This window comes from Microbacterium sp. KKR3/1 (assembly GCF_021272365.1).
GTDB classification, from domain to species: Bacteria; Actinomycetota; Actinomycetes; order Actinomycetales; family Microbacteriaceae; genus Microbacterium; species Microbacterium aurugineum.
In genome coordinates, this window is the sequence record NZ_JAJSDW010000001.1 from 1,993,683 (window position 1) to 2,047,885 (window position 54,203).

A 54,203-nucleotide genomic window follows, 5' to 3' on the forward strand; every position below is an offset into this window, starting at 1 on the left:
CGCCGGCCGATCCAGCGCAGCGGTCGGGCGACCACCTCGAGGTGCCGGTCCAGGAGCACGCTGAGCGACACCCCGCACGCCACCGCGATCAGGGCGAGCGCGGGCCACACCCCCGGCAGCAGACGGAGGGTCAGGCCTGCCACGAGCGCCAGTGCCCCGACGTAGACGGCGGCGAGCGCGAGCGTGCGCCACATCCCGACGCTCTGCGCGAAGCGCTCGACGACCGGACGCCCCCGCAGCCCGAGGAGGAAGAAGAACAGGTTCTGCACCAACTGCCAGAGGTTGCCCAGGTCGGGGATGACCCCGGCACCGGCGACCGCCGCGATCACGAAGGCCACCGACAGCACGACGGCCGTCGGGAGGCCGCGAGTGAGCCGACCGATCGTCAGGTAGACCCCGAGCGCGAGCAGGTACCACAGGTTCGTCGGGCTGAGGGTCAGCTGCGCGAGCAATTCCCATCCGTCGTTCGCCCGTGCCGTGTCGAAGTCGGGCGTCAGGGCGAGCACGAACGTCTGGATGAGCACCCACACGACGTAGAGCAGGGCGAGGCGCCCCGCTCGACGACGCCAGGAGCGTGCGCCCACGTCGAGCACCGCCCGGGCGGCGAACACCCCGGATACCAGGAAGAACAGCGGGATCCGCAGCGGGAGCAGCTGCGCGTTCAGCACCACCCAGACGTCTGTCACGGGTCCCGCGCCGGGCATCTCGACCGCGACCTTCGTCACCACGTGCCACAGCACCACGAGGATGATGCAGATGCCCTTCGCGACATCCGGCCAACCGACCCGCGGCGCACGCGCGCCGGTCACGACGCCGCACGCACGAGCCGCGCCACCAGGTCGACGTAGGTCACGCCCGCCGCCGCGAACATCCGCGGCACCTGCGAGGCGGCCGTCAGCCCCGGCATGGTGTTGACCTCGTTCAGCAGCGGACCCCGATCGGTGAGGAAGAAGTCCATCCGTGCGACCCCGTCACAGCCGAGGGCGTCGAAGACCGCGATCGCCGCCCGCTTGAGCGCCGCCACCTCGGCCGCGTCGAGCTGAGCCGGGACCGTGAACCGCGCGCTGCCGTCGTACTTCGTAGCGGTGTCGAACAGCCCGGTCGCGTGGATCTCGAGGGGCGGGGCCGCCCAGCGGATACCCCCCTTCTCGCGCAGCACCGCCACGTCGATCTCGCGTGCCCGCACGACCTCCTCGACCAGGATCCGCCGGTCGAAGCGCGCCGCCTCCCGCAGCGCCGCGAGCAGCCCACCCTCCTCGCTCACCAGACTCACGCCGTGGCTGGATCCGGCCGACACCGGCTTGACGACGACCTCCCCCTCGAACTCCACGTCCCCGATATCCTCGGCGGCGACCAGACGACCGCGGGCGGTACCGAGGCCCACTGCTTCCGCGACCAGCTTGGTGGTCCACTTGTCCATGCCGATCGCGCCCGCCCGCAGGCCCGACCCGACCACGCGCACTCCGGCGAGTCCGCACAGGGCCGCGAGCGCGCCATCCTCCCCGAGCGCGCCGTGCACCGCCGGGAAGACCACGTCGGTGCGGGCGAGCAGGGGAAGCGCGAGCGCCAGCGACTCCGCCGCCGAGACCCCGGTCGGGATGCCGTCGGCCCTCCACACCCCCTCTCGATCGATCGTCGCACTCGTGACTTCGTGATCGCCCATGCGCAGCGCGGCGGCGACCGCAGCCGCGGAGGCCAGCGACACCTCGTGCTCGGCGTTCTGCCCTCCACCGATGACCAGGACCCTCGTGGTCATGCCACACTCCTCTGCACTCGTGCTCCGATGCCGGTGACGACGGTGTGCGGGATGCTGCCCGCCCACCGCGCCCACTCCTGCACCGACGGCACGACGCCCCCCTCGGGTCCGAACACCGTTGCGACCGCGCCGCGCGGAACCGGCACGGCGCCGGTATCGATCACGACCTGATCCATCGACACCCTCCCCACGAGCGGATGCCGCGCCCCGTCGATCGCCACGGCCGCCTCCGCCGCGAGCTCCCGCGGGATCCCGTCCGCGTATCCGACGCCCACGACGCTCAGGTGCGTCTCCCGTTCCGTGATGTGCGCGCCCCCGTAGCCGACCGCCGTCCCGGCCGGGACGAGCGCGCTGTGCACGACCGGGGCGGTCCACCGCGCGGCACCGGCCAGCGTCGTCGCCCCGGAGGGGTCGATACCCACCAGCCCCGCACCGATGCGCACCATGTCGAAGTGCGTCCCCGGATCGGTGAGCGCGCCGGACGTCGCCGCGAGATGCACGAGCACCGGCCCGAAGCCGGCCCGGAGCACGGCGTCCCTGCCCTGCCGAAAGCGCAGCACGGCCGCCGCGTTCGCCCGGGGGTCGGCTTCGTCGGCGCGAGGCAGATGTCCCATCACACCCACCACCTCGACCCTGCCCCGTCCGGCGCGTGCGGTGCGGAACAGCTCCTCCCAGTCGTCGAGCGGACACCCGCCCCGGGCCATCCCCGTATCGAGGTGCAGGTGCACGCGGACCGGATCCACGGCGTCGGCGATCAACTGGCGCAGCTCCTCCACAGAGCCGACCGCGACGTCGATGCGAAGCGCCGCGGCCGTCTCCGCATCGGCCCCCGAGGGGTTCAGCCACGAGAGGATCGGCACGGTGAACCCTGCATCACGCAGGGTGACGGCGTCGGCGACATCGGTGACCCCGAGCCATTCGGCACCGGCGGCGACCGCGGCCTCGGCGACCGTGACGGCGCCGTGCCCGTAGCCGTCGGCCTTCACCACGGCCATGATGCGCGCGGAGCACGTGGCCCGCACCCGCCGTACGTTCTCGGCGACGGCCTCCGGGATGGTCTGCAGCGTCGGGGCATGAAGGCGGGAGAGAGTCACCCGCGGGGCGGGCAGGAGGGTGGTCATCGCTTCGTCCTCGGGTCGGCGGTGGGGTCGGGCAGCATCTCGGGGCAGCCCTGGTCGACCGCCTCCGGGCGCAGCTCGTAGTGCCACGACTCATTGGCGTAGATCTGGCAGAGCCCGTAGCGCCATCCCCGCTGGACGAGCCAGTCCAAGGCGGGCAGCGGACCGAGGTCGACGGCGTCGCCGGTCACATGCTCCGATGTCTCCGGAGTCGCCACCCATCGCCGCGCTTCCGCCTCGGAGCCGTACTGCGCGATCGCGTCCTGCAGCATCCGTTCCTGCAGCGCGGGGGTGCGCCATCCACTGTTCACCCGGAACGTGACCCCGTCGGCCTCCGCATCCGATGCGGCACGCTGCAGCGCCGCGAGCAGCGACGCGTCGAGGTTGCCCACGGCGGCCCGATCGACGTCGAAGACGGTCGGCTGGTCGCCGTCGCGGATCACCCCGTCGGCCTCGCTCGGGGCGATGACCAACCCTTCGCTCTGCCCACTCGGCCGGGGCGTGGAAGAGGGCAGCGGACCGGTGCGCTCGGCATCGGCGAAGGCCGCGGACAGCGACTGCTGGACGACGAAGGCGACGATCACGGCCAGCGCGAGGCCGATGAGGACCGAAGCGCTCCGGCGGCGGCGCGCTCGCGGTGTGAGAGAAGTGGTGCGGGTGTTCATGCTCCCAGTGAAGGAGGACGCGCGTTGCGAGGACGTATGCGCTTTTCCATATGCTCCCGATATGCCCCACTGCGTAGGATCGCAGCCATGCGTGTACTGATCGTCGAGGACGAGCCCTACCTCGCCGAGGCGGTGCGGGATGGGCTGCGCCTGGAAGCGATCGCGGCCGACATCGCGAACGACGGCGACACCGCGCTGGAGCTTCTGAGCATCAACTCCTACGACATCGCCGTGCTCGATCGCGACGTTCCGGGCCCGTCCGGCGACGACATCGCGCGGTGGATCGTGGCCTCCGGCACCGGCATCCCGATCCTGATGCTCACGGCGGCCGACCGTCTCGACGACAAGGCCACCGGATTCGAGATCGGTGCCGACGACTACCTGACCAAGCCCTTCGAGCTGCGCGAGCTCGTGCTGCGTCTGCGTGCCCTGGACCGACGCAGACAACGATCCCGGCCGCCCGTGCTCGAGGTCGCGGGGCTGCGCCTGGATCCGTTCCGTCGCGAGGTGTATCGCGACGACCGCTACGTCGCCCTCACCCGCAAGCAGTTCGCGGTGCTGGAGGTGCTCGTCGACGCCGAGGGAGGGGTGGTCAGCGCCGAGCAGCTGCTGGAGCGGGCCTGGGACGAGAACGCCGACCCGTTCACCAACGCCGTGCGCATCACCGTGTCCTCGCTGCGCAAGCGTTTGGGTGAGCCGTGGCTGATCTTGACGGTGCCCGGCGTCGGATACCGGATCGGGACGGACGCCGATGCCTAGGCGGCGCGGGATGAGTGCCCGGCTCAAGCTCACGCTGAGTTATGCCGCCGTCGTGGTCGTGTCGGGAGGTCTGCTGCTCGCCGCGGTGGCGCTGTACCTGCTGCGGTACGTGCCGGATGTGCAGATCCCGTATATCGAGTTCTTCGTGCCGAACCGCTCCGACCTGATCCGGGCGTTCGTCCCGGTCGCGTCGATCGTCATGGTCGTCCTGCTGGCGCTGGGACTGGGCGGAGGGTGGCTGCTCGCGGGACGGATGCTGGCGCCGCTCACCCGGATCGGCGACGCTGCCCGGCTGGCGGCGCAGGGCTCACTCTCCCATCGGATCGCGCTGCCCGGCCCGCGCGACGAGTTCCGCGACCTCGCTGACGTCTTCGATTCGATGCTCGAACAGCTCGAGGCCCACGTGGCCGAGCAGCAGCGGTTCGCGGCGAACGCCTCGCACGAACTGCGGACGCCCCTCGCGATCTCGCAGACCCTGCTCGAGGTAGCCAGAGACGATCCCGACCGGGATGTCGATGCGCTGATCACCCGTCTGCGCGAGGTGAACACCCGTGCGATCGACCTGACCGAGGCGCTCCTGCTGCTCAGCCGCGCGGATCAGCGGACGTTCCCCCGAGAGATCGTCGACCTCTCGCTCCTCGCGGAAGAGGCGGTGGAGGCGCTGCTGCCGCTCGCCGACCGCCGCGGGGTCGCGGTGGAGGTGGGCGGGGCGCCCGCGCCGGTGCTGGGTTCCGCCGCGCTGCTGCCGCAACTGGTGACGAACCTCGTGCTGAACGCGATCGTGCACAATCTGCCGTCCGGCGGATCCGTCGCCGTGCGCACGCACGCGATGCCCCACGCCGTCGCACTCGTCGTCGAGAACACCGGAGCGTTGCTGCCCCCCGATCGCGTTGCAACACTCGTCGAGCCCTTCCAGCGCGGCGCCGACCGCACCCGCGGAGACGACCATGCCGGCGCCGGGCTCGGCCTCGCGATCGTCGACCGCATCACGCAGGCCCACGGCGGGACTCTGGTGCTCACGCCTCGCACGGACGGCGGCCTGAACGTGACGGTGTGGCTGCCGCATCCGTATCCGCCCGCTCCCTGACGGCCTCGCTCCGCGCTTGCGGATCCCGGCTCAGGCCACCCTGGGGTCGCGTAGCGCCGCGAGCTCGCGTCCGTAGATGCGGGCGTCGGACTCGGCGTTCTCCTTGAGCTCGCGCGCAGTGTCAGCGAAGGCGTCGAGCGCCGGATTCACGCCGACCAGCGTGAACGGACGCTGCACCACGCGCAGATCGAGGCCCCAGACGTCTTCGAGCACGCGGCGCAGCCAGCCGGTGGAGTGGTCCCAGCCCTCCTTCGGCGAGCCGGGCGAGTAGTTGCCGCCGAGCACGGTGACGAGCGTCGCAGGCTTGCCGTTGAGCGCGGTGCCGGTCGGGTCGATGCGTGAATCGGTGTAGGACAGGTCGAACCACGTCTTGAAGTGCTGCGAGACGCCGTAGTTGTACAGCGGCACCGCGAACAGAAGCGCGTCTGCACCGATCAACTCGTCGGCGAACGTCGAAGCGAGCGCGCGGGCGTCGCGCTGCGCCGGAGTGCGCTGCGCCTCGTCGACGAATCCACCGGTCACGGCGTCCGCCCACGCGGTCGCCGGCACCGGGTCACTTGCCAGGTCGCGGCGGGTGACGATCGAGTCGGGGTGGGACGCGGTCCACTCGGCCTCGACGAGGTCGGCGAGCGCCCGGCTGGCGGACGACGTGGGAAGGATGCTGGCATCCAGGCGGAACAGGGACATGGCCTACCTCTCGTTTTCCTAGTCGCTATGTTTTTCTTAGCGACACTGATTAACGTAGCACGGGTAGGATGGGGGAATGGCCGAGGTCGACGAAGAACGTCAGGTGTGCGACGTCGCCGTCACGCTGGCGTTCAGCGTGCTCGGGAAAAGGTGGAACGGCATGATCGTGTCGTCACTCGGCGGTGGGCCGTCCACGTTCGTCGCCCTGCGCCGCGCCGTCGCCGGCATCAGCGACACCGTGCTCTCCGATCGGCTCGCTGAACTCTCCGATGCCGGACTCATCGCGCGCACGGTCGACGCGGGTCCGCCGATCACCGTCTCCTATGCGCTCACGCCGAGTGGCGAGGGGCTCCTGCCGATCCTGGACCAGCTCGGCCGATGGGCCTCCGCGAACCTCGCCACTCGCGCCCACTGAATTCGTATCCGCCGCCCCGGCGCAGGCGTCGCTCCTCGCTGTCGCTCAGCCCGTCCGGGCGTCGGAGACGGTGAGAGCGGGGATGATCATGGTCTTGATCGCTTCCGGATCCGTCTTCGCCTTCATCAGTGCATCCTCGACGCCGTCCAAGCCGTATCGTCCGGTCACGATCCCCGAGGTGTCGACGATGCCACGGGAGATCAGGTCGATCGCCGTCGGCCATGTGTTGACGTACCGGAAGGTACCGGTGAGCGTGATCTCTCGGTGCTGCAGCATCGCGACAGGAACGTCGAGCTGATTGCCACCCATGCCGACGAGGACCGCGATGCCTCCACGGACGATCGTCGGCAGCGCGGCACGGATCGCCTGGGCGCTGCCCGATGCATCGATGTAGATGTCGAAGTACTGGTCGAAGCGAGCGAGCCCGTCGCCCGCGGAGTCGATGACCTCGTCCGCCCCTCGCGCGCGGGCGAAGTCCCGCCGTTTCGCAATCGGATCGCTGATGACGACCTCGACGGCACCGAACGCCTTCGCGACCTGCGCAGTCAGGACCCCGATCGGGCCGGCGCCGGTGATGAGCACCCTCGCGCCCGCCGTGACACCTGCACGACGGGCCGCGTGGATGGCCACCGAGACGGGTTCGGCGAGCGCGGCCTGCTCGTCGGTCATGGCCGAGGGGATCTCGTGCGCGAAGTCGGCGTCGACGATCACGAACTCCGCGAAGGAGCCGTCGACCGGCCAGGCGCCGAAGAAGCGGATGCTCGGGCACAGGTGATAGGCGCCGCGCTTGCAGAAGCGGCAGGCGCGACACGGCGTCTGCGGCTCCACAGCGACCCGCGTCCCCACGCGGCTCGCATCGACGCCCGCACCCACGGCGACGATCTCCCCCGCGGTCTCGTGCCCGAGCACGACATGGTCCCGGACGACGATGTCTCCGACGGCACCCGATTCGAAGAAATGGGTGTCCGAGCCGCAGACGCCGACCGCGGTGACCTTGATGAGGACTCCGCCCGCACCCGGGGAGGGGACCGGGCGACTCTCGAGCTCTACGCGCTTCGGCCCGGTGAGCACGCTGGCGTACATGGTGGAAGGAACGGACATGGGTGGCACCTTTCGGTCGTGCGGGCTTTCAGCCTTTGACAGTGCCGGCGGTGAGACCGCCGACGATCCAGCGCAGTGAGAACACCGCGAAGAGAATCCCGGGGATGAGGGAGACGACCGTGGCCGCTGCCATGGGTCCCCAGTCGATGGATTGCGCGGAGATGTACTGCTGGATCCCGGTCGTGATGACCTGCGTGTTCTTCCCCGCCAGCACCAGCGGCAGCGTGTAGCTGTTCCACGCCCAGACGAAGGAGAGCATCAGACTCGCGCCGAGGCCCGGTGCGATCAGTCGCAGGAGCACGTGACGGAAAGCGGTCCAGCGCGTGCCCCCATCCATGGCCACCGCTTCCTCCAGCTCGCCGGGCAGATCTTCGATGAAGGAGCGGAGCATCCACACCAGCATGGGCAGCGTGACGAGTTGATACGCCAGGATCAACCCCAGATGAGAGTCGTACAGGCCCGTCTTCTGGAACAGCAGATACAGCGGCAGGATGATCAGCAATTCGGGAGCGAATCGCAGGGACAGGATCCCGAACGCGATGTTCTCGCGTCCCCGGAACGAGAAGCGCGCGAGTGCGTACGCGGTCGGAAGGCCGATCACGACCGTCACGAGCAGCGACCCCACCGTCACGATGAGCGAGTTCACGAACGGGGCCATGAACTTCGCACTGCTCAGCACCTCGACGTAGTTCGTCAACGTCGGAGTGAAGACGAAGGTGGGCGGGTAGGCGACGATGTCTTCGGCCTTCTTGAACGACATCATCACGATCCACACGAGGGGCGCGAGCGCGAAGACGCTCCACACGCTCAGCGACGCGATCACCGCACCGTGCCGCAGGAGCTTCTTGCGACGACGGGACCGGGCGACGGAACCGCTCGGAGAGACGTTCATGCTCCCGCCTCCGCCCGACGCGCCCGGAGCAGCACGGACGACAGCAGGTTGCACAACACCCACAGCACCACGAGGGCCGCCATCGCCGCACCGAAGTTCATGTTGCGGATACCGTCCAGGTAGGCGAGCACATGGAGGTTGGTCGTCGCGTCCACGGGCCCGCCCTTGGTCGTCGTGTAGATGATGTCGAACATCTTCAAGGAGTCGATGCCGCGGAACGCGATGATCACGATGAGCACGGGCACCAGCATCGGCAGCGTGATGGAGAAGAAGTTCCGGACCGGACCCGCACCGTCGACCGCTGAGGCCTCGCGAAGCTCCTGCGGAACGCTGCGGAGGCCGGCCTGTGCGAGGAGCACGACGAACGGGGTGAAGATCCAGATGTCGATGATCATCACCGACCACAGGGCGCTGTCGAGGCCGTTGAGCCAGAGCAGCCCGGGCTGGCCGACGGCTTCGAGAAGCCAGTTCACGACACCGTTCTCGGTCAGCATCACCTTCCACATCAGCGCGGCGATCACCGGGGGCAGCAGGAGCGGCAGGACGATCAGCAGGCGGAACGTGCTGCCGTACGGACCGTAGTTCAGCAGCATCGCGAGTCCGATGCCGAGAACGCACTCCACGCTCACGACGACGACGGCGTACAGCAGCGTGATGCCGATCGCGTGCAGCCCCTCCCCGGTGACGAACAGATTGAGGTAGTTCGCGCCACCGTTGAATGTCGGCGCACCCCGGTTCCGTCGGTAGGACGTGAACGACCACCAGACGCCGGTGAGGAAGGGGTAGAGCACCGCCACGAGAACAGCGAGTGCCGGCAGGACGAGCAGGTACGGCAAATGAGGTTTGGGCTTCATGACTCTCTGTCCACTCCGATCGTCATCTCCGGTCCGCCGAGGTCACTCGATCGCCGCGTCGATCTTCGTCGCCGCGTCATCCAGAGCGTCCTTCACGGATGCCTTGTCGAGCAGCGCCGACTGGATCGCGGTCGCCCAGATGTCGCCGACCGTCGTCCAGCTCGCAGACGGCGCGTACGGCCACTCCGCGTAGTCGGTCAGGGTCTTCTTCCAGACCTCGTTGTAGTCCCCCCAACCTTCGGTCGCGGCCGAGAGTTCAGGGCTCTCGGCGACGGAAACGCGCGTCGGGTTGAGGTTTCCGTTCGCGATGGAATCCGTCAGCAGCTCCTTCGACGTCGCCCACTGGATGAACTGCCAGGCAGCGCCCTTGTGCGTGGACGCCGCGTTCATGCCGAGCGACCAGACCCACATGCTCGACGCGCGCCCCTTCGGCCCCTCGGGCGGCAGCGCGTAGCCGACCTTGCCCGCGATCCCACTGCCCTCCTTCTCGAAGTCGGGGGCCATGTGGTCGGCGTCGATGTAGAACGCGGAGTTCCCGGCGAGGAAGTCCTGCTGCGCCTCGTACCACGTGTACGTGCTCGCCGCTTCCGGCGCGGTGCGCATGAGTTCGATCCACTTGGTGACGGCCTCGTTGCCCGCCTTCGAGTTCACGGTGGCTTTGCCGTCGGTGATGTCCTGGACGCCGTAGGCCCCGGCGAACGTGGAGAACGGGTTCAGGGTGGGGTAGGTCTTGTCGCCGCGACTGACGAACCCGGAGATGGTCTTGCCGTCGAACTCGGTGCCGTCGAGCTTCTGCGCGGCGGCGATGAGCTCGTCGATCGTCTGTGGCACCGCGACGCCGTTGGCCTCGAGGATGTCCTTTCGATAGAAGAGGGCGTAGCCTTCCTCGTTCGCGGGAACCGCCCAGAGACCTCCTTCGCCCGCACCGTCGAACTCCGTGGTGTCCCACCGCTCCGCTTCGATGAGCGACGGGAAGAAGTCGTCGAAGTCGTAGTCCGGAGCTGTCTGCGTGTCGTCGTCGACCCACGGCTGCAGGTCTTCCATCCAGCCGGCCGCGGCGTACTGGTAGTTCATCGGCTGGGACGTCATGAAGACGTCGTAGCCGGCCGCGCCGGACTGGAGCTCGGTGAGGATCTTCACCATGTAGTCGGACTCGGTCAGCGTCTCGATGTCGACGTCGATGCCGGTCTTCTCCTCGAAGTCGGACACGTGGTCGAGGACGGCGTCGGAGAGGGGATGCTCGCTCATGAGGATGCTCAGCTTCTCGCCGCTGTAGTTCGTCCAGTCGAACGACGAGACGTCGGTCGAGGACGTCGTGCTGTCGCTCGGCGCGCAGCCGGCCAGGAGGCCGGCGGTGGTGAGGACGACGACGGCGGCGGTGATGCTGTGGGCGCGCGCACGCTTTCGGCTGTTGTTCATCGATACTCCTTCGAACTGCGACGGGTTCCGTGTGACTTGCGTTCGAGAGTACAGGGAATGTCCTCATATGAGTCACTAGAGTGCTCATGTGTGCACAACTCTTTCAACAACCGAATCTGTGCAGTATGCGTACGCTGCCGTCCAGAATCTCCAGCACGGACGATCGACCATCGAGATCGCCGAAGAACTCGGCATCTCGCGATTCCTCGTGGGGCGGATGATCCGGCGAGCGCGCGAGGACGGTCTCGTCGAGGTCCGCACCCGTTTGCCGGAGCCCATCGCCCCCGAGCTCTCGAAAGCACTCAGCCGCGCCTACGGTCTCGAATCGGCGTTCGTGGCCCTCACCCCCTCGAAGGATGAGACACGCACCCGCACGACGATCGCGAGCATCGGTGCACGCTTCCTGAGCGAGACCATCGGCGAAGACGCCATCGTGGGTCTCGGCCCCGGGCGGACGATCCTCGACACGTGCGGCCGCATCCGGGAGGTAGCCACCTGCGACGTGGTCCAGCTCACCGGCTTCGCCTCGGTCGACGCGGGGACGCACCTCGAAGCGATCAGTCAGCTCAGCGGCGTCGCCAAGGGGAGGATGTTCGCCCTCCCCGCCTCGTTCGTCACCCGGAGTGCCCACTCGTGGGACGCGGTGACCCGGGAGCCCGCCGTGCAACAGGCCCTGGCGCGCATCGACCACATCGACATGGCAGCGCTCACGGTCGGTGGTTGGCCGGGCAGCTCACTGCTGGCTTCCCAGCTCGACGAACTCGACGAACTCGCTCCCCTCCTGCGCCGAGGGGTGGTCGCCGAACTGGGCACGACCCTGCTCGACATCGACGGCAACGAGGTCGACGGCCTCCACCGACGCCTGATCGGGATCACCACCGCGCAGCTGGAGCGCACCCCGACGCGCATCGCCCTCGGCGGGGGTGCGGGCAAGCAGCGCGCCGTGCTCGCCGCCCTGCGATCCGGACTCGTCACCACCCTGATCACCGATGAAGGGACGGCGCGTGCCGCTCTCGACGCGCTCTGACCCGCGGCTTCACCAGGGGCTGGGCTCGTAGTCCTTCAGGAACACGCCGTGGATGTCCTCCCCGGCCTCGCCGCGCACGATCGGGTCGTACACACGGGCGGCACCGTCGACCAGATCGAGCGGCGCGTGGAAGCCCTCTTCCGCCAGCCGGACCTTCGTGTAGTGCGGGCGCTCGTCGGTGATCCAGCCCGTGTCGACCGCGGTCATCAGGATGCCGTCCTTCTCGAGCATCTCGCCGGCGCTGGTGCGGGTGAGCATGTTGAGCGCGGCCTTCGCCATGTTCGTGTGCGGGTGGCCCGGCCCCTTGTAGCGGCGGGAGAACTGCCCCTCCATCGCCGAGACGTTCACGACGTAGGTGCGGCGCGCCTCGGACGCGGCCATGGAGGCCCGCAGCCGGCTGATCAGGAGGAACGGGGCGGTCGTGTTCGCGAGCTGCACCTCGAGCATCTCGAGCGGGTCGACCTGCTCGATCGACTGCACCCAGCTGTTGACGCGGTTCACATCGGGCACGAGCCCGCCGGCGTCGATCGCGGTGCCGTCCGCGTGCTTCTCGAGGGAGGAGGACCCGGGGGCCATCGCGAGGCGAGCCAGGTCTTCGGCCGTGAGCGCCTGCCCGCCCTGCTCCGCGACGGTGCCGCCGAGCGCCGCCACCGACAGCAGCGGATGCGAGTCGACCGAGGCCTGCAGCGCCTGCGGATGCGGATCGACCGTGTGCCCGAACGTCTCCATCTCGGGCAGCGGTCCGTCGGGGAGCGGCTGCAGCTCGGCATCCGCGAGCAGCGAGTACGCCCCCGGCGAGCGCCGTACGGTCTGGGCGGCGTTGTTGATCAGGATGTCGAGCGGACCCTGAGCGGCGACCGAGTCCGCGAGCCCGATGACCTGTGCCGGGTCACGCAGGTCGATGCCCACCACCCTCAGACGGTGCAGCCAGTCGGCGGAATCGGGCAGCGCGGAGAACCGGCGCACGGCGTCGCGCGGGAAGCGCGTCGTGATCGTGGTGTGCGCCCCGTCTCGGAGCAGACGCAGCGCGATGTGCATGCCGATCTTGGCGCGGCCGCCCGTGAGCAGGGCGCGCTTGCCGGTGAGGTCGGTGCAGGCGTTGCGCTTTCCGTGGCTGAAGCGGGCGCAGTCGGGGCACAGCTGGTGGTAGAACGCGTCGACCTGCGTGTACGGCTGCTTGCAGATGTAGCAGTTGCGCGGCTTGAGGAGCTCGCCCGCGATCGGGGCGTCCACGACGCTGGTGGCGAGGTCGTGGCCCCGGGTCTCGTCGTCGATGCGGTCGGGGGCACCGGTGGCGGTGCGGGCGACCACGGCCTTGTCGGCCTCGGCGATCGCGTCGCGGATCTCCTTGCGACGCACGCGCTTGACGGCCTTGAACATGGCCGCGGTCGCGTGGCGCACCGCGACGAAGTCCGGGTGCTCGTTGTCGATCGTGTGCAGTTCGGCGAGCACGCGCAACGTCGTGGCGAGGTCGTCGGGGTCGATGCCCGGTCCGAGGTCGGGTGCAGCGTCGGAGGGGGCGTCGGTCATTGTGCCGATTTTACGCCAGTGTCCTGGGGTTCACTTGATAGGCAAGGTTTCACTTGCCTATTATGGGCGACATGGCCGATCTGTTCCACGCCCTCGACGACGAGACGAGGCGACGCATCCTCGACGAGCTGTCGAGGCGGGACGGACAGACGCTCTTCGAGATCTGCACGACGCTGGCGATGCGCCATGGTGTGACGCTGACCCGGCAGGCCGTCTCCCAGCACCTCGCCGTGCTCGAGTCGGCCGAGCTCGTCTCCACAGAACGGCGCGGCCGCTCAAAGTTCCACTACTTCCACCCGGAGCCCATCGCCCGTATCGCCGAGCGCTGGCCAGACACACGGAGCACCCCATGAGAATCGAACTGACCAGCATCTTCGTCGATGACCAGCGCGCGGCCCTGGCCTTCTACACCGACGTGCTCGGCTTCACGAAACACCACGACATCCCCCTCGGCGATGCCGCCTGGCTCACGGTGAGGTCACCCGAAGCCCCGGAAGGACCGGAGCTCCTGCTCGAGCCCTCGGGACACCCCGCGGTCAAGCCCTATCGCGACGCCCTCGTCGAAGACGGCATCCCCCTCGCCCAGTTCGCCGTCGACGACCTCGCCGCCGAGCACGCGCGCCTGACCGGGCTCGGCGTCGTCTTCACGCAACCACCGACCGACATCGGCAGCGCTCTCGTCGCCGTGCTCGACGACACCTGCGGCAACCTCATCCAGGTCGTCCAGATGAAGGAGGCATGACCGCGACTACGCGATGCCGCCGCCGTCCACCACCAGGGCCGAGCCGGTGACGTATGAGGAGTCGTCGCTCGCGAGCCACACCACGGCCTGTGCGACCTCGCTCGGCTCTCCCATCCGGCGCAGCGGACGGTCGGCGGCCTCGGCGAGGAAGGCGTTGGTGTCCTGCGCGAGCTGACGCGCCTCGTCGCGCAGCATCCCGGTGTTCACGTCTCCGGGGTTGACGGAGTTCACGCGGATGCCGGCGGGCCCGTGGTCGATCGCGAGCGCGCGGGTCATGTTCACCACGGCGCCCTTCGACGCGCAGTACGAGATCGCCTGACCTCCGCCCTTGAGGCCCCACCCCGATCCCGTGTTGATGATCGAGCCGCCGCCGGCCGCTTCCATGATCGGCACGATGTGCTTGCACATCAGGAAGATCGACCGCACGTTCACGCCGAACACCCGGTCCCACTCCTCGACGGTCGTCTCCACGGCCGTGGTGCGGCGGATGATGCCCGCATTGTTGAAGACGACGTTCACGCCGCCCAGCTCGGCCACGGCGGTGGCGATGACCCGTTCGATGTCGGCCTCGCTCGCGACATCGGCGGCGATCGCGATGGCCGTACCGCCCGCCGCACGGATCTCCGCGGCGACGCCTTCGGCCGCATCCGCGTTCAGGTCGACGACGGCGACAGCAGCGCCCTCCGCGGCGAGCGCGATCGACGTGGCACGACCGATGCCGCCGGCGCCGCCGGTGACGATGGCCTTCTTGTTCTCGAGACGCATGGGGTGTCCTTTCGGGTTCATTCCGCCGGATCGCTCAGGCGGGGGTCAGTTCGGGGGCGGTCACGGCGTAGAGGCTGCGGGTGCCGACGCCGGTGATGATGCGGACGTGTCCGGCGAGTCTCGCATCCAGATCAGGGTCGCCGGTGTCGACGAGAAGGGGCCGGCCGTGCAGGTCGATGAGCTTCTGCTCCGGTGCGACGACCAGGAGCGGATCGGGGCCGATGGCGCGCAGGACCGCGGCCGAGAGCTGCTGGTTGCCCCGCCCGAGCAGGAATCCTTGGCCGCCGATCACGGTGATCACGGCCTGGGCCGGGCCCTGCGCGATCTGGGCGAGGAGCTCCTGTTCGCTGGCTCCCCGCACGCGCACGGCACCGTCGAGGACGACGTCGACGCCGAGAGGGGATCCTTCGACGCCGAGCTGCCTCGCGATCTCGGCCGTCGTGCCGCCGGGACCGAGCAGATAGCGGACACCTGGGAGCATGCGCGCGACGGCTCCACGCGCGGCGGCCTCGACGGCTGCAGCCTCGGTGACCGGCGTCGCGGCCTTGCGCGCTTGCGTCCGTCCGGCGCGGTAGGGCACCCGGAGCATCCCGTACAGCGTCGGGTCGACACGAGCCCGCCGCATCGCAGCCTCGTCGATGTCGAGCACCTCGCGGTCATCGGTGGGGAGTCCGCCACGGTCGATCCAGTCGGCGGCGATCGCCCCGGCCGCACGCGGACTGACCGCGAACACGGGCGAGTACATCTTCACGCCGGCCGGAACCCCGAGCACGGCGGGCACCACCGCACCCGACGCCCCCGCACCCCCCGCCGCAGCCGCAGCCGCAGCCGCAGCCGACTCCACTTGCATGACGACACGCCAGATGTCGGAGCCTTCACCGGCGGATCGTCCTGCATCTGGCGTGTCGTCATGCATCGGGTCGAAGGAGGCGACCGCATCGAGCCCGGCGCACGCATCCCGCAGGGTCCCGTCTCCACCGACCACAAGGATCAGGTCAGCACCGGCGGCGGCGAGCGCACCCACCGCGGCGGTCGTGTCGGCACCGGCGGTCGTGTCGGCACCGGCTGTCACGCCACCGGGAGCCCACACCACCCGGGGCACGAGCCCCGCCGCACGGACGGCATCGGCTCCCATCGCTCCGACTGCGGTCGCGACCACGAGTCCCGGATGCCGTGCGGCGAGTTCCGTCAGAGCCAGGACCGCCCGCTCCTGCACGCGGGAGCGGGCACCGCGCGCGAGGGCGAGGTGCTGCACGTCCGCACCGTCGGAGCCGGCGAGGCCCGCCGGCCCGCCGACTCCGGCGACAGGATTGACGACGAGTCCGATCACGACGCGTCGGACTCCGCGGGGAAGTACTTCCGCTGATACGCGCGCCACGTGACCGCCCAGCGGTCGGGGTCGTCCAGATCGTCGTGGTGCGTGTGGTGCACGGTCTGGTTGTGCGGGGCGGTGCGCACCACCTCGGGGGTCTCCCGTGCTTCGCGTGCGACTTCGGCGAGGGTCGCCGCGTATTCGTCGAGCTCGGCGAGGGAGTACGACTCCGTGGGTTCGAGCGTGAAGGGCTGGGGCACCACGTACGGGTGGTGGCTGGTCCAGTAGTGCATGCCGAAGTCGGTCATGCGCACACCCATCTCCTCGGAGGAGATCCCGGTCTCCCGGGAGAGCTCCTCCCACGAGTAGCGCACCTGCTCGATCCGCCGACGCCCGGTCGCGTAGGGGGCCGAGGCTCCGGGGATCGCGAGCACCTTCGCCATCAGGTAGTTGTTGTTCAGCACGGCGGTCTCGGCGGCGGCCAGTAGACCTTCGGCTCCGAGCGCCATGATCCACGAGTAGGCCTTCACGAGCGCGGGGATCACCCCGAAGAAGGGGCCGACCGCGCCGATCGACAGCTCACCCGCCTCGGCCACCGCGAAGGTCCCGTCATCGGCACGCACCACCCGCGGCCCCGGGAGGAACGGGGCGAGCGCCGCACTCACGGCGTTCGCGCCCGAGCCGGGTCCGCCGCTGCCGTGCGGAGTGCCGAACGTCTTGTGCAGGTTGAAGTGGCACACGTCGAACCCGGCGTCGCGGGCACGCGTGATGCCGAGGATCCCGTTGGCGTTGGCCTGGTCGTAAGAGGCGAGGGCGCCCACGGCGTGCGCGGCATCCACCCACTCGCGGATCGCCGGGTTGTAGATGCCGGTGTCTTCGGGGTTGGTGACCATGATGGCCGCGGTGCGCGGCGAGAGCGCTGCCTTCAGCGCATCGAGCGAGGGGTATCCCTCGGCGTCGGGGTACACGGTGATGACCTCGTACCCGGCGGCCTTCGCTGCGGCCGCGTTCGAGGGGTGGCTGAAGATCGTGGTGATGACTTCGCGGCGCTGCTCGCCCTCTCCGTTCGCCTCGTGGAAAGCGCGGATCATCGCGATGTTCGCCCAGATCGCTGCCGATCCGCCCTGCGTGTGGAGGGAGACCTCGTCCATGCCGGAGATCTCGGCGAGCATCCGCTCCAGCTGCCAGACGATCTCGAGCACGCCCTGCGCGTCTGCCGGGTCCTGATGAGGGTGCATCGCGGTGAGCTGCGGCGTGTTCGCAAGTTGGTCGTTGATCTTCGGCGCGTACTTCATGGTGCACGTCCCCTGGCCGATGTCGACGTTGAAGTCGGCGCCGAGGTTCTCCTGCGACAGGCGCAGGTAGTGCTTGAGCACACGCATCTGGCCCATCTCGGGGAGCTTCGGCTTCGCGGCCCGACGCAGGGAGGACGGCAGCGCGGCGACCACATCCCCCACCGCCGCGCGCACGCCGGGCTCGACCTGCGAGACCAGCACACCGCGTTCGCCGGGAGTGGTCAGTTCGAAGATGATCGGCTCGTCCCAGCGAGCCTGTTGGAAGCGGCGCAGCGCGGGCTTGGGGGCGACGGGGAGGCTCATCGGTTCTGCTCCTTCGCAGCGAGATCGGAGGCCGTGACCTCAGCGAGCGCGCCCGCCAGAGTGTCGATGTCGGCCTGGGAGGTGAGTTCGGTGACGCAGACGAGCAGGCGGTGCTCGCCCACGACCACGCCGGGTTCGATGCCGCGGGCGCGGAGCGTCGCGACGACCGCGTCCGCCGTGACCTCGCTGAACGTCACGGTGAATTCGCGGAGGTGCACGGCGTCGTCGTCGAGCGAGACGCCAGGAACCGTGGCGAGCGCCTGCTGGGCGTATCGGGTGCGGGCGAGCAGCACCTCGCCGAGCTCCGCCATGCCGGCGGGACCCATCAGCGCCAGGTAGACCCCGGCGGCGATGCCCCAGAGGGCGGCGGCCGTGCCGACCCATTCCTTCCCCTCCTCGCGATGCGCGAAGGAGGTGCGGTCGTACGCGACGTCGCCGAAGCCGTACTCGCCGGGAACGTCGGTGGTCGCGAGCCCGAACAGTCGCGACGGCATCTCCATCACGAACCGCGGGTCGTCGTGGACGGCGATGAACCCGCCGTGGGCGCCGCCGAACCACTGGTGCAGGCCGAGGGACTGGATGTCACCGGTGACGATGTCCGCTCCCGAGACGGCGGGCGGGGTGAGGACGCCGTAGCCGATGGGGTCGGTGCCGACCACGAGCACGGCGCCCACCGCGTGCGCCGCTTCCGCGATGTCCTGCAGCGCGGCTTCCACGGCGCCGGTGGCGCTGGGCGTCTCGACCCAGACCGCGGCCACGTCATCGCCCAGCGCGGCGCGGATCGCATCGACGTCGGCGGTGCCGCCGACGGTCGGCAGGTGCTCGAGCGTGAGGTGGGCACGGACGTAGTCGTGTACCTTCGCGAGCTTCGCAGGGAGCACATCGCTCACGACCAGCACCCGTCCGCGGCCGGTGAGGCGCCCCGACATGGTGAGGCCGGTCGCGGTCGCCTGGTAGCCGTCGTAGGTCGGCACGTTCACGACGTCCATCTCGAGCAGCTCGGCCATCAGCGACTGGTACTGGAACAGCGCCTGAAAGCGGCCGTGGTCCTCATAGGGCTCGCCGGCGTAGGCGGTCAGGAACTCGCTGCGTCCGATGACCTCATCGACGACCGCCGGTACGTAGTGGTGGTAGGTGCCGGCACCGAGGAAGCTCAGCCGCTCCTGCGTCGAGCGGTTCCTCGCGAGCAGTGCGCGCACGTGGCGGGCCAGGTCCTGTTCCGCGACGAACGGGGCGGGCAGATCGAGCGGTCGCCCGAGCCGGAGGCCGGCCGGGATGTCGGCGTAGAACTCGTCGACCGACGCGGCGCCCACGGCGGCGAGCATCGCCGCACGGGACTCGGGCGCGGTGTTGGGGATGTACGGATGCACGAACGGGGCGGTCATGCGTCCTCCTTCACAGGGATCAGGGTGGCAAAGGGGATGGATTCGGCGCGGGGCGCCGCGAGCACGGCGACGCCGTACCGATCGAGCTCCAGTCGGTCCGTATGGCGCAGACCGGTGAGCAGGTCGACTCCCGGGGTCGGGATCTCGAACGTCACGGGTGAGCGTCCGTGGTTGAGGTAGAAGGTGTAGTCGGTGGTGTCGTCGGCACGGGTGACCGCTTCGACCTCGACATCGGTGTGCTCCCTGGCGGGGACGCCGGCCGTGCGCAGCACGTCGCGGAACACCGGGAGCAGACCTGCGGCGTCGAACATCGCGCTGACGTACCAGGCGGATCCCCGGCCTTCCGCGCGACAGGTCACGGCGGGCAGACCGTCGAGCTCGCCACCGGCATAGCGGCCGCGCACCTCCACGTCGTCCGCCGTTTCGAGCCACTCGCTCCACGACGGAACCGTCAGGATCTCGCCGGCATAGTCGATGCTCTCGGTCAGCCCGTCGGCGATCGGCCACTGCTCGTCGACCTCGATGCCCAGAAGATCGCGCAGCGGCCCGGGTGCTCCGCCGTCGTGCACCTTCTCGGTCGCATCCACCACTCCCGAGAACGGTCCGACGACGAGGTGTCCTCCGCGCTCCACGAAGGAGCGCAACGCGTCGGCCTGCGGCTGTTCGACGATGTAGAGGTTCGGCACCACGATCACGTCGTACGCGTCGAACGGCCCCGTGGCGCGAACCGCATCCACCGGCTGGCCGAGGGTGTACAGCGCGCGGTGCCAGGCCCGGGCCTGCTGCGCCCACTGGAGTCTCTGCGAGGGCAGCGACTCCACGGCGCTGGTCCCCCACCACGAGTCCCAGTCCACGACCAGCGCCACGCGCGAGCGCACCCGGGTGCCGCGCACCTGCTCGAGCCTCTTCAGCTCGTTGCCCAGCTCCTTGGTCTCCCGGAAGCTGCGCGAGCGCTCCCCCCGGTGACCGAGCATCGAGGAGTGGAACTTCTCCTGGCCGTACTTGGCCTGGCGCCACTGGAAGAACATGACGGCGTCCGAGCCGTGGGCGACCGCCTGCAGGCTCTCGATGCGGATCTTGCCCGGCGCCTTGGGCACGTTCACGTCGCGCCAGCTGGTCGCGCTCGCCGAGGATTCCAGCAGCAGCCAGGGCTGTCCGCCCTTGAGCGAGCGCATGAGGCCGTAGTTGAGGGCGGCTCCGACATGCGAGGTCGGGTCGGCGGGTTCCGGGTAGGCGTCGTCGGTCACGACATCTTCGATCGCGGCGAAGTCCCAGTAGTCCAGGTCGCGGAACATGCTCATGAAGTTCGTGGTGACCGCGATGTCGGGCGTGACCTCCCGCAGCACGTCGATCTCCACCTGGAACAGCTCCCGCAGGGCGTCGGACGAGAACCGCTCGAAGTCCAACAGCTGGGTCGGGTTGATCGGGCCCGGCGCCTTCTTCGGCGTCTCGATGTGCTCCCAGGAGGTGTAGCGCTGACCCCAGACGTTCACGCCCCAGGCCTCGTTCAGCCCGTCGAGGTCTCCATAGCGATCCTGCAGCCAGCGGCGGAAATGCCTGGCCGACTCGGGGCACCAGCAGCGTGAGGTGTGATCGCCGTACTCGTTCGAGATGTGCCACATCGCGAGGCCGGGGTGCTCCCCGTAGCGCTCCGCCATCGCGCGGGCCATGCGGGCGACGTTCTCACGCCAGATCGGCGACGAGGGGCAGTAGGTCTGACGGGAGCCGAACTCGAGCCGGTGCCCGTCGGAATCCCACGGCACCATCTCGGGGTGTGCCCGCAGCAGCCAGGACGGCGGGGTCGCGGTGGCGGTGGCGAGGTCGATCGCGATGCCGGCGTCCCACAGCAGGTCGAGGATGCGGTCGAGCCACGCCCAGTCGTAGACGCCGGGCTCGGGTTCGAGCTGAGGCCAGCTGAAGATCGGCAGGCTCACCATGTTCACGCCGGCCTCGCGCATGAGGCGGATGTCTTCGTGCCACGTCTCTTCCGACCACTGGTCGGGGTTGTAGTCGCCGCCGTACGCGAGGGCGTCGAGGCGGACGCGTCGGGCGGGCTGGTCGCCACCGGGTGCGGGCACGAAGCCTCCTCTCTGAGTCATGACCGGCTGATCCGGCGGTGCACTGGTGCGAATCCGCGATCAGCTGTATTCTGTATACAACACACTAGGACGTCGCCTGAGGCCCGTCAACCCATAGGCTGACGGGCAGGCGGCAGAAGAGGGGACGCATGGCGATCGAACGCAAGAACCTGCGCTCGCAGGTTCGGCAGGAGTTGCTGACCCGTATGCGCGCCGGACTCGTGCAGCCCGGCGAAGGCATCAACGAGGTCCAGCTCGCCACCGAACTCGGCGTGAGCCGCACCCCCCTGCGTGAAGCGCTCATCGCCCTCGAGTCCGAGGGCCAGATCGAGAGCGAGAACGGCAAGGGCTTCCGCTTCGTCCCGCTCAGCGCGTCCGAGTTCCGCGACCTCGCGCCGGTCATGGCTGCACTCGAGAGCCTGGCGCTCGAGCTGAGCCCGCCCGAGGAACTGCGCGTGATCGGGATCCGACTCAAGGAGATGGCCGAAGCCTTCGCCGACGAGCTCGTGGAGCACCAGCTGGTCATCACCAAGGACGACGAGTGGCACAGCGTGATGCTGTCCGCCTGCCCGAACACCCGGCTCCTGGCCGTGATCGACAACGTGCGCAGTTCGTTCCACCGCTACGAGTCCCTGCTGGTCCCCGAAGACGTCAAGGTCGAACGCGTCGCCGCCGAGCACGCCGAGATCGCCCGCCACCTCGCCGACGGCGACATCCCCGGCGCCGTCGACGCCCTCAAGCTCAACTGGATGCACGGCATGCAGCGCATCCTCGACAACGCCACGAGCTCGTACTTCACCGCCTGACCCCGCTCCGGTCGCACTTTCTGCCGGCAAGAGGGCCGAATAGCGGGAGAAAGTGCGACCCGAACGGATGCTGCGCGTGCTCACCGCGAGAGCCGCACCGCGAGGTCGACGAACAGCGCGGCCGACCAGCCGAAGGCGGTCGTGGCCGTGCGGGCCTTCTTACCCGTGTGCGGATTGAAGTACTCGTGCGGGCCCCCGCCGTGGATCACCAGCGCCACGGTCTGCTCCCGCAGTTCGCGCGCGCGTTCGGGGTACCCGGATGCCTCCAGCCCCTCGGCGACGAGCATGCTCGTGTTCACCCAGACCGGTCCGCGCCACATGCGCTCGTCCGAGTAGTCGGGGTCGGAGGCCGCGACCGTGGGCAGCCCCCACGGCAGAGCGAAGCGTTCGGGGTCGTCGACGGCCGCCCGCAGCGCCTCGGCGACGGGAGGCGGCAACGTGCCCGTGAGCAGCGGCATCAACCCCACGACCGTGTCGCTGAGCTGCGGCTCACCACCGCCGAATGCGAGGAAGCGTCCCCGCTCGGGATCCCACATGCGCAGCAGCAGCCCCTGTGTGGTCTCGGCCCGCTGCTCGAATCGCGACACGTCGGCCCCGGGCTCGTACCGGCGCAGGAGGTCGGCGATCTCGCGATCCTGCCGCACCAGATACGCCCCGAGGTCGGGCGCGGCAGTCGGCAACGGCCCATCGAAGATCGGGCTGTCATCGAGGCCGGAGGAGTAGGGATGCCCGTACTCCGGCATCCCGTCGTGGTCGAGGTCGCTGCCGGCGAACCACCAGTCCTGCGAGCGGACGATCCGGGCCAGTTGCCGGCGCGCGTAGTCGGGCGCATCCTCGACGTCGAGCACCTTGCGCAGCGCCCAGGCGGCGAGCGGAGGCTTCGTCAGCGGCACGGGTGCGCTCGGGTCGGCGATCTGCGACCCGGCACGGCGCAGGTTGGCGCGGTCGCTCTCGGGCAGATCGTCGCTGGTCGCCAGCACCCCGAGCTCGTGCACGACGTCGGGCAGCTGCCCGTCGGGCTGCGGGAACCGGAAGGCGATGTCGAGCTGCTCGCGAGCGAGCTCGGGGTCGCCGTGGCGCAGACCGACCGCGATGAAGTACGCATCCCATTGCCAGAGACCGACGTAACCGATCTTCGACGGCACGATGGCCCTGGCATCGCCCAGCGACGGCAGCTCGACGATGTTCGCTCCGAGCACCCACCAGCAGAAGGCGGCCATCTCCTGCAGATCGTCGCACACGCGCGGGCACTTCGCGAACCACTCGGTCCAGATCGCCGCGGTCGCGGCCAGGGCAGCAGAGTGGTCGCCGTGCACGACCGCGACGGTGCGATCTGCGGCGACGTGCAGCCCGAGGCCCCGATCGAGCGGATGCTCCTCGAGGCCGCCGTCCGGACGCCGGAGCCGCACCCGCGATCCCGGAGCTCCGCCGAGGCTGAGTGTGGAGGGATCGGCGAAGGTCAGGGTCACCGCGCCGCCGCCGAAGCTCACCCGCGCGGGATGCACGTCGGTCACCGGGAGCACCTCGCCCCCGGCACCGATCACGATCAGCGCATCGAGCACCCGGCACTCCGACAGCCGCCGCTCGTACTCCGAGGTGTGCACGCGCACGCCCTCCCCGTCGTCGGAACGGAACACGAGCACGCGCGAGCGCGGGAGCGTGAAGGGAGCGGACACCAGGTCGAGGTGACGCCCGGCGAGGGCGGCGAGATCCGCCATCATCGGCCCCCGAGTCCCGATGCGGCCATGCTGTTGAGGATCTTGCGCTGGCCGATCACGAAAACGATGAGCATCGGCACGGTCGCGATCGCGGACGCCGCCATCACGAGCCCGTAGTTGATGGAGCCGAACTGCCCCTGGAACGAGGTCAGCAGCAGCGGAACCGTGAACAGGTCCGGCGTGTTCAACAGCACCAACGGGAACAGGAACGCGTTCCAGACGCTGAGGGCGGTGATGATGCTGAGCGCAGCGAGGCCGGGCTTCAGGTTCGGCAGCACGATGCTCCAGAAGATGCGCCAGCGCCCGGCGCCGTCCACCAGCGCGGCTTCCTCCAGCTCGCGCGGCAGAGCGAGGACGAATTGCCGCATCAGGAACACGGCGAAGGGGTTCGCGATCATCCCGGGCACAATCAGTGCGAGATGCGAATCCACCCAGCCGAGCTGCGACATCAGGAGGTAGAAGGGGATGAGGGTGACCTGCGCCGGGATCATCTGCGTCGCGAGGAAGACGATGAAGATCACCTTGCTGCCCCGGAACCGGATACGGGCGAACGCGTACCCGGCCATCGACGCGGTGATCAGGGTGCCGACCACCACCAGCACGGCGATGTACGCACTGTTCAGGTAGGCCTGCCCGAACGGAACGGCGTTCCACGCGTTCACGTAGTTGTCGACGGTCCAGGGGTTCGGCAGGAACTCCAGCGGGTTCTTCAACAACTGCGGGAGGGTCTTGAACGACGTCAGCAGCATCCAGATGAACGGGAACACCATCGAGATGCCGCCGACCACGAGGAGCACGTGCAGCACGGTGGAGCCGAGACGTCGGCGGGCGCGTCCGGCCCCTGGTCCCCCTCGGCCCCGCTGACGGTATCCGGGAGCGGTGAGGGCGACGGTCGAATCGGTCGCGGGGGCGGCGGGGTCGCTGAGGGATGTGGTCTGGAGGGTCATGCCGGGTCATCCTCGTAGTGGACGAACTTCTTCTGCGCACCGAACTGGATCGCCGTGATGACGAGGGTGAGCACGAGCAGGATGATGCTGGCCGCACTGGACAGCCCGAACTCGAATCGCCCGAAGCCGAGGTCGAAGATGTGGTAGACGATGGTGCGGGTCGCGTTGTCGGGTCCGCCGCCGGAGACCAGCACGTAGACCGTGTCGAAGGTCTGCAGCGACGAGATGAACGCGATCACCGAGGAGAAGAACACGATCGGCGAGAGCAGCGGGAGCCGGATGCTGGTGAACAGCCGCACGGCACCGGCGCCGTCGATGCGGGCGGCCTCGATCACCGACGGCGAGATGTTCTGCAGACCGGCCAGGAAGATCACGACGTTCAGGCCCATCGACGACCAGATCGTCACGATGCAGACGGCGAGGAGCGCGAGCTTCGGATCCTGCAGCCAATCCGGGGGCGTGATTCCGAACACCTTCGAGATCGTGGTCGAGAGCAGGCCGTCCGCACGGAACATCTGCTGCCAGATCATGGCGACGGCGACGGTCGAGGTGACCACCGGGGCGAAGAACAGGATCAGGTAGAGCGTGCGGGTCTTGAGCTTCTCGAGTGCGACGGCGACGATGACCGCGAGCGTGAGGCCGATCGGCACGGTGATGATCGCGATCAGCAGGGTGTTGATGATCGCACGGGCGAGCAGCGGATCCTGCAGCTGATCGGCGAAGTTGGCCAGCCCCACCCAGGTGAGCTCGCCCAGGCCGTCCCACTCGGCGAAGGCCAGCACCAGGCTGGCGGCGAACGGCAGCACGACGAACAGCGCCATGCCGAGCAGCTGCGGAGCGACGAAGACGTAGCCCCAGGCCCGATCCCGCCGACGCCAGGCGGCCTCCCGACGCAGGGGCGGGACGGATGCCGCAGGCGTGGCCTGCGGCATCCGTCCGTTCTCGGTGAGCGTGGTCACTCCTACTTCTCCGACCGATCCTCGACCACGCCGGCGATCGTGTCGAGCGTCTCCTGCGCGTCGGTCTTGCCTTCGTAGAGCTTCTGGAACTCCTCGGAGATGGCGACCGGCAGCCCCGGGACCCTGGCCTCAGCGGGGTAGTTCGTGAACCCGATGTCGCGCATGTCGAGGAACGTCTGCGCGTGCACGGGGTAGTCCCCCTCGAGCACCACGTCGTCGGCACCCTTGATCGACGGGACCGCGTTCCCGCCCCCTTCGAGGCGGAAGGTCTGCCCCTCGGCGGAGAGGAACTCCGTCCAGAACGTGAACGCGGCGTCCTTCACCTTGGTCTTGCCGTTGATCGCGAGGAAACTGGTCGCGACGCCGGTGGGAGCGGCCTCACCGTCGGGCGTCGGCCAGCGGACGATGTCGTAGCTGTCCTCTTCGCCCGTGGCCTTGACCGTGCCGATCGTGTAGCGGCCCTGCACGAAGAAACCGGCCTTGTGCGTGACGAAGATGCTGTCGGCTCCGGCGCCGTCGGGAAGCGTGTCGGCGACGACGAAGGTGCCGTCCTGGAAGAGGCCGCCGAGCTCCTGCACGGAAGCGACGGTGGCGTCGTCCTGGTTCGCGACGAACGCTCCCGCCTCGTCGTACGGCGCGGGAAGGCCCTGGGACGACAGCCAGCTCCAGTGGGTGGCCCAGTAGTTCCAGTACATCGTCCCCGTGAGCCCCGCGTCGTGGAGCTTGGCGTTCATCTCGAGGAACTTGTCGGTCGTCCACTCGCCGTTCTCGGCCAGCGTCGCGGGGTCCTCGGTGATCCCGGCGGCTTCCAGCGCCTGCTTGTCGTACCAGAAGACGTCGGGGTTGGAGTCGTTCGGGGCCGCGTAGACCTCGCCGTCCTCCTCCGCCGCGCCGAAGAGGCCGGGGAAGAAGTCGTCCTTCGTGGTCTTGCTCGCGTCCGATTCCATCAGGTCGCTGAGCGGCATCAGCCTGTCGGAATCGACGAACTGGCCGATCATGTCGTCACCGACGTAGAAGACGTCGGGAGCCGTGTTGCTGGTGAGCTGTGCGAGCAGCTTGGAGTGGTAGTCGCCGTAGCCGGCGACGGGCTGGAGCTTGACGGTGATGTCGGGGTGGCGCTTCATGAAGTCCTTGTTGAACTCCTCGTAGCGGGTCAGCTCGTCCGCCGTGCCCCAGGTGGACCAGATGACCGTCGCGTTGCCGTCGGCGTCGACGCCACCGCCTCCTCCGCCGCCGCTGCACGCGGCGAGCCCCAGGGCCAGAGCGCCGGCGGCACCCAATGCCAGATACCGCGTCACGTTCGCACGTGCCATCTCGCTACCTCTTTCATCATTGGAAGATCGTGTCGGGAGCGCCTTTCCGGCGCATTCGTATTCTGTATACAGAACGCAATTCTGTCAAGGATCTCCCTCGCGTGACGGACATCGAGACCATCCCGTGACGTACCGGTCACCCGTGACGCAGACTGGGTGCATGACCGATCCCGACCCGCACCTGCTCGGCCCCGGCCTCCTGCCGACGCCGTTCACCGCCGAAGAGATCAGAGACGCCACCGGCAGGGGGAAGCGCATCCGCCTCCTCCTCGAAGGCCCGGACGGGCCGCTGGGCGAACACGTCAACCGCTTCCACCACACGGATGAGGAGGGCGCGACCCTCGATCGGTGGGCCGCAGCCGACCCGAACGCCGTCGTCTCGAGCCGGGTGACCTGGGCCGAGCTCCAGGGCCACGCGGCGTTCGACGCCGAGACGACGAGCATGTCGACCGTGCCGCTGTCCTCCCCCCTGGGCGAGCTCACCTGCCGTCGGTACGACACCGCCGACGGGATCTTCTGGTTCTCGTCCGCGCACCCCGGGATGCCGGTGCAGTACGAGTCGGACGGCATCCGCACGACTGTGTTGAGCATCGAGCACGAGTGAGACGTATCCGGCGGGCGCGCACGTTGTGAAGGAGATCTCGCGTTCCGAAGGGGAGTCTGCGCGAACCCCTCCTTCACACCGTGAGATCTCCTTCACGATCCGCGCGGTTGCCCGGCCGGTTCCCGCAGACGTCGGACACCCGGCGTAGGGTCGATCCATGAGCAGCACACCATCGACACAGTGTCCTGGAGTCGTCCCGTCGTACCTGCTCGCACGCCTGGCCGAATCGGGGCGCTTCCCGAAGGCCGCGGCTGCGGCGCGGCAGACGCTGACGGCCGGTCGACCGCCGTTCCGCGCCCGCATCGACCTGTCGATCGACGAGAACGGCGACCTGGTCGCCCAGCTGTCGGATGCTCCGAACCGCACCATCAGCGACGCCGGCAACACCCAGCGCCTCCCCGGCGCGGTGGTGCGCGGCGAAGACGACGCCCCCGTGGCCGACACCGCGGTGAACGAAGCCTTCGACGGCCTCGGAGCGACCTTCGAGATGCTGCTGTCCGCCTTCGGGCGCAATTCCCTCGATGACGCCGGAGCCCCGCTGGACGCCACCGTGCACTACGGCGTCGACTACGACAACGCGTTCTGGGACGGTGAGCGCATGGTGTTCGGCGACGGCGACGGCGAGGTGTTCCAGCACTTCACCGGCTCGCTCACGGTGATCGGCCACGAGCTCGCGCACGGCGTCGTGCAGCACACCGCGAACCTCGAATACCAGGGCCAGCCGGGCGCGCTGAACGAGTCGATCGCCGACGTCTTCGGTGCTCTGACCGAGCAGTATGCACTCGGGCAGACGGCCGATAGCGCCACGTGGCTCATCGGTGCCGAGATCTTCACGGATGCCGTCGAGGGCGCGGCCCTGCGGTCGATGATCGCCCCGGGCACCGCCTACGACGACGACGAGCTCGGCAAGGATCCGCAGCCCGATCACATGAGCGGCTTCGTGCGCACCACCGAGGACAACGGCGGGGTGCACATCAACTCGGGCATCCCCAACCGCGCGTTCGCCCTGTTCGCGCTCGACCTCGGCGGCAAGGCCTGGGAGCGCGCGGGGACCGTCTGGTATCGGGCCCTCACCGGCGGCCTGTCGAGCACGGCGTCCTTCCTCGAGTTCGCCGATGCGACGGTCGCCGCGGCCACCGCGATCGACGAGGCCACGGCCACGGCGGCTCGACGCGCGTGGACCGTCGTGGGAGTCTATGCAGATGAGCGAGCCTCCTCCCGCGACTGACGCACCGATCGTGATCGCCGTCGTGCGCACGGGCGGCATCGCCGGCATCCGTCGCCGGTGGCAGGTGGAAGCAGGACCCGACGACGCCGGCGAATGGATCGACCTGATCGATCGATGCCCCTGGGATCAGGAGGCGCCGACCGACACCGGTGCCGACCGCTTCGTATGGAGCATCCGCGCCCGGACTCCGGTCGAACGCCGCGAGCGTGAGCTGCCCGACTCCGCGCTCGACGGACCCTGGCGCGCGCTCGTCGAGGCGGTCCGGCAGGCGGCGGCCGCGAAGGGCTGACCCCCGGCGAACCAGTCCCGGCGCACCGGCCCCGGCGTCCGATCAATTCCATGTGAATCCGGCCTCTGCGTCGAGGCGCGGGTTCACAATGGACCCATGGGAATGTTCCAGCAGAAGCCGGAAGAAGAACAGAGCCCCTGGGCACTGCCCTCCGAGCCCGTGAAGCGCTCCGAGGCCGAGGTGCTCGGCGAGGAACCCGCCGTCGACCCCCTCTCGCTCGGCCTCGGCTTCGGGGCGACGACCGAGGTCAGCTCGATCGTCTTCCCGATCGCGGAGCCGGCGGCGGAGACCGTGGGCGACTACGAGTCGGAGGAGCCCGTCGACGAGGCGGACGCGGAGTCGGACTGAGGTCCGAACTCCACCCGGGTGCGCGGGAGGGCGTCCGGGTACTCCCGCTGCAACCAGCTCATCATCTTCTCCCGCACCTCGCAGCGGATCGTCCACTGGTCGTCGGAGTCCTTCGCCGACATCACCAACCGGACGGTGACGTACCCGCCCTGTGCGTCCGTCACCAGTGCGCTCGACGAGCGCCCGTCCCAGGCGGGCGAGGCTTCGACGATGCGGGTGAACTCCGCGCGCAGTGCGTCCATCGGCACGCGCCAGTCCAGATCCAGGTAGACGGTGCCGAGGATCTTGTCCGACCTGCGCGTCCACGTCTCGATCGGCGTCGAGGTGAAGTAGCTGCACGGCACGACGAGGCGTCGCTCATCCCAGATGTAGACGACCACGTACGACAGGTTGATCTCGCCGACCCGTCCCCACTCGCCTTCGACCACGACGACGTCGCCCACGCGGATCGCGTCCGTGAAGGCCACCTGTATCCCGGCGATGAGGTTGCCGAGGATCGACTGCGCCGCGAGGCCGGCGATGATGCTCGCGATACCCGCCGACGCGAGGAGGCTCGTGCCCACGGCCCGCATCTCGGGGAAGGTGAACAGCACGGTACCCAGGGCCAGGACGGCGATCGACACCAGCACGAGCCGATGGATGACGAGTAGCTGCGTGCGCCGACGTCGCGCCTCCGGACCGACCAGGACGGTCTCCTCGCGCTCGATGAGCCGTTCGAAACCGAAGGAGATCGCCGCGGCGAACAACCACGACCCGAACAGGATGGTGGAGATCAGGAACAGTCGCGAGACCGCCGGCCACCATCCCTGCTCGGCCGGCGCCGTGAGCGACATCGCGATCCACACCGCGACGACCAGCGCCGTGGCCGTCGTGGCGTTGCGCACCCTGCGCGCGAAATCACGCACCCACGGCAGACGACGGCTCACGAGCGCGGCCACCAGACGCAGCAGTACGAGAACGGCGACGGTGGCGAGGACCGCGATCGCGATCACCACGGCCGTGCCGACCAAGGATTCCCATTCGGTGCCGGAAGACATCCGTCCACCCTAGGCGTCGCGCACGGAGGACGCGAGTGCGCGGCGATCGCGCACCCGGTGACCGCATTACGGTGGAGGGATGACGATCACCGCCGCCGCAGACGGCTCCGCCCTGGGCAACCCCGGCCCCAACGGCTGGGCCTGGTACATCGACGACGCGAACTGGGCGGCGGGCGGCTCCCCGCACGGCACCAACAACCAGGGCGAGCTGCGGGCGGTGCTGGAGCTGCTGCGTGCGACGGCGGGCACCGACGAGAAGCTGATGATCGAATGCGACAGCCGCTACGTGATCGACTCCGTGACCAAGTGGATGCCGGGGTGGAAGCGCAAGGGCTGGCGGAAGTCCGACGGCGGGCCCGTGCTCAACCGCGACCTGCTGGAGGGCATCGACGAGGCGATCCGTGGGCGTGACGTCGAGTTCTCCTGGGTCAAAGGCCACGCCGGACACCCTCTGAACGAGGCAGCCGACGAGCGTGCGAACGCGGCCGCGAAGGCGTACCAGGCCGGGGAGGAGCCGCGTCGAGGTCCGGGCTTCACGCGGGCCACCGGTGCCGGTGCCGCCGTGGCCGCATCCGCTCCTGTGGCGGCCTCCGTTCCTGCGACGGGCTCCGCCCCGGTGGCCGCCGCGCCATCGACCACGCTCGCGGAGCCGTTGTGGGCCGAGACCTCGGACCTGCTCGACGGACTCGACGATCCGGGCTCCACGAACGCGCCCGAGGACGACCCGATCGAACTGCGCATCCCGCTCACCTCGGACGAGCACGCCCGATTGCGCGACCGCGCGGACGCGCAGGGCGTCTCGCTCGAAGAGGCTCTCCGTCGGCTGATCTGACGCGCGCCGCCGGCGTCACCGGAGGTACTCGGGGCGGGCTCCGATCCCGACGAAGCGCCCGGTGATCCGAGATAGGCGAGGGTGATCCCGCAGCATCCGCAACGGGAAGGGCAGAGGTGCGTCCGCGGCGCCCGACGCGAGGAGAGGCCCCTGCAGCCGTCGCTGGATCGCCTGGGTCACGATCACCGGCCAGACGCGACGACGCTCGACCCGGCGGAGGTCCGCACGCTGCGGCGCACGGGTACCCAGCACTGGCCCGAGGATGCGATCGGCGGCCACCGCGTCCTGGATGGCCAGGTTGATCCCCACGCCTCCCGCGGGAGACATGGCGTGCGCAGAGTCGCCCATGCACAGGAGCCCGTCGACGTGCCACCGACGCAGCCGCTCCAGGCGCACACGCAGAAGGTGCACGTCGGCCGGACGGAGGTGCGCGGCCGCGGCGCCGAGGCGAGGCGAGATGCGGCGCAGACGCTCGTTCATCCGATGCAGGTCGTCTTCGGAGCCCGTCCAGGCACCGGCGGGGATCACGTGCGCGATCTGGAAGAAGTCCCCGCGGTCGATCGTGATGACCATGCCCGCGCCGGCCTGGATGAACGGGTACATCTCATCGCCGTCCTTCGGCAGCCGGAACCACAGGACATCCATCGACGCGGCCACCCCGACCGGTGAGAGCCCGGCGGCGGTACGGAGCTCGGAGTCACGTCCCGACGCATCGACGACGAGGTGTGCACGGATCTCGACCGGTCCGTCCGGCCCGGTTCCGGTGACCCCGACGATCCGCCCCTCGTCGCGCACGACGTCCTGGATGCGGGTCGAACGCAGCAGGCGGAACCCCGGGAACTCCTCCGCCGACGAGGCCAGCAGGTCGAGGAAGTCCCACTGTGGCATGAACGTCATCACCTTCCTCGCCGTCGGCAGGTGCGAGAAGTCGGCCAGGGTCAGTTCGGTGCCGTGCCAGCTGAGCGTGACCTCCGACATATCGGCGTGGGGGCGCGCGAGGAAGTCGTCGAGCAGTCCGAGCTCGCCCAACAGCTCCTGGGTGGAGGGGTGGATCGTGTCGCCCCGGAAGTCGCGGAGGAAGTCGGCATGCTTCTCGATCACGGTGACCCGGAGCCCGCGACGCGCGAGCAGCAGTCCGAGCATGAGCCCGGCGGGCCCACCTCCGACGATGACGGTGTCGGTATCGGTGTCGGTTCTCGTGTCCATGCAGACAGCGTCCCGCTCCGCGTGCGACGATGCGAGAATGGTCAATAAATCGCCGGGCCGTCCGCGCGGATCGTCGACGGCACGGGCTCGGCTGCTCGAGGCAGCGCAGAAGCACGTTCTTCGAGGTGATCTGGCGGCCATCTCGTCCCGTCGACTGGCCGCGGAAGTCGGCGTCAGCCACACCCTGGTCAATTATCATTTCGGATCGCGGGACGACCTCGTCGCCGCGGCGATCGCCCTGCGCGCAGCACCGCATGACGTGATCGCGCTCGCCCGCGGACGAGACGGTCACGGTCCCGTCGACCTCTCGCGCCTGGCGCACGGCATCCTCGCGGTCTGGGAGCATCCGGAGCACGGCGCGCAGCTCGTCGGTCTCGCACGGCGTCTCGCCGCCGCGGATGACTCCGCCGCGTCGATCAGCGGCTACATCCAGGTGGCGGTGTTCGAACCCCTCGTGGCCGACTTCGGGCGCGAGCACGCACGGCGGATGGCCGTGGCGATCGTCGGCTTCCTCTTCGGACGGTACGTGCTGGAGCTGCCGATGTTCGCCACGCTCCCGCGCGAGGAGGCAGGACGGCTCCTCCTCTCGATGATCCGGTGAGCCGGTCCGTAGACTCGGCGGATGAAGGAATGGCGGGTGACGCAGCGGTGAAGGCGCGTACCGCCTTCGGGCTGCTCCGTCTCAGTGCCGCCGCCATCTGCCTCGTGGCGCTCATCCACCGGCTGAGCTGGGGGTTGGCGTCGAACACCGTCGCGAGCCAGAACTTCTTCGCATACCTGACCAACCAGTCGAACATCGCGTTCGTGGTGCTGCTCACCGTCGCCGGCATCCTCGCGTTGCGCCGTGCGAAGGACCCCCGGTGGCTCACGGTCGCGCTCGCCCTCGTACTGACCTGGACGATCACGGCGGGGCTGGTGTTCGCGATCCTCGTGTGGCAGGCGGGCATCCGCGGGATTCGCATCGATGTGCCGTGGTCCGATCAGGTGCTGCACTTCTGGCTTCCGGCGGTGACCGTGGCGGCCTGGGCGCTGGCTCCCGGACACCGGACCGTGCCGTGGCGGGTCATCCCGGTGTCACTCGCCTATCCGGTGGTGTGGGGCGTCGCGACATTGATCCGCGGACCGCTGATCGGGTGGTATCCGTATTACTTCCTCGACCCGCGACAGGTGAGCGGACCGGCCGAGTTCGTGATCTCCTCGGCGATCGCGCTGGGTTCGTTCGCGGCAGTCGCCACCGTGCTCGTGCTGATCAGCCGCATGCCTCTGCCTCACCGGCTGCGCGCGGGCGAGGAGGACGCCTCCGCCGCACCGCTGTCCGAGCCGGAACCCGCCGGCGAGAAGGTCGCTCAGGTGTAGAGCGCGAGCGAGGCGAGAGCCGCGTCGAGGGCGGCGTCTTCGTCGAGCTCCGCGAACTCCACGGCGGCCGGGCCTCCGACGATCCCGACGAGCACGTTCTCGCCGGTCGCCGCACGCAGATTGATCCAGGTCGGGATCGCGACGTCAGCGCCCACGGAGTGCCAGATCGCCTCGTCGTTGTCCCAGAACGGCTCGTCCCATCGCAGCCACACGGTCTCGATCGCCCCCATGCCGAGGGCGGAGACCGCGCCCCGGTTGGAGAACGGCAGCGGGGGGTCGAACTCGATGCTGCGGTCCTGCAGCACCCCGAGCGGCACCGTCACGAGCACCCGGTCAAAGGACAGCGCCTCCCCCGTTCCGAGGCGCACGCTCACGCCCGTGTCGTCGTAGGCGAGGCGGGCGACCGGGGAGTTGAGCCCCACCCGCACGCCGTCGAGCGCCTGTTCGACGAACGGGGTGAGGTCGTCGCGCGCCGCGGTCAGATCCCCGGTGGGCAGCGGCGGGGCGAACCAGCTGGAGAGCTCATCGGCACCGGCACCACTGCGCGAGGCGAGGAGCGCGAGGAGAGCGGCGGTGCCAGGATCGGCGGGGTCGATGCCCGCCGCGGTCAGGGCATCGGCCACCGACGAGTCCTCCGGAGCAGCCTGCGACGCCACCATCGCGGCCTCGAACGGCGCCGGGTCGACCGCGTCGATGTCGCCGTCGGGGGTGCGCCAGAGATCACCGGCCAGATCGACGATGCCGACCTCTCCGCCGCTCAGCCGGTCGAGCACCTCGGCGTCGTCCGCGCTGAACAGCCAGGCACCGAGCTGCACGGGCACCGGCCAGGAGTCGTCGACGCGGGAGGACACCCGTCCGCCGACGCGGTCCCTGGCCTCGAAGACCGTCACCTGCATGCCGCCGTCGGCGAGCAGGGCGGCAGCGGTCGCTCCGGCGAGGCCTGCACCGACCACCGCGACGCGTTCGCCCGACGTCGCCGGGATCAGGAGTTCCTCCGCGGCGCGCGCGCCCGAGGCGATGGCACCACGCACCGTGCCGGGGGCGTCTTCGTCGGTCGCCTCGCCTGCGAAGAACAGCCGATCGTCGACGGGCTTCGCCAGCGCGAGACGGGTGCCGGCGAGGACGCCGACGGGCGTGAAGCTGGCGGCGCCGAGCGAGAACGGGTCACTCGTCCAGGTGCTGCGGATGCTGCCGGCCGGCGCGGGGACACCGGGCGGCGGCTCAGGCTCGCGCGTCCGGGTGGGCGTGGGGGTCGGCGCGGGTTCCGGGGTGCAGGATGCGAGAAGCACCGAGGCGACGCCGGCTCCGGCGCCGAGGAGCAGAGTGCGGCGCGTGATCCTCATCGTGTCGCCACTTTATCCCGCGCGGGTGGGTTCTGTCCGTCCGGCGGGACCAAGCAGACGTGGCGAGTGTTCACAACTCCGCAGAAACACGGGGCAGCAGACGCAGAACTGGCCGGACTCACGCGAGGCCGACCAGTTCTGAGGAGTTGTGAACGCTCAGACGGCGAGCAGCTCGCGCTCCAGGCGGGCGAACGACTGCTCCATGCCGTCGGCCATGCCGGTGGCGAGGATCATGTCGCGCGTCTCCTTGTCCGGGTACTCGATGAGGAGCGTGACGAGGGTCGCGCCGTCCTCCTCGTACAGGTTCAGGTCGTTGAGGGTCTCAGTCGGCATGCCCTGCATCCGCTCGGTGCTGACCGCGCGGCGCGGGGCGTCGATCAGCAGCGCCTCGCCCTCGAAGCCGAACGGCTGCCCCTCGGTGTCGCCCACCGGTGCCCAGGAGTTCCGGTACGACTGGCCCACCTCGGTGGCGGCGACGCACTCCGTCATCTCCCAGCCGTCGGGGCCGAGCATCCACTGGCGGATGAGCTCGGGCTCGAAGTGCGCGCGCCAGACCAACTCGCGCGGCCCTTCGACGAGGCGGGTGATGCGCACGTGCGTGTCGTCGAGCAGCTCCACACGGGTGCCCTTGCCCTGCGCGTAGGCGCGGAGGTCCTGCAGAACGGCGTCGAGCTGCGCCATCGCCATCTTGATGCCCTCGACCTGGCCCATCTCGACGACCTGCTCGAGCGCATCGACCGAGTCGAAGTGACTCGTCGTGACCATGCGCGTGCCGTCGGCGGTGGACTCGAAGGCGAACGACATGCGCTGCGCCGGGAAGCCGTCGAGCGGTGTGCCGTCTTCATCGACGAAGGAGTCGATGACCTCGAAGCCGTGGGGCTCGTCGATCGATACGAACTCCCACGATCCGGAAGACTTCTCGCCGCGCGGGCCGTTCATCGAGTAGACGGCGCGGCCGCCGACGGTGTGGTCCCAGGCGGTGAACGTGGCCGGCCACCCGGGAGGGCCCCAGAAGCGCTCGAGCTGACGCGGGTCGGAGTATGCGCTCCACACCCGCTCGATGGGGGCGGCGAAGTCGGCGACGACGGTCATCGTCAGGTTCTCGGTGTCGGTGGTGACATCGGTGACGGGCATTTCAGTCTCCTTGTTGCGGGTTCGTGGTGCCGGTGGTGTCGGCGGGACCTGACCGAGGCGTCTCGGCCAGCAGGTCGTCAAGCCGGGCGATGCGCGATCGCCACAGCTCTTCGTATCGGGCGAGGAGCGCCCTGGCGCGGGCGATCATCTCGGGGTTCGCGCGGACGAGCCGCTCGCGTCCCTCGGCGCGCTTGACGATGAGGTTCGCGGCCTCGAGCACGGCGACGTGCTTCTGCACCGCAGCGAACGACATCTCGTATTCAGTGGCGAGGGTCGAGACGGACTGCTCCCGCTCGATCGTCCGGCGCAGGATGTCGCGCCGGGTCGACGTCGCCAGTGCGTGGAACACACGGTCGACCTCCGCTTCGCTCAACTCCGTTTGTACAACCATTTGGTTGTACGTTAGACCTGCGCGAAGAGCATGTCAAGGGTCAGTCGACCGTCAGGCCCAGCAGGCGGTACCCCATCCCGGGCTCGGTGATGATGTGCACCGGCTCCGACGGCGTGTCCTCGAGCTTCTTGCGGAGCTGCGACACGTACAGACGCAGGTACCCGGTGTCTTCGATGTGCTCGTTGCCCCAGATGGCCGTGAGGAGTGTCTGCCGGGTGACGAGCTTGCCGGCGTTGCGGATGAGGATGTCGATCATCTGCCACTCCGTCGGGGTGAGCCGGATCTGCCGGTTGCCGTCGGAGGACTCGCGGGAGACGCTGCGTGCGGCGAGATCGATGGTGATGTCGCCGAGCCGGACGAGGGGAAGTGCTTCTTCCTGGGGCACCCGGCGGGTCAGGGCTCTGATCCGGGCGAGGAGCTCCTCGACGGCGAAAGGCTTGGTGATGTAGTCGTCGGCGCCGGCGTCGAGCGCCTCGACCTTGTCGGAGGCACCCGCCCGCCCCGAGACGACGAGGATCGGCGCCGCGGACCATCCGCGAATTCCGTGGATCACCTCGATCCCGTCGAGCTTCGGCATACCCAGATCGAGGAGGAACAGGTCTGCGTGGTGGTCGATGGCCGCGGCGATGGCCGCAGCGCCGTCCGATGCCGTGACCACGTCGTATCCCTTGGCCGTGAGGGTGATGCGGAGCGCGCGCAGGATCTGCGGGTCGTCGTCTGCGATGAGGATCTTCATTCGGTCTCCTCCGATGTGCCGGGTGCGGGCATGGTGGCGGGCAGCGCGATGACCATGGTCAGTCCGCCGCCGGGGGTGTCCTCCGGGGTGAGCGTCCCGTGCATGGCTTCGACGAAGCCGCGGGAGAGCGCGAGGCCGAGCCCGAGACCGGACGAGTTGTCGGTGTCACCGAGGCGCTGGAACGGGACGAAGATGTCGTCGCGCTTCTCGGCCGGGACACCGGGCCCGCGGTCGATGATACGGATCTCGAGGTGATCACCGAAAGTGCTGGTGCTGACGTGCACGGGCACGTCCGGAGGGGAGTGCCGGTGGGCGTTGGTGAGCAGGTTGACGACCACACGCTGCAGCAGCACCGGATCCGCCTGCGCCACCGCGTCCCCGTGATGGAGCGCGAGCGTGACGTCCGTGGGACCGAGCTGGAGTTCGTCGAGAGCGGGGGCGATCACCTCGGCCGGATCGGTCGGGATGTCGGCGATCGCGAGCACCCCGGTCTGGAGGCGGCTGACATCGAGCAGATCCGTCACCAGCGTCGCGAGCGCGGTGAGGCTCTCGTCCGCGGTGTCGAGCAGCTCCTGCTTGTCGCGCCGGTCCAGATCGGGTCCCGCAGCGCGCAAGCCGCCGACGGCGGCGGCAGCAGCGGCGAGCGGGCGACGCAGGTCATGGCTCAGCGCCGAGAGCAGAGCTCCGCGCACACGGTCCGAGGCCGCGATCGGCTCGATCTCCTTCGCGGTTCTCTCGAGGCGCTGGTGCTCGAGCGCCGCGGCGAGCTGAGCGGTCATGACCGCCAGCAGTCGACGCTCGGACGCTGCCACATCGCCCCCGTGGAGTTCGAGCACAGCGTGGTCACCGATGCGGATGTCGGTGTGGCGGTTGTCCGCCAGGGGTTCCCCGGCGCGCGCGATGACCTCGTCGCCACGCATCAGACGGACTCCCGCGAGGTGGAACGCCTCCCGCGTGCGGTCGATGAGCGCCTGTATCGCGTTCTCGCCGCGGAGCACGCTGCCGGCGATCGTCTGGATCAGCTCGGACTCGGCGGCAGACCGCCGCGCGGCGCGCGTGTATCGGGCGGCGCGATCGACGATGAAGCTGACCATGCTCGCGATGATGACGTACAGGACGAGCGCCAGCAGGTGGTGCGGCTCGTGGATGTGGATCGTGTAGAGGGGCTCGACGAAGAGGAAATCCAGGGTGAGCCCGGACAGGACGGCGGCGAACAGCGCCGGCCAGATACCGCCGACCAGCGCGACGATCACGACGAGCAGCTGGTAGCTCAGCACATCGGTCGTGATCGATTCGGGGCTGCGGAAGAAGCTGAGGAAGAACGTCAGCAGCGGGCCGCCGAGGAGCGCGACGAGGAAGCCGAGTACGCGGCGCTTGCGGGTCAGCGCCCCGGTGAGCGGCGGCAGCGCGAAGCGACGACCTGCGGCGGAGTGATTGACCATGTGCACGTCGATGTCACCGGACTCGCGCACGACGGTCGCGCCGATGCCCGGGCCGGTGAACGCCGCCGTGAAGCGTCCGCGCCGACTGGCACCGAGCACGAGTTGGGTGGCGTTGACGGATCGTGCGAACTCGACCAGGGCGGTCGGGATGTCCTCGCCGACGACCTGATGGTAGGTGCCGTTGAGCTTCTCGACGAGGGCGCGCTGCTCCGTCAGCACGACCGGGTTCGCCGCGCGCAGGCCGTCCTGGCTGGTGATGTGCACGGCCATCAGCTCGCCGCCGGCCGACCGCGCCGCGATCCGGGATCCGCGCCGCAGAAGGGTCTCCCCCTCCGCTCCTCCGGTGAGGGCGACGACGACGCGCTCCCGCGCCTCCCAGGTGCTGTCGATGCCGTGCTCAGCGCGATACCCCTTGAGCGCCTGGTCGACCTCATCGGCCAGCCAGATGAGGGCGAGCTCGCGAAGCGCGGTGAGGTTGCCCAGGCGGAAGTAGTTCGACAGCGCGGCGTCGATGCGTTCGGCCGGGTAGACGAATCCGCCGGAGAGACGGTCGCGAAGCGCCTGCGGGGCGAGGTCGATGACCTCTATCTGATCGGCGCTGCGCAGCACGTTGTCGGGTACGGTTTCGCGTTGCGGCACGCCGGTGATCTGTTCGACGACGTCGTTGAGGGATTCGATGTGCTGGATGTTGAGCGTGGAGATCACATCGATACCCGCGGCGAGGAGTTCCTCGACGTCCTCCCAGCGCTTCTCGTTGCGGGAGCCGGGTGCGTTGGTGTGGGCGAGCTCATCGACGAGCGCGACGGAGGGCGCACGGGTCAAGAGCGCAGCGAGATCCATCTCCTCGAGTTCGACGCCGCGGTGCCCCACGTTCATCCGAGGGATCGCCGGGAGCCCGTCGGTCATGGTCGCGGTGGCCGCACGGCCGTGCGTCTCGACGATGCCGATGACGACGTCCTTGCCCTCAGCGAGGAGTCGGCGCCCCTCTTCGAGCATGGTGTAGGTCTTGCCGACGCCGGGGGCGGCGCCGAGCAGCACACGAAGCCGCCCCCGAGTCATGCTCAACCTGCCGACTCGTCGAGTGCGAGGTTGAGCTCGGCGACGTTGACGACCGACTCCCCGAGGTACCCGAGGTTGGGAGCGCTCGTGGCGGCCTCCACCGCCGCGGCGACCTCGTCCTCCGATATCCCGCGCGCGTCGGCGACACGGGCGATCTGGATCTGCGCGTAGGCCGGGCTGATGTGGGGGTCGAGGCCGGAACTCGACGAGGTCACCGCGTCTGCGGGTACCGCGGACTCGTCGACCCCGTTGAACTCGGCGATCTGCACCTTGCGTTCGGCGATCGCCGCGACGAGGTCCTCGTTCTCCGGCCCCTGGTTGGTGCCGGACGACGCCGTGCCGTCATAGCCGTCGCCGGCCGCCGACGGCCTGCTCTGGAAGTACTCCGGAAGCGGGTTGCCCTCCTCGTCGGTGAACGACTGACCGAGCAGCGAGGATCCGACGACGTCCCCGCCCTTCGAGACGAGGGCTGAGCCGTTCGCCTGTGCGGGGAATGCGAGCTGCCCGATGCCGGTGATGAGCAGGGTGTAGCCGATGCCGAGGACCACGGTGAACATGAGCATCGCGCGAACCGCGACCCACAGTGTGCGGCCGCCGCTGCGTGTTCCAGCGTTCATGAGTGTGCGATCTCCTTGTCAGATCAGAAGCCGGGGATCAGGCGCACGAGCAGGTCGATGAGCCAGATGCCGATGAAGGGTGTGATGATGCCGCCGAGTCCGTATACGGCGAGGTTGCGTCCGAGGATCTTCGAGGCGTTGAGGGGGCGGTACTTCACTCCTCGCAGGGCGAGCGGCACGAGGAAGACGATCACGATGGCGTTGAAGACCACCGCGGACAGCACCGCCGATGCCGGAGAGTGCAACCCCATGACGTTCAGCACCGCGAGCTGCGGGAAGACGCCCATGAAGATGGCCGGGATGATGGCGAAGTACTTCGCGATGTCGTTCGCGATCGAGAACGTGGTCAGTGCGCCGCGCGTGATGAGCAGCTGCTTCCCGATCGCGACGATGTCGATGAGCTTCGTCGGGTCGGAATCGAGGTCGACCATGTTGCCGGCTTCCTTCGCGGCCGACGTTCCCGTGTTCATCGCCACACCCACGTCGGCCTGCGCGAGCGCGGGCGCATCGTTGGTGCCGTCGCCGGTCATCGCCACCAGGTTGCCGCCGTCCTGCTCCTTGCGGATGTACGCCAGCTTCTGCTCAGGCGTCGCCTCGGCGAGGAAGTCGTCGACTCCCGCCTCCTTGGCGATCGCCGCGGCCGTCAGCGGATTGTCACCGGTGACCATGACGGTGCGGATGCCCATCGCGCGGAGTTCGGCGAACCGCTCGGTCAGCCCCTCCTTGACGATGTCCTTCAGGTGGATGACGCCGAGCACCCGGCGACGACCGTCGGCCGCCTTCACGGCGACGACCAGAGGCGTCCCGCCGGACTGCGAGATGTGCTGGACGTGCTCGTCCAGCTCGGCGAGTTCGCTGCTCGGCAGACGCGCGCCGTCCTCCTCCAGCCAGGCGGTGATGGCGCTGCCCGCGCCCTTGCGGATCTGCGTCCCGTCGTCGAGGTCCAGTCCCGACATGCGGGTCTGAGCCGTGAACGGAACGATCTCACCGCCGGCATCCGCCTCGACGTCGACGCCTTCGGCACGTGCCAGGTCGACGATCGACTTGCCCTCGGGCGTCGGGTCGGCGAGCGACGACTTCGCGGCCGCCTCGATGAGCTCTCGCTCCTGGACGCCGTCGATGCGGACGAACGCGCTCGCACGGCGGTTTCCGTACGTGATCGTGCCCGTCTTGTCGAGCAGCAGTGTCGTGACGTCGCCCGCGGCCTCGACCGCGCGACCGGACATCGCGAGGACGTTGCGCTGCACCAGGCGATCCATGCCGGCGATACCGATGGCGGACAGGAGGGCACCGATCGTGGTCGGGATGAGGCAGACGAGCAGCGCGATGAGAACGGTGATGCTCGCGGGGCTCGCCGGGTAGGAGGCGATCGGGTTCAGTGTGAGCGCGACCACCACGAACACGATCGACAACGACGCGAGAAGGATGTTCAACGCGATCTCGTTGGGGGTGCGCTGGCGCGCGGCCCCCTCGACGAGAGCGATCATCCGATCGACGAACGTCTCCCCCGGTTTCGAGGTGATGCGCACGACGATGCGATCCGAGAGCACGCGCGTGCCGCCGGTGACCGCTGACCGATCTCCCCCGGATTCGCGCACGACGGGGGCGGACTCGCCGGTGATCGCGGACTCGTCGACGCTCGCGATGCCCCACACGATGTCACCGTCGCCGGGGATCAGCTCACCGGCGGACACGACGACCGTGTCGCCCAGGCGGAGATCCGCGGAGGAGACGTCGGAGATGCGCGCGGCCTCCGCAGAACCGTCGTTCGCCGGGTCATAGTCGTCGACGCGGTGGGCGGTGGTGCTGGTACGGGTCTTGCGCAGCGTGTCAGCCTGCGCCTTGCCGCGTCCTTCGGCGATCGACTCGGCCAGATTGGCGAAGACGACCGTGAGCCACAGCCACACCGCGATGATCCAGGTGAAGGACCACGGGACGCTGCTGCCACCCGACGTCGCGGGGCCGCCCAGGAAGGGCTCGGCGACGGCGAGCAGCGTGGTGAGGGCGGCGCCGACCCACACGATGAACATGACGGGATTGCGCCACTGCGCGCGCGGGTCGACCTTGCGCAGCGCGCCCGGGAGAGCGGCTCGCACTTGCGCCCAGGTGAGCGTCTTGCGCGGTGCGGGTGGGGTCGCCTCCGATGTCTCGGGCGACGGGGTGTGCGTGATGGTGGACATGGTTACAGCAGCCCTTCCGCCAGGGGACCCAGCGTGAGAACGGGGAAGAAGACGAGTGCGGTCACCAGGACCGCGGTGCCGACGGTGAGACCGATGAAGAGCGGTCGATGCGTCGGCAGCGTGCCCGCCGTGGCGGGGACCTTGTCCTGCGCGGCCAGCGAACCGGCCAGGGCCAGGACGAGGGCGATCGGCAGGAACCGTCCGAGGAGCATCGCGACACCGAGTGCCGCCGTCAGCCACGGCGTGCTCGCGGTCAGGCCCGCGAAGGCGGATCCGTTGTTGTTCGCTGCGGAGGCGAACGCGTAGATCACCTCGGAGAGGCCGTGCGAACCGCTGTTCGCGAGCGATTCGTCGATGATGCTGCCGCGGAGCGCGGGAATCGCGAAGCTGAGGGCGACGCCCCCGAGCACGAGGATCGGCATCACGAGGATGTACATGCTCGCGAGCTTCATCTCGCGCGGCCCGATCTTCTTCCCGAGGTACTCCGGCGTGCGGCCGACGAGCAAGCCGGCGACGAAGACGGCGATCACGGCGATGATGAGCATCCCGTACAGGCCGGCGCCCACACCACCGGGTGCGATCTCGCCGAGCAGCATGTTGACCATCGGCATCATCCCGCCGAGAGCCGTATAGGAGTCGTGCATCGAGTTCACCGACCCCGTCGAGGTGAGCGTGGTGGTCGACGCGTAGAGCACCGACTGCACGAGCCCGAACCGCGCCTCCTTGCCTTCCATCGCGGCGCCGGCGAGTTCCGGAGCCGAACCGCGGCCCGCGAACTCGAACGCCGCGAGAGCGAAGGTCGACGCGAGGAACAGCGTTCCCATGACGGAGAGGATCGCGTATCCCTGACGGTTGTCGCCGACGATCCTGCCGAATGTCCGCGGCAGGGAGAAGGGGATCAGCAGGATCAGGAAGCACTGCAGCAGGCTCGTCCACGCCGCGGGGTTCTCGAAGGGGTGGGATGCGTTCGCGTTGTAGAAGCCGCCGCCGTTCGTGCCGATCTCCTTGATCGCCTCCTGAGAGGCGACGGGACCACCGGGGATCGTCTGCGTGCCACCGGAGACCGTGCTCACATCGACGTAGCCGTTGAAGTTCTGCACGACGCCGCCGGCGATCAGGACGATCGCCGCGACGATCGACAGCGGGAGCAGGATGCGGAAGGTACCGCGGACGAGGTCGACCCAGAAGTTGCCGATGACGCCGGATCGACGGTATGCGAAGCCGCGCACGAGCGCGATCGCGACGGCGATTCCGGTCGCTGCCGACACGAAGTTCTGCACCGCGAGACCGGCGAACTGCACGGTGTACGACAGCGCCTCACCCGAATAGGCCTGCCAGTTCGTGTTGGTCACGAAGGAGATCGCGGTGTTGAACGCCACCCCCGACTCGACGTTCTCGTTGCCGAGGGCGTACGGCAGCCACTGCTGCGTACGCTGGAGCGCGAAGAGCAGCAGGACGCCCACGATCGAGAAGGAGAGAACCGAACGCAGATATGCCTGCCAGGACTGCTCGCGCTTCGGGTCGACGCCGATGACTTTGTAGATGCCGCGCTCGACACCCCAGTCCTTCGTCGTCGTGAAGGTCCAGGCCATGTAGTCGCCGACGGGCCTGTAGACGAGGGCGAGGGCGAGGGCGAGGGTGGCGACGCTCGCGATGAGGAAGCCCCACTCCATCAGAAACGCTCCGGCTTCACGAGGGCGAACACCAGGTAGACGACAGCAGCGACGCCGAGCACGGTCGCGAGAAGCTCGAACACGATCACAGCTTCTCCACCGCCTTCCCGACGAGGCCGACGGTCACGAACAGGACGATCACGCCCAGCACGTAGACGAGGTCAAGCACAGAGAGCTCCATTCAGGCTGCGGCGATCGCCGGGCGGCGACCGCGCGTCTCGAGGACGCAACACCCGATACAACACCCCTCGGTGCCCCTGCTTTGACCGCCCTTACGGAACCCATACGACGATCCCGGCGACCCTCACGGGGCGCTCACAGGATCGTCGGATCGCCGCCTCCTCGTCCTCCACCGGGAGAGCGCTCCTCGCGTCGACGACGCGAGGAGCGGGAGGGGGAGGCGAGCTCGAGGCTCAGTCGCTCAGCACTGCGGAGAGGAAGTCCCTCGTGCGCTGCTCGCGCGGCGCGGAGAACATCGTCTCGGGGTCGGCCTCCTCGACGATGCTGCCCTGATCGAACATCAGCACGCGGTTCGAGACGTCCCGGGCGAACTGCATCTCGTGGGTGACGATGAGCATGGTGATGTCGGTCGTCTCGGCGACGTCGCGCAGCACGCCGAGCACCTCCCCCACGATCTCGGGATCCAGAGCGCTGGTGACCTCGTCCAGCAGCAGGATCTCCGGGTCCATCGCGAGCGCACGGGCGATGGCGACCCGCTGCTGCTGGCCACCCGAGAGCTGCAGCGGATGGGCGTCGGCCTTGTCCGCGAGGCCGACCTTCTGCAGCAGGTCGGTGGCCTTCGCGGTGGCCGCCGCCTTCGACATGCCGAGCACGTGCACGGGGGCCTCGATGAGGTTCTCCATCACGGTCATGTTCGGGAACAGGTTGAACTGCTGGAAGACCATGCCGATGCGCTTGCGCACCTCGTTGCGGTGCTTCTCCCGCAACGGCACCCGCTTGCCGCCGCGTTCGACGTGCGTGAGCGGCTCCCCGTCGATGAAGATGTATCCGCCGTCGGCCTCTTCCAGCGTCATCACCAGACGGAGGATCGTGGTCTTGCCCGAACCGCTCGGTCCGATGAGCGTGACCCGGTCGCCCTGCTGCACGTCGAAGGTGAGGCCGTCGAGCACGACGTGGTCGCCGTAGCGCTTGTGCACCGCGTCGAAGCGGATGGCGGGACGGGAGTTCTCAGGAGGCGTATTCAAGGCGCTTCTCCAATCTGCGGACGAGGACGGATGCGGGGTAGCTGGCGAGGAAGAAGATCACACCGGCGAGCGTGATGGGCTCGAGGTAGCGGAAGCTGTTCCCGCCGAACTCCAGGGCGTTGCTGACCATGTCCGCCACGGTGATGGCGATGAGGAACGGGGTGTCCTTCAGCATCGAGATCACGTAGTTGCCCAGGGAGGGGACGGTCGCCCTGATCGCCTGCGGGAGCACCACGGCGGTCCAGGTGCGCGGGCGAGACATGCTCAGGGCGGTGGCAGCCTCCCACTGCCCGCGCGGGACGGACTCGATGCCAGCACGGTAGACCTCGGCCATGTAGGTCGCGTAGTGGATGCCGAACACCGCGATGCCGATGGTCAGCGGATCCACGGTCACCAGCGCGAAGTAGGCGAAGAGCAGCTGGATGACGATCGGGGTCATCCGGATGAAGTTCACCAGGAAGCCGACGCTCGCAGCGACGGGTCGAGGGGCACTGCGGCGCACGACGGCGATCACGAGGCCGAGCACGGCGGCGATCGCGCTCCCGGCCAGGGTGACGACGAGGGTGACCGTGAAGAAGCCCTCGAGCAGGTGCGGGAGCGCCGCCCAGGCGGTGTCCCAGCTCCAGACGGGTCCGTTCATGCGGCGGTCTCCCCTCGGGTGACGGGCGAGCGGAAGCGCAGGGTCTCGGCCAGCGACTCCCCGCGCCCGAGCTTGTGCTTCGCGCGCACCTCCAGGGCGTTCATCACGAGGGTCAGCGCGTAGGCGATCACGAAGTAGAGCACCATGCCGACGACGCCGTAGAAGAAGGTGTCGGTCTGGATGCGGAGGCGGTCCAGCGCCACGGTCAGGTCGATGAGCGTGATGAACCCGACGATCGCGGTGCCCTTGAGCAACTGGATGAGCAGATTCGTCAGAGAGGGGATCATGAGCGCCCAGGCCTGCGGGAAGATGACCCGGCGCATCCGGTGTGCAGGGGTCATGCTCAAGGCGGTGGTCGCCTCCCACTGCCCGGTGGGGACGGAGTTGATCGAGCCGCGGATGACCTCCGCACCGTAGGCACCGTAGTTGAGGCCGAGGCCGAGGATGCCACACGCGATCGGGGAGATCGAGACGCCGAGCTGGGGCAGCACGAAGAAGAGGAAGAACAGCTGCACGACCAGGGAAGTGCCTCGGAAGAACTCGATGATCACCCGCGAGGTGCCCCGGATGACGATGTTCTCGGCACGGACCGAGAGGCCGAGCACCACCGCGACGATGAGCGCGAGGAGGGCCCCGCCCACGGTCAGCGTGAGCGTGACGAGCACGCCGCCGCCGATCGCGGGCAGAGCCGCCCACAACGCGGACAGATTGTCCATTCGCCGGTGGCCTCAGCCGAGCTCGCCCGCGCAGAGCTGGGCGGTCGTCAGGTCGGACGGCGGGAGGTTCTCCGCGGTGAAGCCGTACTCCCCGACGAGGTCGAGGTAGGCCTGCTCGTCGCCCGTGATGGAGGCGAGCTGCTCGTTGTATGCGTCGAGGAGCTCCGTGTCGCCGGTGCGGAACACGGTCGACCCGGCACCGATCTGCGGCACGCCGTCGATCTCCTGGACGAACGCCTCGGTCGTCTCGACGCCGGCGTCCGGGTTGTTGTCCGCCATCCAGTTCAGCGAGATCGCCGTCATCGCGAAGGCGTCGGCGCGCCCGTTGGCGACGAGGTCCATGCCGGACTGCGCGTTGTCCACCGACACCGTGTTCGAGATGCCGAGCTTCTCGGCGTATCCGCTCTCGATCCCTCCACCGAGCACGGCGAGCGTGACGTCGGGGTCGTCGACGACCGAGTCGAGGTCGGTGAGACCGCGCGGGTTGCCCTCGGGCACCATCAGCGTGGTGGTGTACATGATCTCGGGATCGCTGAACGCCGCCTCCTCGCAGCGCTCGGGCAGGATCGACATCCCGGCGCTGATCGCGTCGAAGCGGCCGGCCTTGAGTCCGGGGATCAGCGAGTTCCAGTCGACCTCGACCACCTCGACGTCGTCGATCCCCATGTTCGAGAAGATCTCGCGGTGCATGGCGATGGTCGCGCCGGTGGGCTCGCCGCCCTCGACCCACGAGTACGGACGCTCGTCGGCGATCGCGACGGTGATCTTCCCGTCGTTCTGCAGCTGCTCGAGCGTCGAGCCGCTCTCCTCGTCCGTGCCGGACGACGAGCAGGCGGCCAGAGTCACGACGAGCGCGGCGGAGGCCGCGACGGCGCCGGCGCGCAGATGAATTCGGGTGGAGGGCATACGGTTCCTCTTTCGATATCGGGCGTGCGGTTGGGCGGGCGAGACCGTTCTCCGGTCCCGGGCCGACGGCCACGTTATGCCGGATCGACCGTTTGTGCACATTCAGACTGTCGGATTGTCTACATTTATACAAACTCGTTATGGTGGGGTGCCCGGCCCGTGCGGACACGTGTCGGGCGCCGACACGCGTCGGATGCAGAATGGAGTCACCGACGATCGACTCAGGAGCGCTCATGCCACTCACGCCCGCCCCGAACGGGATGCCCGGCGCGGTCTTCCGCATGGCACGGCCTTCGACGGTCGACCTGATCACGGCCGAACTCCGGTCGGCGATCTTCTCCGGCGCGCTGCCCGTCGGCAGCCCCCTGGGCGAGGTGGACATCGCCGCGAAACTCGGCGTGAGCCGCGGTCCCCTGCGCGAGGCGGCGCAGCGACTCGTGCAGGAGGGTGCACTGACAGCACTTCCGGGTCGGGGCCTGCGCGTGAGCGTGATCCCGGTCGACGGCATCGCCGACCTCTACACCGAGCGTCGGGCCGTGGAGTGCGAAGCCGTGCGCCTCATCGTGAAGAACCGGCTTCCGGCGGCGGAGCAGCTCGAGAGCGCGTTGGCCGAGCTGAGGCAGGCGAGCACCCGCGCGGACGCACTCGGCATCGGCGACGCGGACATCGCGTTCCATCAGGCCCTCGTGAACGCCGCGCAGAGCCCTCGGCTCTCCCGCGCGATGATGACGCTCGCGCTCCAGACGCGGATCGCGAGCTTCAGTGCCGACGAAGGTTATGCGGTGCCCGCCTCCGTCTCGCCCACCTATCAGGCGTTGATCGATGCGCTGTCGCACCACGACGCACCGGGCGCACTGGCCGCGCTCGACGAGCAGTTCGACGATGCGGTCGCGCGCCTCACGGGCCGGCGCGATGTCGAGACCGTGGAGACGGGTGCGATCCTGGCACCGCCCACGCTCAGCAGGATCGACGTGGCCGACGCCTGACCGGCACCTTCCACACGGAGACATTTCCATTCACGTGAATCCACCCCGGTCGTGAAGGCGTAGGGTGGAAGGAAGGACGGACCGTCCGAGAAGATCTCCCGGCACCGTGCCCGCCCGGAAGTGGAGTCTCTCGTGGCTCAGTACGACGTCTCGAACCGCTCGGCGATCGTGACGGGAGCAGGCAGCGGAATCGGACGCTCGACCGCTCTCCTGCTGGCGAAGAACGGGGCAGCGGTCGTGGTCAACGACCTGAATGCCGAGCACGCGAACGCGGTCGTCGAGGAGATCCGCGCGGCCGGTGGCACGGCGGAGGCCTCCGTGGGGGATGCGACGGACGCCGCCTGGATCGCCTCCTCCATCGAGACCGCCAACTCCCTGGCTCCGCTGCGCATCGGGGTCAACAACGCCGGCATCGGCGGCGCGAGCGCCCCGACCGCGGAGTACGAGGACGACGCCTGGGACAAGGTCATCGCGATCAACCTCAACGCCGTGTTCCGGAACATGAAGGCGCAGATCCCGTCGATCCTCGCGAACGGCGGCGGATCGGTCGTGAACATCGCCTCGATCCTGGGAAGCGTCGGGTTCGCCGGCTCGCCCGCCTACGTCACCGCCAAGCACGGCGTGGTCGGCATGACCAAGTCGGCAGCGCTCGAGTACTCGGCGAAGGGGGTGCGCGTGAACTCGGTGGGCCCCGGCTTCATCGACACCCCGCTGCTCGCGAACATGGGCGACGAGGCGAAGGAGTTCCTCGTGAGCAAGCACCCGATCGGCCGACTGGGCCAGGCCGACGAGGTCGCGAACCTCATCGCGTTCCTCGCCAGTGACGCCGCGAGCTTCATCACCGGCAGCTACCACCTCGTCGACGGCGGATACACCGCCCTCTGAGCGAAGGGCATCCGGCCGCCAGGACCCGATTCCGGGCGGCCGGATGCCAAGAGTGGCGATGTCGTCACCCCCCGGTGACACCGCCACACACCTCCGTCCGGTCTTCGCGCTGCTTTGCCCAGGAGCGCGAAGACGACGGAGGCGAGCTTTCAGGCGACCGCGTGCATCGGCGCCGCAGACGGCAACGACGCGGCGAAGTCGGGATCCGTGAGGTCCAGCCCGTTCGCCGAACTCGCGGCAGCCATCATCTTCACCAGCAACGGCCGCTGGAGCTCACGCTCGTCGTCCACCACGAAGCGCACCGGAATCGACGCGTGCATCCACAGGGTCTCGATGGTCGATTCCGTCGTACGCAGCGTGAGCGGGAAGGACTCGCCCCGGCGGAGCTTCGTCACGGCGACGAGTCGGAGATGCGCGAGCAGCGGGTCGTCGATCTCGATGACCTTCGATTCTCCGGCGTAGCTGAGCAGACCCATGACGTCCCCTTCCCGTATTTCGTACAGGAATTAGATTACTAGTTTAACTAGCTAAATGGAAGTCGGGCCTATTCGATGCCTTCGAGCTCGCGGGCGAGGCGCCGCAGGAACAGCGAGATCGCGGCGAGCTGCTCGGGTGCGAACTCCCTCTCCACCCGCTCGATGCGGCGAGAGATCTCGTCGGCAGGAGAGTGCAGATCGCGAAGAGACGGACGGATGATCTTCGAACGCGCGTCGTCCGGATGGACGGCCACGACCACCTGACCGCGCTCGGCGAGCCGGCGCACGACGGAGGTGACGGCCGCCGTGCTCACCCCGAGCTGAGCGGCCAGCTCGCCGGGCGTGACCGGGGCATCGACCGGAGCCGACGCGATGATGCGCATGGCCGAGCGATCCGTCTCATTGGGTTGACGCGCTGCCGCCAGCCGTCGACGCAGCTGAGCCTCGGCCCGCCGGAACTCTTCGACATCGCGGGCGAGCTCCGATGCCACGACGTCCAGACCATTCCCCATTGCGCACCTCCCCCACGGCCCAGGTGCCCATGTTACCTCGGCAGCCTTATTACCTGACGAACTAGGGAATTCGGTCGTCGCCGGCACCCTCCCACGATGAGAGGATTGACTCACCGCGCGAAAGGAACCCATGGTCGACCCGGTCACCCTCGAGGACGAGAAGTTCATCGGCTATGCGAGCCTGCTCGAGCACCTGCAGAGCCGGTTCCCCGGGATTCCTCGCGACAGGATCGAGCAGATCATCGTGGCGGAGAACGACGCGATCACCGGCGGGTTCCTGCTCGTGGTCCCCGTCGGCGTCGCCGCGGGAGCGGTGGAGATGCTCGAACGGGAGTCCCTCCCCGAGGCCGACGGAGAGGTGGTGGCGTCATGAGCGAGCCCCAGGAGTACACGCGCTCCGGATACTGGTACCCCGACGGCGGGAACATCAGCACCGTCGACGTGCTGAACATGCTGCGGCGCTACCGGGCGGCCGAGACCGCGATGCGCGCACGCACCCGCGCATCGATGGGAATGAACGAGACCGACCTGATGGCACTGCGCTTCCTGCTCCGGGAGCAGCGGGCGGGCCGCATCGTCCGCCCGATCGACATCGCGAAGATGCTCGACATCTCCACGGCTTCGACGACCACTCTCATCGACCGGCTCGAGAAGGGCGGACACGTCCGACGCGAACCCCACCCCACCGACCGCCGCGCGGGAGTCGTGGTGCCGACCGTGAGCAGCGACGAAGAGGTCCGCGCGACCCTCGGTGCCATGCATCGACGCATGCTCGCCCTGGTCGACGAGCTGTCCGACGACGAACGTGCGGTGGTCACGCGGTTCCTCGCCGGCATGACGGCGGCGATCGAAGAGGCCTCCGACCTCGACCAGGAGCTGCGCGACGCCATCCGCGACGAGAAGGACACGGGCCCCGCGCGCTGACCCGCCGTCGCCGCCCGCCCGACACTCAACCCCGCCGACACGCCAGATGTCGGACGCGCCTGCCCGAAGCATCCGACATCTGGCGTTTCGTCCGCGGGGAAGGTGGCCCGACAGCCCGACAGCCCGACAGCCCGAGCGCCTACAGCCCCTCCGCGATCTCCTTGATCGCGGCGAGGCGGCGGTCCCACTCGCGCCCGATCACGTCGAGCTTCGCAGCGGTGGCGGAGAGCTCGGCGCCGACGACGCGGAAGCGCACCTCGCGGCCGACCCGCACGGGCTCGACGAGACCGACCTCCTGCAAGACGGCGAGATGCTTCGCGATCGCCTGACGGGACACCGGAAGGCGCCCGGCGAGAGCGGATGCCGACGCCTCCGCCTCCCCGAGCTCCGTCAGGATGCGCCAGCGCGTCTCGTCCGCGAGCGCCGAGAGCATGGGCAGGAGGGTTGCTGCGGTCATGCTTCGCCTTCCACCAGGGTGACCATCTTGTCCAGCTCCAGGTCCCAGCCCGTGCGGTGCGACTCCAGGTTGGCGCGCGGGTCGGACGTGCGCTCGAAGCCGCTCTCGACGACCGTGAGGCGCGTGCCACCCTCGGCCTCTTCGAGCGTGAAGGTGAAGACCGTCGAGGTGGTCTCGTCGATGCTGTCGGGCAATGCACCGAGGGCGTCGTCGTTGTTCCAGCGGTAGGTGATGCGCCGCGGCTCGTCGTACTCCTCGATCCGCAGGGGGATCACGTCGTAGTCGGGGAAGGTCATCGTGCCGGTCGCGCCGACCCCGGTGCCGTCGAGCACGGTGCGCCCGAACCACCGGGAGATGTGCTCCGGCTCGGCCACAGCCCGCCAGACCTTGTCGGCGGGTGCTGCGATCAGGATGGTCCGCCGAACGGAGAAGGTCTCCTCGTCGACGACGGATGCCTCGTTGTGGGTCATGTTCACCATGATGGTTCCTTTCGGCGTTTCCTGCAGGTTCCGTCGGCCGGTCGGCCGACTGCAACTTCAGAGTTGCATGTTGCGGGGCGGAAACGCAACCCTTGCGTTGCAATAGGGGCTTGTGCCCGTACCGGTCGCCACGACGCCCCGCAACCCCGTTCCACCGGACGCGGGGGCGACCTACGCTCGACCTATGCCCGAACTCACCCACCCCACCGGCCGTGAAGAGGCGTTGCGCGCCGCACCCCGCGACGACGGCTCCGCCCCGCGCGCCCTCGTGCTCGGGGCGACCGGCTACATCGGCGGACGCCTGACCCCGCGGCTGCTGAACGCGGGCTACCGGGTGCGGGTCCTGGCGCGTGACGCCGCGCGCGCGGCCTCCTTCCCCTGGGGCGGCGACTGCGAGATCGTCGAAGGCTCGGCGGATGATGCGGATGCCGTGGCCACGGCCATGGACGACGTCGACGTCGTGTACTACCTGATCCACTCGATGTCCGCCGGCAAGGGCTTCGAGGAGAGCGATGAGCGGGCGGCGACGACGGTGGCCGAGGCCGCAGCGCGGGCAGATGTGGGCCGGATCGTGTACCTCGGCGGACTGCACCCCGACGACGCGAAGCTATCGCCGCACCTGCGCTCGCGTGTGCGCGTGGGGGAGATCTTCCTGCGGTCCGGCGTGCCGACGCTCGTACTGCAGGCGGGCGTCGTGATCGGCTCGGGGTCGGCGTCGTTCGAGATGATCCGCCACCTCACCGATGTGCTGCCGTACATGCCGGCGCCGAAGTGGGTGCGAAACCGCATCCAGCCGATCGCCGTCCGCGATGTGCTGCACTACCTGCTCGGGGCAGCGCGCGTCGACGCCGATGTGAACCGCGCCGTCGACATCGGCGGGACGGACGTGCTGCGCTACGGGCAGATGATGAACGGCTACGCCGTCGAAGCCGGGCTCCGGCAGCGCGCCATCGCCGCCCTCCCCGTGCTCACGCCGGGGCTCGCTTCGCACTGGGTGAACCTGGTGACGCCGGTGCCGCGCTCGATCGCCCGTCCGCTCGTGGCATCGCTGCAGAACGAGTGCATCATGAAGGACCACGCGGTCGACGAGCTCATCCCGCGGCCCGAAGACGGCTTGACCCCGTATCGGCGTGCGGTCGACCTCGCGCTCGGACGGGTGCGCGGTGACAGCATCGAGACCAGCTGGCAGGACTCGGAAGTGTCGGGCGCGCCCAGTGACCCGCTGCCGAGCGACCCGGACTGGGCCGGACGCACGGTGTTCACGGATTCGCGGTCCGTCGCCACCCGCGCCTCCGCGGCAGAGCTGTGGCGCGTGATCCTGGGCATCGGCGGCGAGAACGGCTGGTACTCCTCCCCACTGCTCTGGGCGGTGCGGGGGTTCATGGACCGGATCGTGGGTGGCGTGGGCCTGCGTCGCGGCCGCCGGAGCCGCACCGCGGCGAGGGTCGGCGACGCGATCGACTTCTGGCGCGTCGAAGCGGTCGAGAGGACCGAGGCCGAATCCCTGCTGCGCCTCCGCGCCGAGATGAAGGTGCCCGGCGAGGCCTGGCTCGAGCTGCGTGCGGTGCCGGACGGCGAAGGCGCGCGCTACGAGCAGCGCGCGATCTTC

57 protein-coding genes (2 of these 57 cut by a window edge) are annotated in these 54,203 nt (G+C 69.0%); 19 read left to right on the forward strand and 38 right to left on the reverse strand.

What is annotated here, in order from left to right; all coding sequences use genetic code 11:
* The 4 genes in view from LVJ59_RS09515 to LVJ59_RS09530 are tightly spaced (each overlapping or abutting the next) and all read right to left on the reverse strand, a layout consistent with a single transcriptional unit that may run on beyond the window.
* On the reverse strand, positions 1-809 hold the 5' portion of the coding sequence (locus tag LVJ59_RS09515; RefSeq protein WP_232762816.1) for an acyltransferase family protein. 235 nt of this gene lie to the left of the window's left edge; the window shows 809 of its 1,044 coding nt (coding positions 1-809); its start codon is at positions 807-809; its stop codon lies off the left edge, out of view.
* Positions 806-1,756 carry a D-alanine--D-alanine ligase gene (locus tag LVJ59_RS09520; protein ID WP_131492006.1) on the reverse strand — a complete coding sequence of 317 codons (951 nt, stop codon included), beginning with the start codon at positions 1,754-1,756 and terminating at the stop codon, positions 806-808. The genes LVJ59_RS09515 and LVJ59_RS09520 overlap by 4 nt, the downstream gene beginning before the upstream one ends.
* Positions 1,753-2,877 (reverse strand): alanine racemase, encoded by a 1,125-nt coding sequence (gene alr, locus LVJ59_RS09525; RefSeq protein ID WP_232762817.1) that lies wholly within the window; start codon positions 2,875-2,877, stop codon positions 1,753-1,755. Before alr ends, LVJ59_RS09520 begins: the two co-directional genes overlap by 4 nt.
* Positions 2,874-3,539 (reverse strand): M15 family metallopeptidase, encoded by a 666-nt coding sequence (locus LVJ59_RS09530; protein ID WP_232762818.1) that lies wholly within the window; start codon positions 3,537-3,539, stop codon positions 2,874-2,876. Before LVJ59_RS09530 ends, alr begins: the two co-directional genes overlap by 4 nt.
* Before the next feature lie 87 nt (positions 3,540-3,626).
* On the opposite strand from LVJ59_RS09530, the gene LVJ59_RS09535 reads away from it, so the two are divergent.
* Positions 3,627-4,298 carry a response regulator transcription factor gene (locus LVJ59_RS09535; RefSeq protein ID WP_134352770.1) on the forward strand — a complete coding sequence of 224 codons (672 nt, stop codon included), beginning with the start codon at positions 3,627-3,629 and terminating at the stop codon, positions 4,296-4,298.
* A 10-nt stretch (positions 4,299-4,308) separates the two neighbouring features.
* Entirely contained in the window at positions 4,309-5,385 is a 1,077-nt protein-coding gene (locus LVJ59_RS09540) for a HAMP domain-containing sensor histidine kinase (protein ID WP_269816600.1), read from the forward strand.
* Between the two features lie 30 nt (positions 5,386-5,415).
* Here the strand turns inward: LVJ59_RS09540 and LVJ59_RS09545 are convergent, their stop codons facing one another.
* The gene (locus LVJ59_RS09545) at positions 5,416-6,072 is read right to left on the reverse strand and encodes an FMN-dependent NADH-azoreductase (protein ID WP_232762820.1); all 657 of its coding nucleotides are present in this window, start codon (positions 6,070-6,072) and stop codon (positions 5,416-5,418) included.
* 76 nt (positions 6,073-6,148) lie between these two features.
* Between LVJ59_RS09545 and LVJ59_RS09550 the strand changes: the two genes are divergently transcribed.
* Positions 6,149-6,487, forward strand: coding sequence for a helix-turn-helix domain-containing protein (locus LVJ59_RS09550; protein ID WP_131492000.1), 339 nt, complete (start codon positions 6,149-6,151; stop codon positions 6,485-6,487).
* Between the two features lie 45 nt (positions 6,488-6,532).
* Here the strand turns inward: LVJ59_RS09550 and LVJ59_RS09555 are convergent, their stop codons facing one another.
* Genes LVJ59_RS09555 through LVJ59_RS09570 form a run of 4 tightly spaced genes read right to left on the reverse strand, consistent with a single transcriptional unit; the run spans position 6,533 to position 10,753 of the window.
* The gene (locus LVJ59_RS09555; RefSeq protein ID WP_153243397.1) at positions 6,533-7,588 is read right to left on the reverse strand and encodes an NAD(P)-dependent alcohol dehydrogenase; all 1,056 of its coding nucleotides are present in this window, start codon (positions 7,586-7,588) and stop codon (positions 6,533-6,535) included.
* Between the two features lie 28 nt (positions 7,589-7,616).
* Positions 7,617-8,480, reverse strand: coding sequence for a carbohydrate ABC transporter permease (locus LVJ59_RS09560; RefSeq protein ID WP_153243396.1), 864 nt, complete (start codon positions 8,478-8,480; stop codon positions 7,617-7,619).
* Positions 8,477-9,334 (reverse strand): carbohydrate ABC transporter permease, encoded by an 858-nt coding sequence (locus tag LVJ59_RS09565; RefSeq protein WP_232762821.1) that lies wholly within the window; start codon positions 9,332-9,334, stop codon positions 8,477-8,479. Before LVJ59_RS09565 ends, LVJ59_RS09560 begins: the two co-directional genes overlap by 4 nt.
* Before the next feature lie 42 nt (positions 9,335-9,376).
* Complete coding sequence (locus LVJ59_RS09570; RefSeq protein ID WP_232762822.1) at positions 9,377-10,753, reverse strand: sugar ABC transporter substrate-binding protein; 1,377 nt, start codon at positions 10,751-10,753, stop codon at positions 9,377-9,379.
* A 118-nt stretch (positions 10,754-10,871) separates the two neighbouring features.
* Here LVJ59_RS09570 and LVJ59_RS09575 point away from each other — a divergent pair, with 118 nt between their 5' ends.
* On the forward strand, positions 10,872-11,780 hold the full coding sequence (locus LVJ59_RS09575; RefSeq protein ID WP_232762823.1) for a sugar-binding transcriptional regulator: 909 nt from the start codon (positions 10,872-10,874) through the stop codon (positions 11,778-11,780).
* 9 nt (positions 11,781-11,789) lie between these two features.
* Here the strand turns inward: LVJ59_RS09575 and LVJ59_RS09580 are convergent, their stop codons facing one another.
* Positions 11,790-13,310: an SDR family NAD(P)-dependent oxidoreductase gene (locus LVJ59_RS09580; protein WP_232762824.1), complete on the reverse strand. Its 1,521-nt coding sequence runs from the start codon at positions 13,308-13,310 to the stop codon at positions 11,790-11,792.
* A 71-nt stretch (positions 13,311-13,381) separates the two neighbouring features.
* Here LVJ59_RS09580 and LVJ59_RS09585 point away from each other — a divergent pair, with 71 nt between their 5' ends.
* Both LVJ59_RS09585 and LVJ59_RS09590 read left to right on the forward strand, forming a co-directional pair.
* The gene (locus tag LVJ59_RS09585) at positions 13,382-13,663 is read left to right on the forward strand and encodes a helix-turn-helix transcriptional regulator (protein ID WP_232762825.1); all 282 of its coding nucleotides are present in this window, start codon (positions 13,382-13,384) and stop codon (positions 13,661-13,663) included.
* Complete coding sequence (locus LVJ59_RS09590; RefSeq protein ID WP_232762826.1) at positions 13,660-14,052, forward strand: VOC family protein; 393 nt, start codon at positions 13,660-13,662, stop codon at positions 14,050-14,052. The genes LVJ59_RS09585 and LVJ59_RS09590 overlap by 4 nt, the downstream gene beginning before the upstream one ends.
* A 6-nt stretch (positions 14,053-14,058) precedes the next feature.
* Here the strand turns inward: LVJ59_RS09590 and LVJ59_RS09595 are convergent, their stop codons facing one another.
* The 5 genes from LVJ59_RS09595 to LVJ59_RS09615 are packed head-to-tail and all read right to left on the reverse strand — an operon-like array spanning position 14,059 to position 21,211.
* Entirely contained in the window at positions 14,059-14,817 is a 759-nt protein-coding gene (locus tag LVJ59_RS09595) for an SDR family NAD(P)-dependent oxidoreductase (protein WP_232762827.1), read from the reverse strand.
* 34 nt (positions 14,818-14,851) lie between these two features.
* Complete coding sequence (locus LVJ59_RS09600; protein WP_232762828.1) at positions 14,852-16,147, reverse strand: ATP-NAD kinase family protein; 1,296 nt, start codon at positions 16,145-16,147, stop codon at positions 14,852-14,854.
* Positions 16,144-17,727 (reverse strand): aminomethyl-transferring glycine dehydrogenase subunit GcvPB, encoded by a 1,584-nt coding sequence (gene gcvPB / locus LVJ59_RS09605; protein ID WP_232762829.1) that lies wholly within the window; start codon positions 17,725-17,727, stop codon positions 16,144-16,146. Before gcvPB ends, LVJ59_RS09600 begins: the two co-directional genes overlap by 4 nt.
* Positions 17,724-19,112: an aminomethyl-transferring glycine dehydrogenase subunit GcvPA gene (gene gcvPA, locus LVJ59_RS09610; RefSeq protein ID WP_232762830.1), complete on the reverse strand. Its 1,389-nt coding sequence runs from the start codon at positions 19,110-19,112 to the stop codon at positions 17,724-17,726. Before gcvPA ends, gcvPB begins: the two co-directional genes overlap by 4 nt.
* Entirely contained in the window at positions 19,109-21,211 is a 2,103-nt protein-coding gene (locus tag LVJ59_RS09615) for a beta-galactosidase (protein ID WP_232762831.1), read from the reverse strand. Before LVJ59_RS09615 ends, gcvPA begins: the two co-directional genes overlap by 4 nt.
* 128 nt (positions 21,212-21,339) lie before the next feature.
* Here LVJ59_RS09615 and LVJ59_RS09620 point away from each other — a divergent pair, with 128 nt between their 5' ends.
* Entirely contained in the window at positions 21,340-21,996 is a 657-nt protein-coding gene (locus LVJ59_RS09620; protein ID WP_052193514.1) for a GntR family transcriptional regulator, read from the forward strand.
* Between the two features lie 80 nt (positions 21,997-22,076).
* Here the strand turns inward: LVJ59_RS09620 and LVJ59_RS09625 are convergent, their stop codons facing one another.
* The 4 genes from LVJ59_RS09625 to LVJ59_RS09640 are packed head-to-tail and all read right to left on the reverse strand — an operon-like array spanning position 22,077 to position 26,933.
* Positions 22,077-23,717 (reverse strand): hypothetical protein, encoded by a 1,641-nt coding sequence (locus LVJ59_RS09625; RefSeq protein ID WP_232762832.1) that lies wholly within the window; start codon positions 23,715-23,717, stop codon positions 22,077-22,079.
* The gene (locus tag LVJ59_RS09630) at positions 23,714-24,661 is read right to left on the reverse strand and encodes a carbohydrate ABC transporter permease (protein ID WP_232762833.1); all 948 of its coding nucleotides are present in this window, start codon (positions 24,659-24,661) and stop codon (positions 23,714-23,716) included. The genes LVJ59_RS09625 and LVJ59_RS09630 overlap by 4 nt, the downstream gene beginning before the upstream one ends.
* On the reverse strand, positions 24,658-25,620 hold the full coding sequence (locus LVJ59_RS09635) for a carbohydrate ABC transporter permease (protein WP_047522834.1): 963 nt from the start codon (positions 25,618-25,620) through the stop codon (positions 24,658-24,660). Before LVJ59_RS09635 ends, LVJ59_RS09630 begins: the two co-directional genes overlap by 4 nt.
* A 2-nt stretch (positions 25,621-25,622) precedes the next feature.
* A complete protein-coding gene (locus tag LVJ59_RS09640; protein WP_232762834.1) occupies positions 25,623-26,933 on the reverse strand; it encodes a sugar ABC transporter substrate-binding protein in 1,311 nt (436 codons plus the stop codon).
* Between the two features lie 160 nt (positions 26,934-27,093).
* Here LVJ59_RS09640 and LVJ59_RS09645 point away from each other — a divergent pair, with 160 nt between their 5' ends.
* The 4 genes from LVJ59_RS09645 to LVJ59_RS09660 all read left to right on the forward strand — a co-directional run bounded on the left by LVJ59_RS09645 (position 27,094) and on the right by LVJ59_RS09660 (position 29,402).
* Entirely contained in the window at positions 27,094-27,537 is a 444-nt protein-coding gene (locus tag LVJ59_RS09645) for a hypothetical protein (protein ID WP_232762835.1), read from the forward strand.
* Between the two features lie 157 nt (positions 27,538-27,694).
* Entirely contained in the window at positions 27,695-28,765 is a 1,071-nt protein-coding gene (locus tag LVJ59_RS09650; RefSeq protein WP_232762836.1) for a M4 family metallopeptidase, read from the forward strand.
* The gene (locus tag LVJ59_RS09655; RefSeq protein ID WP_232762837.1) at positions 28,740-29,054 is read left to right on the forward strand and encodes a protealysin inhibitor emfourin; all 315 of its coding nucleotides are present in this window, start codon (positions 28,740-28,742) and stop codon (positions 29,052-29,054) included. Before LVJ59_RS09650 ends, LVJ59_RS09655 begins: the two co-directional genes overlap by 26 nt.
* 96 nt (positions 29,055-29,150) lie before the next feature.
* A complete protein-coding gene (locus tag LVJ59_RS09660; protein WP_232762838.1) occupies positions 29,151-29,402 on the forward strand; it encodes a hypothetical protein in 252 nt (83 codons plus the stop codon).
* Here the strand turns inward: LVJ59_RS09660 and LVJ59_RS09665 are convergent.
* Entirely contained in the window at positions 29,354-30,439 is a 1,086-nt protein-coding gene (locus LVJ59_RS09665; protein ID WP_232762839.1) for a mechanosensitive ion channel family protein, read from the reverse strand. The two genes, LVJ59_RS09660 and LVJ59_RS09665, sit on opposite strands and share 49 nt — an antisense overlap.
* A 79-nt stretch (positions 30,440-30,518) precedes the next feature.
* Here LVJ59_RS09665 and LVJ59_RS09670 point away from each other — a divergent pair, with 79 nt between their 5' ends.
* Positions 30,519-31,271, forward strand: a complete 753-nt coding sequence (locus tag LVJ59_RS09670) for a ribonuclease H (protein ID WP_232762840.1) — start codon at positions 30,519-30,521, stop codon at positions 31,269-31,271.
* Positions 31,272-31,286: 15 nt separating this feature from the next.
* On the opposite strand, the gene LVJ59_RS09675 is transcribed toward LVJ59_RS09670, so the two are convergent.
* A complete protein-coding gene (locus LVJ59_RS09675) occupies positions 31,287-32,477 on the reverse strand; it encodes an FAD-dependent monooxygenase (RefSeq protein WP_232762841.1) in 1,191 nt (396 codons plus the stop codon).
* A gap of 37 nt (positions 32,478-32,514) precedes the next feature.
* On the opposite strand from LVJ59_RS09675, the gene LVJ59_RS09680 reads away from it, so the two are divergent.
* Complete coding sequence (locus LVJ59_RS09680; protein WP_165875461.1) at positions 32,515-33,078, forward strand: TetR/AcrR family transcriptional regulator; 564 nt, start codon at positions 32,515-32,517, stop codon at positions 33,076-33,078.
* A 29-nt stretch (positions 33,079-33,107) separates the two neighbouring features.
* Positions 33,108-33,833, forward strand: coding sequence for a Pr6Pr family membrane protein (locus LVJ59_RS09685; RefSeq protein WP_232762842.1), 726 nt, complete (start codon positions 33,108-33,110; stop codon positions 33,831-33,833).
* On the opposite strand, the gene LVJ59_RS09690 is transcribed toward LVJ59_RS09685, so the two are convergent.
* From LVJ59_RS09690 to ehuB, 13 genes are all read right to left on the reverse strand, one after another.
* The gene (locus LVJ59_RS09690) at positions 33,824-35,176 is read right to left on the reverse strand and encodes an FAD-dependent oxidoreductase (protein WP_232762843.1); all 1,353 of its coding nucleotides are present in this window, start codon (positions 35,174-35,176) and stop codon (positions 33,824-33,826) included. The genes LVJ59_RS09685 and LVJ59_RS09690 overlap by 10 nt on opposite strands.
* A gap of 156 nt (positions 35,177-35,332) precedes the next feature.
* Positions 35,333-36,310 (reverse strand): SRPBCC family protein, encoded by a 978-nt coding sequence (locus LVJ59_RS09695; RefSeq protein ID WP_232762844.1) that lies wholly within the window; start codon positions 36,308-36,310, stop codon positions 35,333-35,335.
* Between the two features lies 1 nt (position 36,311).
* On the reverse strand, positions 36,312-36,701 hold the full coding sequence (locus tag LVJ59_RS09700) for a metalloregulator ArsR/SmtB family transcription factor (protein WP_047522820.1): 390 nt from the start codon (positions 36,699-36,701) through the stop codon (positions 36,312-36,314).
* Positions 36,702-36,741: 40 nt separating this feature from the next.
* Positions 36,742-37,437, reverse strand: a complete 696-nt coding sequence (locus LVJ59_RS09705) for a response regulator (RefSeq protein ID WP_047522818.1) — start codon at positions 37,435-37,437, stop codon at positions 36,742-36,744.
* Entirely contained in the window at positions 37,434-39,938 is a 2,505-nt protein-coding gene (locus LVJ59_RS09710; RefSeq protein ID WP_232762845.1) for an ATP-binding protein, read from the reverse strand. The genes LVJ59_RS09705 and LVJ59_RS09710 overlap by 4 nt, the downstream gene beginning before the upstream one ends.
* A gap of 2 nt (positions 39,939-39,940) precedes the next feature.
* Complete coding sequence (gene kdpC, locus LVJ59_RS09715; protein WP_232762846.1) at positions 39,941-40,555, reverse strand: potassium-transporting ATPase subunit KdpC; 615 nt, start codon at positions 40,553-40,555, stop codon at positions 39,941-39,943.
* 23 nt (positions 40,556-40,578) lie between these two features.
* On the reverse strand, positions 40,579-42,735 hold the full coding sequence (gene kdpB / locus LVJ59_RS09720) for a potassium-transporting ATPase subunit KdpB (protein WP_232762847.1): 2,157 nt from the start codon (positions 42,733-42,735) through the stop codon (positions 40,579-40,581).
* A 2-nt stretch (positions 42,736-42,737) separates the two neighbouring features.
* Positions 42,738-44,408: a potassium-transporting ATPase subunit KdpA gene (kdpA, locus tag LVJ59_RS09725; RefSeq protein WP_232762848.1), complete on the reverse strand. Its 1,671-nt coding sequence runs from the start codon at positions 44,406-44,408 to the stop codon at positions 42,738-42,740.
* Complete coding sequence (locus tag LVJ59_RS09730) at positions 44,408-44,497, reverse strand: potassium-transporting ATPase subunit F (protein ID WP_081996993.1); 90 nt, start codon at positions 44,495-44,497, stop codon at positions 44,408-44,410. The genes kdpA and LVJ59_RS09730 overlap by 1 nt, the downstream gene beginning before the upstream one ends.
* Before the next feature lie 324 nt (positions 44,498-44,821).
* Positions 44,822-45,613, reverse strand: a complete 792-nt coding sequence (gene ehuA / locus LVJ59_RS09735; protein WP_081996992.1) for an ectoine/hydroxyectoine ABC transporter ATP-binding protein EhuA — start codon at positions 45,611-45,613, stop codon at positions 44,822-44,824.
* Entirely contained in the window at positions 45,597-46,253 is a 657-nt protein-coding gene (gene ehuD, locus LVJ59_RS09740) for an ectoine/hydroxyectoine ABC transporter permease subunit EhuD (RefSeq protein ID WP_047522808.1), read from the reverse strand. The genes ehuA and ehuD overlap by 17 nt, the downstream gene beginning before the upstream one ends.
* On the reverse strand, positions 46,250-46,969 hold the full coding sequence (locus LVJ59_RS09745) for an amino acid ABC transporter permease (protein WP_153243373.1): 720 nt from the start codon (positions 46,967-46,969) through the stop codon (positions 46,250-46,252). The genes ehuD and LVJ59_RS09745 overlap by 4 nt, the downstream gene beginning before the upstream one ends.
* 12 nt (positions 46,970-46,981) lie before the next feature.
* On the reverse strand, positions 46,982-47,875 hold the full coding sequence (ehuB, locus tag LVJ59_RS09750) for an ectoine/hydroxyectoine ABC transporter substrate-binding protein EhuB (RefSeq protein WP_232762849.1): 894 nt from the start codon (positions 47,873-47,875) through the stop codon (positions 46,982-46,984).
* A gap of 233 nt (positions 47,876-48,108) precedes the next feature.
* On the opposite strand from ehuB, the gene LVJ59_RS09755 reads away from it, so the two are divergent.
* Together LVJ59_RS09755 and LVJ59_RS09760 are read left to right on the forward strand one after the other, a co-directional pair.
* The gene (locus tag LVJ59_RS09755; RefSeq protein ID WP_232762850.1) at positions 48,109-48,861 is read left to right on the forward strand and encodes a GntR family transcriptional regulator; all 753 of its coding nucleotides are present in this window, start codon (positions 48,109-48,111) and stop codon (positions 48,859-48,861) included.
* Between the two features lie 132 nt (positions 48,862-48,993).
* Positions 48,994-49,746, forward strand: a complete 753-nt coding sequence (locus tag LVJ59_RS09760) for an SDR family NAD(P)-dependent oxidoreductase (protein ID WP_134352740.1) — start codon at positions 48,994-48,996, stop codon at positions 49,744-49,746.
* Between the two features lie 149 nt (positions 49,747-49,895).
* Here the strand turns inward: LVJ59_RS09760 and LVJ59_RS09765 are convergent, their stop codons facing one another.
* Both LVJ59_RS09765 and LVJ59_RS09770 read right to left on the reverse strand, forming a co-directional pair.
* A complete protein-coding gene (locus LVJ59_RS09765; RefSeq protein ID WP_131493108.1) occupies positions 49,896-50,222 on the reverse strand; it encodes a hypothetical protein in 327 nt (108 codons plus the stop codon).
* A gap of 68 nt (positions 50,223-50,290) precedes the next feature.
* Positions 50,291-50,734, reverse strand: coding sequence for a MarR family winged helix-turn-helix transcriptional regulator (locus tag LVJ59_RS09770; RefSeq protein WP_131493106.1), 444 nt, complete (start codon positions 50,732-50,734; stop codon positions 50,291-50,293).
* 130 nt (positions 50,735-50,864) lie between these two features.
* Here LVJ59_RS09770 and LVJ59_RS09775 point away from each other — a divergent pair, with 130 nt between their 5' ends.
* Both LVJ59_RS09775 and LVJ59_RS09780 read left to right on the forward strand, forming a co-directional pair.
* Positions 50,865-51,107, forward strand: a complete 243-nt coding sequence (locus LVJ59_RS09775) for a hypothetical protein (protein WP_131493104.1) — start codon at positions 50,865-50,867, stop codon at positions 51,105-51,107.
* Positions 51,104-51,658: a MarR family winged helix-turn-helix transcriptional regulator gene (locus LVJ59_RS09780; RefSeq protein WP_232762851.1), complete on the forward strand. Its 555-nt coding sequence runs from the start codon at positions 51,104-51,106 to the stop codon at positions 51,656-51,658. The genes LVJ59_RS09775 and LVJ59_RS09780 overlap by 4 nt, the downstream gene beginning before the upstream one ends.
* Positions 51,659-51,797: 139 nt before the next feature.
* On the opposite strand, the gene LVJ59_RS09785 is transcribed toward LVJ59_RS09780, so the two are convergent.
* Positions 51,798-52,115, reverse strand: a complete 318-nt coding sequence (locus LVJ59_RS09785; protein WP_232762852.1) for a metalloregulator ArsR/SmtB family transcription factor — start codon at positions 52,113-52,115, stop codon at positions 51,798-51,800.
* A complete protein-coding gene (locus tag LVJ59_RS09790) occupies positions 52,112-52,594 on the reverse strand; it encodes an SRPBCC domain-containing protein (protein WP_232762853.1) in 483 nt (160 codons plus the stop codon). Before LVJ59_RS09790 ends, LVJ59_RS09785 begins: the two co-directional genes overlap by 4 nt.
* Positions 52,595-52,778: 184 nt before the next feature.
* Here LVJ59_RS09790 and LVJ59_RS09795 point away from each other — a divergent pair, with 184 nt between their 5' ends.
* Positions 52,779-54,203, forward strand: the 5' portion of a protein-coding gene (locus LVJ59_RS09795; RefSeq protein ID WP_232762854.1) for an SDR family oxidoreductase. 114 nt of this gene lie beyond the right edge of the window; 1,425 of the gene's 1,539 nt are visible here — the first part of the coding sequence; its start codon is at positions 52,779-52,781; its stop codon lies beyond the right edge, outside the window.

Excerpts from the sequence above, each read along its gene's own strand:
- LVJ59_RS09650 (WP_232762836.1), top strand. The coding sequence starts at position 27,695 with ATGAGCAGCACACCATCGACACAGTGTCCTGGAGTCGTCCCGTCGTAC.
- LVJ59_RS09615 (WP_232762831.1), bottom strand. The coding sequence starts at position 21,211 with ATGACTCAGAGAGGAGGCTTCGTGCCCGCACCCGGTGGCGACCAGCCC.
- LVJ59_RS09655 (WP_232762837.1), top strand. The coding sequence starts at position 28,740 with ATGAGCGAGCCTCCTCCCGCGACTGACGCACCGATCGTGATCGCCGTC.
- LVJ59_RS09755 (WP_232762850.1), top strand. The coding sequence starts at position 48,109 with ATGCCACTCACGCCCGCCCCGAACGGGATGCCCGGCGCGGTCTTCCGC.
- LVJ59_RS09660 (WP_232762838.1), top strand. The coding sequence starts at position 29,151 with ATGGGAATGTTCCAGCAGAAGCCGGAAGAAGAACAGAGCCCCTGGGCA.
- LVJ59_RS09560 (WP_153243396.1), bottom strand. The coding sequence starts at position 8,480 with ATGAACGTCTCTCCGAGCGGTTCCGTCGCCCGGTCCCGTCGTCGCAAG.
- LVJ59_RS09705 (WP_047522818.1), bottom strand. The coding sequence starts at position 37,437 with ATGAAGATCCTCATCGCAGACGACGACCCGCAGATCCTGCGCGCGCTC.
- LVJ59_RS09665 (WP_232762839.1), bottom strand. The coding sequence starts at position 30,439 with ATGTCTTCCGGCACCGAATGGGAATCCTTGGTCGGCACGGCCGTGGTG.
- LVJ59_RS09695 (WP_232762844.1), bottom strand. The coding sequence starts at position 36,310 with ATGCCCGTCACCGATGTCACCACCGACACCGAGAACCTGACGATGACC.
- LVJ59_RS09545 (WP_232762820.1), bottom strand. The coding sequence starts at position 6,072 with ATGTCCCTGTTCCGCCTGGATGCCAGCATCCTTCCCACGTCGTCCGCC.
- LVJ59_RS09630 (WP_232762833.1), bottom strand. The coding sequence starts at position 24,661 with ATGACCCTCCAGACCACATCCCTCAGCGACCCCGCCGCCCCCGCGACC.
- LVJ59_RS09520 (WP_131492006.1), bottom strand. The coding sequence starts at position 1,756 with ATGACCACGAGGGTCCTGGTCATCGGTGGAGGGCAGAACGCCGAGCAC.
- LVJ59_RS09585 (WP_232762825.1), top strand. The coding sequence starts at position 13,382 with ATGGCCGATCTGTTCCACGCCCTCGACGACGAGACGAGGCGACGCATC.
- alr (WP_232762817.1), bottom strand. The coding sequence starts at position 2,877 with ATGACCACCCTCCTGCCCGCCCCGCGGGTGACTCTCTCCCGCCTTCAT.
- LVJ59_RS09780 (WP_232762851.1), top strand. The coding sequence starts at position 51,104 with ATGAGCGAGCCCCAGGAGTACACGCGCTCCGGATACTGGTACCCCGAC.
- LVJ59_RS09690 (WP_232762843.1), bottom strand. The coding sequence starts at position 35,176 with ATGAGGATCACGCGCCGCACTCTGCTCCTCGGCGCCGGAGCCGGCGTC.
- kdpB (WP_232762847.1), bottom strand. The coding sequence starts at position 42,735 with ATGTCCACCATCACGCACACCCCGTCGCCCGAGACATCGGAGGCGACC.
- kdpA (WP_232762848.1), bottom strand. The coding sequence starts at position 44,408 with ATGGAGTGGGGCTTCCTCATCGCGAGCGTCGCCACCCTCGCCCTCGCC.
- LVJ59_RS09685 (WP_232762842.1), top strand. The coding sequence starts at position 33,108 with ATGGCGGGTGACGCAGCGGTGAAGGCGCGTACCGCCTTCGGGCTGCTC.
- LVJ59_RS09640 (WP_232762834.1), bottom strand. The coding sequence starts at position 26,933 with ATGGCACGTGCGAACGTGACGCGGTATCTGGCATTGGGTGCCGCCGGC.
- LVJ59_RS09595 (WP_232762827.1), bottom strand. The coding sequence starts at position 14,817 with ATGCGTCTCGAGAACAAGAAGGCCATCGTCACCGGCGGCGCCGGCGGC.
- LVJ59_RS09745 (WP_153243373.1), bottom strand. The coding sequence starts at position 46,969 with ATGGACAATCTGTCCGCGTTGTGGGCGGCTCTGCCCGCGATCGGCGGC.
- LVJ59_RS09645 (WP_232762835.1), top strand. The coding sequence starts at position 27,094 with ATGACCGATCCCGACCCGCACCTGCTCGGCCCCGGCCTCCTGCCGACG.
- LVJ59_RS09790 (WP_232762853.1), bottom strand. The coding sequence starts at position 52,594 with ATGGTGAACATGACCCACAACGAGGCATCCGTCGTCGACGAGGAGACC.
- LVJ59_RS09675 (WP_232762841.1), bottom strand. The coding sequence starts at position 32,477 with ATGGACACGAGAACCGACACCGATACCGACACCGTCATCGTCGGAGGT.
- gcvPB (WP_232762829.1), bottom strand. The coding sequence starts at position 17,727 with ATGAGCCTCCCCGTCGCCCCCAAGCCCGCGCTGCGCCGCTTCCAACAG.
- kdpC (WP_232762846.1), bottom strand. The coding sequence starts at position 40,555 with ATGAACGCTGGAACACGCAGCGGCGGCCGCACACTGTGGGTCGCGGTT.
- LVJ59_RS09785 (WP_232762852.1), bottom strand. The coding sequence starts at position 52,115 with ATGACCGCAGCAACCCTCCTGCCCATGCTCTCGGCGCTCGCGGACGAG.
- LVJ59_RS09710 (WP_232762845.1), bottom strand. The coding sequence starts at position 39,938 with ATGACTCGGGGGCGGCTTCGTGTGCTGCTCGGCGCCGCCCCCGGCGTC.
- LVJ59_RS09765 (WP_131493108.1), bottom strand. The coding sequence starts at position 50,222 with ATGGGTCTGCTCAGCTACGCCGGAGAATCGAAGGTCATCGAGATCGAC.
- LVJ59_RS09775 (WP_131493104.1), top strand. The coding sequence starts at position 50,865 with ATGGTCGACCCGGTCACCCTCGAGGACGAGAAGTTCATCGGCTATGCG.
- ehuB (WP_232762849.1), bottom strand. The coding sequence starts at position 47,875 with ATGCCCTCCACCCGAATTCATCTGCGCGCCGGCGCCGTCGCGGCCTCC.
- LVJ59_RS09590 (WP_232762826.1), top strand. The coding sequence starts at position 13,660 with ATGAGAATCGAACTGACCAGCATCTTCGTCGATGACCAGCGCGCGGCC.
- LVJ59_RS09530 (WP_232762818.1), bottom strand. The coding sequence starts at position 3,539 with ATGAACACCCGCACCACTTCTCTCACACCGCGAGCGCGCCGCCGCCGG.
- LVJ59_RS09670 (WP_232762840.1), top strand. The coding sequence starts at position 30,519 with ATGACGATCACCGCCGCCGCAGACGGCTCCGCCCTGGGCAACCCCGGC.
- LVJ59_RS09770 (WP_131493106.1), bottom strand. The coding sequence starts at position 50,734 with ATGGGGAATGGTCTGGACGTCGTGGCATCGGAGCTCGCCCGCGATGTC.
- LVJ59_RS09580 (WP_232762824.1), bottom strand. The coding sequence starts at position 13,310 with ATGACCGACGCCCCCTCCGACGCTGCACCCGACCTCGGACCGGGCATC.
- LVJ59_RS09540 (WP_269816600.1), top strand. The coding sequence starts at position 4,309 with ATGAGTGCCCGGCTCAAGCTCACGCTGAGTTATGCCGCCGTCGTGGTC.
- ehuD (WP_047522808.1), bottom strand. The coding sequence starts at position 46,253 with ATGAACGGACCCGTCTGGAGCTGGGACACCGCCTGGGCGGCGCTCCCG.
- LVJ59_RS09620 (WP_052193514.1), top strand. The coding sequence starts at position 21,340 with ATGGCGATCGAACGCAAGAACCTGCGCTCGCAGGTTCGGCAGGAGTTG.
- LVJ59_RS09565 (WP_232762821.1), bottom strand. The coding sequence starts at position 9,334 with ATGAAGCCCAAACCTCATTTGCCGTACCTGCTCGTCCTGCCGGCACTC.
- LVJ59_RS09625 (WP_232762832.1), bottom strand. The coding sequence starts at position 23,717 with ATGATGGCGGATCTCGCCGCCCTCGCCGGGCGTCACCTCGACCTGGTG.
- LVJ59_RS09555 (WP_153243397.1), bottom strand. The coding sequence starts at position 7,588 with ATGTCCGTTCCTTCCACCATGTACGCCAGCGTGCTCACCGGGCCGAAG.
- LVJ59_RS09570 (WP_232762822.1), bottom strand. The coding sequence starts at position 10,753 with ATGAACAACAGCCGAAAGCGTGCGCGCGCCCACAGCATCACCGCCGCC.
- LVJ59_RS09550 (WP_131492000.1), top strand. The coding sequence starts at position 6,149 with ATGGCCGAGGTCGACGAAGAACGTCAGGTGTGCGACGTCGCCGTCACG.
- LVJ59_RS09700 (WP_047522820.1), bottom strand. The coding sequence starts at position 36,701 with ATGGTTGTACAAACGGAGTTGAGCGAAGCGGAGGTCGACCGTGTGTTC.
- LVJ59_RS09535 (WP_134352770.1), top strand. The coding sequence starts at position 3,627 with ATGCGTGTACTGATCGTCGAGGACGAGCCCTACCTCGCCGAGGCGGTG.
- gcvPA (WP_232762830.1), bottom strand. The coding sequence starts at position 19,112 with ATGACCGCCCCGTTCGTGCATCCGTACATCCCCAACACCGCGCCCGAG.
- LVJ59_RS09680 (WP_165875461.1), top strand. The coding sequence starts at position 32,515 with ATGGTCAATAAATCGCCGGGCCGTCCGCGCGGATCGTCGACGGCACGG.